This is a genomic window from Leclercia sp. UBA5076 (assembly GCF_002416465.1).
GTDB lineage: Bacteria > Pseudomonadota > Gammaproteobacteria > Enterobacterales > Enterobacteriaceae > Enterobacter.
Genome location: NZ_DIAO01000001.1, coordinates 1 through 56,917 on the forward strand (window position 1 = coordinate 1; position 56,917 = coordinate 56,917).

Genomic DNA, 56,917 nt, shown 5'->3' on the forward strand with positions numbered 1-56,917 from the left:
GGAAGAGGAGGACAGTGAGGTTGCATATGCATATGGTGATGCCGATGATGGTTGCGATGCCGATGCGGATTGCGATGCTGACGCGGATCCGGATGCCGACGCCGATGCTGATGCTGATGCTGATGCTGATGCCGGTTCGGATTCCGATGCCGAGGCCGATGCCGACGCAGATGCGGACTCTGATGCCGACGCCGACGCCGACGCGGATGCCGACGCGGACTCTGATTCCGACGCCGACGTCAAACTAACCGTTACCGTCACTCCAGGCAGTAAGACGACCGAGACGACAGATGACCAGATCATCCACGTTAATGGCGGCAGCGGCGATCCTAACGGTTACGACATCCAGAACGGCGTGATTGTGGCGATCGGCAGCAACGTACATGTCTGGCTGACTCCGGATAGCCCGGACGGTAAGATCCAGGGCGACTTCGTGCCGAAGGCCGACAGCCTGGATCAGATCCACTACTACAACAGCCAGGGTAACGCCAACGCCAATAACGGCGACAAGACCTACACCGATATATTTGTGGTCGGTGACCATACGGGTGGCTATTACCAGCAGGGTGACTGGCCGCAGGATCGCTATGAATTCCGGCCGCTCAACGGCATCACTGGCAACCAGGGCTTACCGCAAAGCAGCGTGGGTAAGGACTATATCTTTGTTCAGGGGAATGAGGCTGACTACACCGTTACCGGTGTCGACCATCCACAGAATGGTAAAAACAACGATATAGATAACCTGCATGTGGTTGATAACGAGACCGGGAAGTCACCGTTCCAGAATGCCAACGGCATCGAAGGCGTTGTTTTTGGTGACGGACCCTCCTCCACGCACGGCGGCAATACCACCGTCAGCTATACGGTGACGCTGAATCTGGATGTCAATCTCGAAAGCTCAGACAGCAGCGATCACCTTAACAGCATCACCCTGAGCGGTATCCCGGAAAACGCGACCTTTACCGGCAACTATGCGAGCGTCAGCTACAACGCCGAAGAGAAGAGCTACACCCTGACCTTTGACAACGACACCTCGCACTTCAACGGCCAGGTGAGCGTTGAGCTGCCGGACGGTCAGAGCGATTTCGGGGAGATCGGGCTGAAAGTGGACTCTACCGCCTTCGATCAACACGAAACCGACTTCACCGTTGACGGGAAAGAGGGCGGAACGTTTGTCAGCGAAAGCCACGGCGGAGAAGAGCACGCCGATGATAACGTTGACGATCGCTCTCTGATGGCTGACCACAGCGTTGAGGAGAATCATGTTGAAAGCGACAGTGAAGAGAATCACAAGCAGACGAGCAGCCTGACGGCTGATGAGCATGACGCCGACCACGCTCTGGCGAACGGGGATCACGCCGCATCGTTAATCGATGACGACAACCTGATGCTCAATACCAGCAGTGTGGATAACAACGGCACACCAACGGTCGATAATGCGCAGAGCGAAAACCTCACGCTCCAGAGTACGGATCAGGAGGAGCAGCTGAACTTTAGCGATCTCATTCATGATGAAGAGCATAACGATCTCAGCACGCTGATCCAGGCGGGGCCGCAGAGCGACACGGCGGAGGGCCCGGCGGAAGTCGAGCATGTTCCTGCTGAAGGCGGTGAGATCGCCGGAACGGAGGGGTATGACGCGGGTAACGACACGGTGCTCGACAGTCTGATCGCCAAACCGGAAGAGCACGCCTGACTGGCGCCGCGCAGGGCTGGTCTGGCACTGCGCGGCAAACATTATTCAGGACAGACGAGGGATCCCGTCTGTCCGCAAAATCGCAGGGTACATTTTTCCCCCTCTCTCTGATGGGGTTTCTCTGGTGAATATTGACCAATAATCAAGGGATATGAAGGAAAAAATAAGATGAAACAGTATAGTCAGTTCGTTATAGGGGCTACCCTGGCGCTGAGCGCCACATATAGCCAGGCCACGACCCTGGAACAGGCCGTGAAAGAGAGCCTGTTATGGCATCCGGAAGTTAACGCCTCGGTAAACAGCCGCTATTCCGCCGATCAGGATCTCCGCGCCGCCAAAGGCGGCTATCTCCCGACCCTGGATCTCACCGCCGGTACCGGCTGGGAACAAACCGATAACGCCAGCACCCGCGGGGCAGGCGATCATCTGCGTGATTTGCACCGCAGCGAGTCCGCCATCAATCTGCGCCAGAACGTCTTCAACGGTTTTGCCACCACCAGCGAAGTGGGCCGCCAGAAAGCGACGGTCAACTCCCGCGCCTGGACGGTAATGAATACCAGCGAATCCACCGCCCTGCAGGCGATCCAGAGCTATCTCGATGTGCTGATGCGCCAGAAGATGGTGGCGCTGGCAGAAGATAACCTGAAGAATCACGAGCGCGTATTCGATCAGATCCGCCTGCGTACCGAGCAGGGGGTGGGGCGTCAGGCTGACTTTGAGCAGGCCCAGGCTCGTCTGGCCCAGGCGCGCAACAACCTGCTGACCGAGCAAACTAACCTCGAAGACGCTCGCGCCAACTACCAGAGTATCACCGGCAAAGAGCCTGACACTCTCGTCATGCCCGCCAAAATCGCGGTACCCGCCTCGCTGGAGGCCGCGCGGACCGTCATGCTGGCAAACAATCCGCTGCTGAAACAGGCCGATGCCGATGTGGAAGCGACCCGCCAGCAGTACGAGGCGGCAAAATCGCGCTTTTATCCGGATGTGAATGTCGAAGTCGGGCGCACCATGGATAACAACATCGATGGGACCCGCGGCCACAGCCAGGAGTGGCAGGCGATGCTGCGCATGCGTTACAACCTCTATAACGGCGGCAGCGACCAGGCGACGCTCACCTCTTACGCCTACAAAATGAAAGAGGCTCAGGATGTGAAAAATAACGCCCAGCGTCAGCTGAACGAAGAGCTGCGTCTGGCCTGGAACGCCCTGAAAAACGCCGGGCAGCAGGTGCCGATCGCCAAAGAGTATGCCGATCGCAGCGTGCAGGTGCGTAGCGCCTACCAGGAGCAGTTCAGCCTTGGCGACCGGACCTTGCTCGATATGCTGGACAGTGAAAACGAGGTGTTCAGCGCCCAGCGCCGCTACGTCGAGCTGCAGTTTGTCGACATGTTTACCACCTACCGCATCAGCGCCCGTACCGGCGAACTGCTTAAGAGCCTGAATATTCAGCCGCCGACGGCAGCGGAGCCGCTCACGCAAGCGAAATCTTCCCAGGCAGAACTGCCTGAATTAAAGTAAGACGCCCTGAGAGGCTGACGGGGTTGTTGCTGGCAGAGATAACGGCAACAACCCTCTCTTTTTTTATCTGCGGTTCCCGTCCGCAGAACACTGAGGCAGAGAATGACGCCTGATATTGACTCCTCTGATCGCATCGAGATGGCCCCGCAGGCGCAGGGCAGGCTGGATCCGCGGCAAAGCCATGACGATCCCCTGCTGGATGCGCTGATGATCGTCTGTAAATTGCATAACATAGGCACCAGCCGCAACGTCCTGACCGCGGGGTTGCCGCTGGCAGCCCACACCCTGACGACAGAGACCTTCCCCCGCGCCGCCGGACGGGCCGGGCTCAAGGCGCGGGTGGTGCAGCGTGGGCTTGAAAACATCACCGCGCTCTCTCTGCCCGCCATTCTCCTGCTGAAGAACAATCAGGCCGCGGTGCTGATTGGCTGGGATGCGCAGCAGCGCGCCCGGCTGCTACCCAGCGAAACGGAGGGCGGTGAAATCACCGTGTCGCCAGAGACGCTGGCGGAGAATTACAGCGGCCGGGTGATTTTTATCTCTCCGGAGCATGAGTTTGATGCCCAGCCGACGGCTACATTGCCGCGTACCAAAGCCTGGTTCCAGGACACGCTCAAACTGTCGAAATCCCTCTACCTGGATGCGGTGGTCGCCAGTTTCCTCGTCAACCTGGTGGCCCTCAGCGCCCCGCTGTTTGTGATGAATGTCTATGACCGGGTGGTGCCCAATCAGGCCACCGCCACGCTGTGGGTGCTGGCGATTGGCATCAGCATTGCCTTTGTGTTCGACTTTGTACTGAAGATCCTGCGGGGAATTTGCCTCGATCTGGCGGGCAAAAAAACCGACCTCGTGGTCTCCTCGGCGCTGTTCGAGCGGCTGCTGGGGATGAAGATGAAGCTCCGCCCGCAGCGGGTGGGCAGCTTTGCGCAGAATTTCCAGGAGTTCCAGTCGATTCGTGATTTTCTGTCGTCGCTGACGCTGACCGCCTTTATCGATCTCCCCTTTACCCTGCTGATCCTGCTGGTGATTGGCATCATTGGCGGCCCGCTGGTGTTTATCCCGCTGCTCGCTTATCCGCTGGCGCTGCTGGTGAACTGGTTGATCCAGCGTCCGCTGATGTCGCGGGTCAGGAAGACCTATCAGCTCTCCAACGAACGCCAGGCGATGCTGGTGGAGACACTCACCGGCCTGGATGCCATCAAAATCAACAACGCCCAGAGCGAGCGTCAGTATCAGTGGGAGCACCTCACCGGTCAGCTGAGCAAGCTGGAACTGCGGGTGAAGTCGCTCTCCTATGTGGCGGTGAACTTTACTGCCTGGCTGCAGCAGTTCAGCGGCGTGGCCCTGATCGTGGCCGGGGTCTACATCATTATCGGCGGCAACCTGAGCATGGGCGGGCTGATTGCCTGCTATCTGTTGCACCGTCGCGCCATGATGCCCATCGGCCAGCTGTGTAGCCTCATCACCCGCTACCAGCGCGCGCGAATGACCAAGGCCACCATCGACCGGATGATGGATCTTGAGCAGGAGGTGCAGGACGACGAAGTGCCGCTGAAGCGGGAAACCCTCTCCGGCGCCATTGAGCTGCGCGATGTGACCTTTATCTATCCCGGCAATCAGTATGCCTCGCTCAGCAACGTCTCGCTGACGATCCAGCCCGGGGAGAAGGTGGGGATTATTGGCCGCAGTGGGTCCGGGAAAAGCTCGCTGGCGAAACTGCTGGTCGGGTTTTACCAGCCGGACAGCGGGAATGTGCTGATCGACGGCATCGATGCCCGTCAGATCGATGTTCACGATTTGCGGCACAATATCGGCTACGCGCCACAGGATATTCATCTGTTCAGCGGCACCCTGCGGGAGAACCTGGTGTATGGCGCCAGCTACGTTGATGACGAAACCATGCTGCGGGTGGCCACCCTGACCGGGGTGCACGAGTTTGCCCGTCGTCACCCCTCCGGTTACAACATGCAGGTGGGTGAGCGGGGAATGAGCCTTTCCGGCGGCCAGCGGCAGGCTGTCGCCCTGGCGCGGGCGCTACTGCTCGACCCGCCGGTGCTGTTGATGGACGAACCCACCAGTTCGATGGATAACACCAGCGAAGATTTGATCAAAAAGGCGCTCGTACCGGTGATTGCCAACAAAACGCTGCTGATGGTCACCCATCGTGCGTCGCTGCTGACGCTGGTGGATCGTCTGATTATCGTCGACAACGGCAAAATCATTGCCGATGGCCCGAAAGAGAGCGTCATGAGTGCGCTGAAGAAGGGACAAATTCATGCGAATCGTTGAGACGCTTAGCCGCCTGATGAGCTGGCTGTCAGGAGATAAACAGCCCGCACCGTTTACCACCAACGAGGTCAACAAAGCGTTGCTGGATGATGCCCCCCGGGTGGTGCGCGTCACGCTGTGGGCTATCTTCGCCTTCTTTATCGCCATGATCCTCTGGGCATCGCTGGCCAGCATTGACGAAGTGACGCGCGGGGAAGGGCGGGCGATCCCCTCATCACGTCTGCAGAAAGTGCAGAACCTTGAGGGTGGGATCGTGGCCGAAGTCTTTGTGCATGAAGGCGAGGTGGTGAAAGCCGGCGCGCCGCTGCTGCGTCTGGATGATACCCAGTTTCGTTCCAACGCCGGGGAGAGCGAAGCCGACCGGCTGGCGCTCCAGGCGCGCATCCAGCGTCTGACCGCGCTGCTGAACGATGCCACAACCCTGACCCTGGCGCCGGAGATAGTGAAGAAGGCGCCGGAGATCGCCAGCGGTGAGATGGAACTCTTCGCCAGCGTCAACAAACGTATTCAGAGCGAACTGGCGGGGCTCAACGAACAGCTGGTGCAGAAGAAGCAGGAGCTGCTCGACTTCCAGGGCAAAGCCAGCCAGTACCGTCGTAGCCTGGGGCTGCAGCAGCAGGAGGTCGCCATGTCTGAACCGCTGGTGGCGAAAGGGGCGATCTCCAAAGTCGAAGTGCTCCGCCTGCGTCGTGGCGTGGTAGAGACCCAGGGACAGCTCGACTCCGTGACCCTTGCCATTCCCCGGGCGGAAGCGGCCATCAAGGAGATTGAGAGCAAAGTCAGTGAAACGCGCGGGCGTTATCGCAGCGAGGCGCTGGGGCAGCTCAACGAGGCGCGAACCGATCTCAGCAAGATAGAGGCGTCGGGCAAGGCGATTTCCGACCGGGTGAACCGTACCCTGGTCACCTCGCCGGTGCGCGGCGTGGTGCAGCAGCTAATGGTCAACACCATCGGCGGCGTGATCCAGCCGGGCAACGACCTGGTGGAGATTGTGCCGCTGGACGACAAGCTGCTGGTGGAGGCCAAAATTCGCCCGCAGGACATTGCGTTTTTACGTCCGGGCCAGGAAGCAACGGTGAAGTTCACCGCCTACGACTACACCATCTATGGCGGCCTGAAGGGAACGCTGGAGCAGATCAGCCCTGATACGGTAACCGACAAAGACGGGAAAAGTTTTTACGTGATTCGCCTGCGCACCGATAAAAACCATCTCGGCACGGATGAAAAGCCGCTGTTAATTATTCCGGGAATGGTGGCGTCGGTGGATATTATTACCGGTAAGAAAACGGTGATGGCCTATCTGCTGAAACCGATTCTGCGCGCCAGAGCGGAGGCGTTCCACGAGCGTTAATAAGTATGGAGAAAGGCCACCTCGCCGGGAGGTGGCTTTTAAGTGTTACCACATCAAATCGTCAGGCACGACAAAATCGGCGTATGGATCGTCTTCATCCTTCGCTTCCTGCGTCAGCTCACCGCTGAAGACGATATAGCTCGCATCACGCTGCATAATTTTATTCGCCACAACGGCAGGGATGATGGCGTATTCGCTCTCGCGACCCGCTTCAGCAACCAGACGCGCAATCGCCAGACGGCCATTGACCAGCTGTTTTTGCGTGGTCTTATCCACAGTGATTTTTTTAATCAGATTGCCGTCGGTGAAGTTAAAACTGATATCGCCTTTGGCAATCACAATGCGGTTCATCTCAATCAACTGCTTGATCTGCGCCTTATACTCTTTTGCCAGCGTCGCCTGCTTTTGCTGTTCGCTAAGCTCTTTATCGCGCTCAATTTGCGCCTGCTTATTCACTTCTACCGCTTCCCGGGCTTCGCGCGCCTGGACGCGGGACTTTTTAGCGGTGCGCTGCACTTTTTCCAGCTTTTTACTGCTGACTAAGCCAGCTTTCAGCATCTGCTCTTGTAGTGTGAGTTTGGTCATCGTCGTTTCTGAAATCTGTCAAATGATGGGCAGATTATACCTGTAATTCCACTGCAGGGATAACCTGGGCAAAATCGGCCGCAAGCAGCGCAAGGGTGACGTCATGAATGACTTTTGCGCTGAGCTGAGCTTGCCTCAGTTCAAAGCTGATTACCGCATCTTTTAGCACCGTCATCTTTAACCCAAGGTCGGCACCCATCCTGACGGTGGAGTTAACGCAAAATCCGGCCACCGCGCCAGTGACAACAACCTCTGAAATTTGCGCATCCTGAAGATAATCCAGTAATCCCGTTGAGCTGAATGCGGAGGAGGTGTGTTTGATAAAAACCGGTTCGTTCGCTGATTCTTTAAAGGCGTCCAGGGGTAAGCTGGAGGAGGAGCTGGGATGGAAAAGCGAGCCCTGTTCAGGCGTCTGGTGGCGAACGTGGATGACGGGAAGGCCTGATTTTCTGAATTTTTCAATTACAGAGGTCATGTTTTCAATGCTGTTATGCGGGAAGTAATCCACGCCCTGCTGAATTCTCTCTGTGACAAAATTCTGCATATCGATGATGAGTAGTGCTTTTGGCATGTAATCCTCCTTAAACCTTGCCACTGGCAGGGTTATTATCGGTTTTTGGGCATCTTCGTAACGCTGGAACGCATTAACATATTCGCAATTATGCGCCACGCCCCCTACCAAATTTGGTTAAGGCTCAAATAAATCATCAACTAATCTACTGTACGACCGATAACAGCTTCAGAGAAACCTGTATCGGTATATCGAAATGCTGAGCCTAAAAACTAACCTGATGGCGTTAACGCTGCGGGGTCAATCTGCAAAAAACACCTCTGCCCTGGAGCAGTCTATCCGCAATTTGTCTTCCGGCATGCGTATCAATAGCGCGAAGGACAATGCGGCCAACCAGGCGATTGCTAACCGCATGACCAGCCAGCAAAATGGGCTGCAGCAGGCGCAGCGGAATGCTGGTGATGGCTTGTCGATGATTCAGACGGCCGAAGGCGCAATGGATGAAATTAACAATCGTTTGCAGCGTATTCGCGAGCTTACAGTCAAAGGGCTCAGTGAATCCAATACCCTGGTGGATGCCGATACCATTCAGGCCGAAATCAACTTAAACCTTAAAGAGATCGACCGCCTGAACGGCTCTGTCGACTTTAACGGCATCAATCTGTTGAATGGCAGTGCGGGTACCGTCGGTTTTCAGGTCGGCACCCGGGATAATGAAAAAATCTCCCTCGATTTATCGAAAAATTTCAGCGTAGAGAGTATCGGCCTGAAGGATTTCGTTATTCGTGGCATCAGCGGTAAGGTTTCAGATATCAATCAGGTTTCTGGAAATGCCAGTAATATCGACCTGAACAGCGGTAATGTCAGCGTAACCTGGTATCCGACGGGCTCATACAACTCGCCGCAACTGGTGCGAAACGCCACTGATGGCCGGTATTACATTCAGGACACGGGAGCCGACGGCAAGCCAGCTTATTATCAGGCCACCACGGCCGCAAGCTGGGATACCGCCAGCGGAACCGGAACTGTAAATATCAGTGCCACCAATGGAACGCCTCTCTACAGCAGCGTCACCCAGCTAAATAGCCGGACCATTACTTCGGTGAGCTATATCGATACCAATGGGGGAATGTTAAGCAATAGTCCCGCGCCGTCATTAAGAGAATCAAACGGTCAGTATTATATTGAGCAGGATGATTTCTATTATCCTGCAACCCTGAGCTACGGTTCATCGGGTGCCGTCACCGCACAAATGACCAGCACCACGGCAAAACTGGATACGGATTTCGCTACGCTTCCGGCTGTCGTAACGACTACGCCCAATATTGATGCCACGACCGCAGCATTGAGCTTCAGGGATGCGAGTAATAATCCGCTTTCCAGCTCCAGTTCCCGACTCCTGAAGTCGGGCAGCCAGTACATTATGGAAGTGGATGATGGCAATGGTAATTTTAACTATTACACTGCCTCAGTAACGACCACGACTGACGGTACGAACAGTTCGCTTGTGGTGACGGCGAATAACGCTACCAGTCTGAATAATTTCTCTGATGTGAATCAGGTCAGCGGGTCGTCAAGGGTCACGATGGATCCTGCGAAGGTCAACGTGCGTTATACCGATGCCAAAGGTAATATCTCCAACGATGTGCTGCGCCTGGACGCGGACGGTAATTACTACATGGATGTGGTGAACGGCACTGAGACAAAAAAAGCCACTCTGGTTTTGACTGATGAGAATCCTGCCCGTTTCCTGCTAAAAACGCTGAATGGTCTGGGGGATCTCCAGATCTACTACCAGGCGTCTTTTAGTGCCTCTACGGATGCGGCGACCAACTACACGACCCTGAATATCGCTGAAGTCGGCGATGAGATCCGCCTGAAAAATCCTGAGAACCCTCTGGCCGCGCTCGATAATGCCATTAAACAGGTTGATGAAAGACGCAGCACGCTGGGCGCTGTGGCGAACCGGTTGGAGTCCACGCAAAATCTCCAGGCGACAATGTCTGTTGCGGTCAGTGCGTCCCGCTCGCGGATTGAAGATGCGGACTATGCCGCGGAAGTGTCCAGTATGGCCCGGGCGCAGATGCTCCAGGAAACGTTCGCCTCGTTAATGACCAAAGCCAACCAGACGTCACAGGTAGTGTTGTCACTGCTGAATGATTCGATGAAATAACATCTGGTGAGAGCCCCAACCTTTCGGGGCTCCGTAACGCTTAGCGAATGACGTTGCCGCGCTGTACGCAATGCCCATCGTTGCAGTTAACGGCATCTACCCTGGCGGCACGGTGATTTCTTGCCTGCGCGGTAACCGTTGCAGCCGCTACCGGGTGGGCGGAATTCGCAACCACGGCTGCGCGTTCTACCGGGTGAAAGATAACACCAGCAAAGGCAGAGCATGGGGCGATTAAAGCCAGCGCGATCAGGATCTTCTTCATTAACTTTCTCCGTTCAATTTTGTATTACCTGGTGAGCCAGGGATACGTTCTGATGGCGGGAGAGTACATTACAGCAACCGGTTAAGTTGTGTTTATGGGTGCTATTGAACAGAAAGTAACTTACGAAGTTGCGGGAAAAAATGGTAAATCTGACGGCAGGAAAGTGTCCCCTGCAGGAATCGAACCTGCAACTAGCCCTTAGGAGGGGCTCGTTATATCCATTTAACTAAGGGGACAAAGCGGCACGAGTATAACGTCATTTATACAATGCGTTAAGCGCGTGACCGCCTGACTGCTTAAAGTGTCGCCACTCACACCGCTTTTTTATCTTCTTCCGCTTCCTCCTGCTGGGCCTTAAGCTCGGCTTTGCGCTTATTCGACATATCGTTACGGATTTGCGCATGGCTCAGCAAGGCAAAAATAAAGGTGCCGCCGCAGATATTGCCTGCCAGAGTAGGGATCGCGAAGGGCCAGAAAAACTCGCTCCAGTGAATGGTGCCGTTAAAGACCAGATATAAAATCTCTACCGTACCCACCACGATATGAGTGGTATCGGCCAGAGCGATAAGCCAGGTCATCAAAATAATGACCACGATTTTCGCTGAACCGGCCGCCGGGAACATCCAGACCATGGTGGCGACAATCCAGCCGGAGATGATCGCGTTGGCGAACATCTCTGCCGGGCTGTTTTCCATGACTCCCATCCCGATTTTCACAAAGGCGTCGCGGGTGGGCTCATCAAATATCGGCATAAACTCGAACGCCCAGGCGGCGACACCGGTACCGATAATATTGCCGAGCAGTACCACGCTCCACAGGCGCATCAGCAGGCCGAAATTGCCCCAGGTTGGGCTTTGCATCACCGGCAGTACGGCGGTGACGGTATTCTCGGTGAAGAGCTGCTGGCGCGCCATAATCACGATGATAAAGCCAAAGGTGTATCCGAGGTTTTCGATGATTATCCCGCCGGGTACCCCTTCAAGCTCGACATGAAAAATCCCTTTTGCCAGCAGGGAAGCGCCCATCGATAATCCGGCGGCAATGGCCGACCAGAACAGCGCCATGGCGTCGCGCTCCAGCTCCTTTTCACCATCCTGGCGAATATGTTCGTGGATTGCCATTGCACGTGAGGGCAGGCGATCCTCGTCAACCTCAATCTTCTTTCCCCGGCGATTCTCCTCGCTTTCAACTTCCAGCTCTTCGGTATGGTTATCAATTTTTTCTTCTTTTAGCTCGTCCATCGCAATGCTCCATAGGTTGCAGATACCTTTAAGCGTAGCGCTTTTTCTCCCGCCGCCCGTGGGGAAGCTCTTAAATTCCTGTAATGGCAATAAAGGCGATACATCGCTGGCAAAGGCCGTATAAAATTGCCAGCCAAACGAAAACCTAAAGCCAGGCTATTCTGAGATCATACCAGAGAGTGTTTATTGCCCCGATTTGTGGTCGTAGACATCAGTAAACGCGCTGATACAATCACTTACACGTTTACAGACAGAGCGCGAAAGCGCCATGACGGATGGCTTTTGCTGATAGCCATACTTAACAGGGAGAAAGATATGAAACTTCGGCTGTCGGTGGTTGCGTTGAGCACCACGTTGCTGATGGGCTGCGCCAGCTCTGGCGAGCAGCAGGGGCGCTCCGATCCTCTGGAAGGATTTAACCGCACCATGTACAACTTCAACTATAACGTGCTGGATCCGTATGTGGTGCGTCCGGTTGCGGTGGCATGGCGGGATTATGTTCCACAGCCTGCCCGTAACGGGCTGAGCAACTTCACCAGCAACCTCGAAGAGCCAGCGGTGATGGCGAACTACTTCCTGCAGGGCGATCCCTATCAGGGGATGGTCCACTTTACCCGCTTCTTCCTGAACACCCTGTTAGGTATGGGTGGCTTTATTGACGTTGCCGGGATGGCGAATCCGAAGCTGCAGCGCGAACAGCCGCACCGCTTCGGTAGTACGCTGGGTCACTACAATGTGGGTTACGGCCCGTACGTGCATCTGCCGTTCTACGGTAGCTTCACGTTGCGTGATGACGGCGGTGATATGGTCGATACGCTCTATCCGGTGCTGTCGTGGCTGACCTGGCCGCTGTCGGTGGGTAAATGGACGCTGGAAGGGGTGGAGACGCGCGCGCAACTGCTGGATTCAGACGGTCTGCTGCGTCAGTCTTCCGATCCGTATCTCATGGTGCGTGAAGCGTACTTCCAGAATCACGACTTCATTGCTAACGGCGGTAAGCTGAAACCGGAAGATAACCCGAACGCCAAAGCGATCGAGAATGAACTCTCCGAGATTGATGCGGAATAAAAAAGAAAAGGTGAGCGCGAGGCTCACCTTTTTTATCCCTGCGTGATTAGAACGCGTAGTTGAAGTTCATGCCATAGAGCCAGGCTTTACCTTCAGAAGAGAACTCATACGGACCTTCCTGGAACGTCACTTTCTGACCATGCATATAAGAGACACCCGCATCGATGGAGGCATCTTTGTTGAATGCATAGGTCGCACCGGCGCTCAGCCAGAAGCGATCCTGATCCGGAATGGAGATAGAGCGTTTGTCTGCCGGAACCGGGCTGTCATCGAAGGCAATACCGGTACGGAATGTCCAGTTATCGTCCATGTAGTAGGTGGTACCCAGAGCGATGCGGTAAGCATCACGGAAGCTTTCGTCTTTATAGAAGAGCGTATCACCGCCGCTGTTAGTCGCTTTCAGCTCCTGGAACTGGCTCCAGCTCGTGTAGGTCAGGCTATAGTGGATGGCCCATTGCGGCGCGACTCTGTTATAACCGGACAGTTCCCACATCTCAGGTAAATTCAGGGTCAGAGAACCGCCAGTGGTGCGGCCATCCGTCCCCATTGGCAGACCAAAGTTTCCGAGGATCTGGTTATAGGCTGAAGGCAGGCTGCTCTTATAGTCGCCATCGAAATCGATTTTCACTTCAGAGCGGTAGGTCAAGCCATACCGGTTGTTCTTATCGATTTCATACAGAATACCGGCGTTCCAGCCAAAGCCCCACTCATCACCTTTCAGGTAGGCAATCTGGGTATCTCCCGGGATCCCCGCGACCTGTCGTGCCAGAGCCGGAGGTAATGCCCCGGAGCCTGCAACGATGCGACCCAGGTCACCCGCGTAGCGCTCAATTTTCGCTTTCGCATAGACCGCATCAAAGCCAACACCGAAACTCCAGTGATTATCCAGGCGATAAGCACCGCTCAGGTTCAGGTTGAGGGTCTCCAGGTCGGTGGTACCGCCGTATGCCCCTGCTGCGTAGTTGTTATTGAACTCGGTCGCCAGTCCGTAGTTAGAGGTGACGGATGCGCCCCAGCCGAATTGATCGTTGATTGGTGCGACAAAGTGCAGGTTTGGCACCCATGCTGTTGGCGCGATGTTATCCGCATTCAGGCTTGCGCCCGTTCGCGAGCGTCCGGAGATATCCACGTCAGGGTCAACAAAGATGGCACCTGCGGAGAAGGTGGGACGATCAAACATCATGATCAGGGCAGGGTTACGGCTCGCGTTCCCTGCGTCATCAGCGATAGCACCTTCCCCGGAATAGGCGCGGCCCAGGCCTGAGGAAGAGAACTCATTCAACTGAAAGCCCGCTGACCAGGCGGAGGTGGAGACGATTGCCACTGCGACTGCCAGCGCAGTTTTTTTGAACAGGGTTTTCTGGCTCATGACCATAACCTCATTGAGTTATTTTTATTCAATTTTTGTTACATACCGTAACAGGAGCGCGAAGTGTAGGGTCTGTGGTAACACTTAGAAATCAGACCAGTGGCGAGAGTATAGGTCTGACCAGATAGAATGTTGCAAGGGTGTTTATGAATATTTACCGATATGTTTTTCGAAACGGGATCTGGTTGGCAAAATTGTGACCAGTTCGCGTCCTCCTAATGGGTGATTTTTGTTTTAGATCATTTTTACTTGTGATATTGCTCACTTACCCGGTTTAAAGCCATTAACAACTGGAGCCGCTCCCGCCCGGCGCGTAAAATATCAGCATCGTGTTTATCTCGCGCCATGCGCGAATGAAGAGGAAATCTACTATGAGTAAATGCAGTGCTGATGAAACCCCGGTTTGCTGCTGTATGGATGTGGGCACCATTGTGGACAACACGGATTGCACCGCCTCTTACAGCCGTGAGTTTACCCGCCGTGCCGACGCCGAAGAGACGCTGGCCGCGCTGACCGAGAAAGCCCGCGGCGTGGAGTCCGAACCGTGTGCAATCAACGCCAACTTCACCGAAGTGGAAGGCGGCGTTCGTCTGGACATCGACTTCGTGTTCAGCTGCGAAGCAGAATCCCTGATTTTTCAACTCGGTCTGCGTTAATTCCTTCCCGCGCCTCCCTTCCGGGAGGCGTTTCGTCTCCTCTCTGTGTGTTCGCTCGCAATTTTTCCTCTCCCCGATTGGCTAATGTAAAAATTTAGTTAAGACTGTTATCAGGTCAGACCACTTTGCGCATTTGTTATTCACAGGGGAGCGTTATGAGTCAGGCATTACCGCTAATCACCCGTCAGGGGGATCGCATTGCCATTGTCAGTGGATTACGCACGCCATTTGCCCGTCAGGCGACGGCGTATCATGGCGTACCTGCCGTCGATCTGGGAAAAATGGTTGTAGGGGAGCTGCTGGCTCGCAGCGAAATCCCGCCCGAGGTGATTGAACAGCTGGTCTTTGGCCAGGTCGTGCAAATGCCGGAAGCGCCGAATATCGCCCGTGAAATCGTGCTGGGCACCGGAATGAATGTCCACACCGATGCTTACAGCGTCAGCCGTGCCTGCGCCACCAGCTTTCAGGCAGTGGCGAACGTGGCAGAAAGCCTGATAACCGGTACCATTCGCGCCGGGATAGCCGGGGGTGCCGACTCCTCCTCAGTTCTGCCGATTGGCGTCAGCAAAAAGCTCGCGCGTGTGCTGGTGGACGTCAACAAGGCCCGCACCACCGGGCAGCGGCTGTCACTGTTCTCGCGCCTGCGTCTGCGCGATCTCCTTCCTGTTCCCCCCGCCGTGGCGGAATACTCCACCGGGCTGCGAATGGGGGATACCGCCGAGCAGATGGCGAAGACCTATGGCATCACCCGTGAGCAGCAGGATGCCCTGGCGCACCGCTCGCATCAGCGCGCCGCAGAAGCCTGGGCAGAAGGCAAGCTGGCGGAGGAGGTGATGACCGCCTACACCCCACCATTCCGCGAACCGCTAAGCCAGGATAACAATATTCGCGGCACCTCTACGCTGGCGGATTATGCGAAACTGCGTCCGGCATTCGACCGCAAACATGGCACCGTCACGGCGGCGAACAGCACGCCGTTAACCGACGGCGCGGCAGCGGTGATCCTGATGACCGAATCCCGCGCCAGAGAGCTGGGCCTGAAGCCGCTCGGCTATCTGCGCAGCTATGCCTTTACCGCCATTGATGTCTGGCAGGATATGCTGCTGGGGCCGGCCTGGTCCACGCCGCTGGCGCTGGAGCGCGCCGGACTGACGATGGGCGATCTGACGCTCATCGACATGCATGAAGCCTTTGCCGCGCAAACCCTGGCCAACCTGCAACTGCTGGCAAGCGATCGTTTTGCCCGGGATGTGCTGGGCCGCGCCCACGCCACCGGCGAAGTGGACGAAAGCAAATTTAACGTGCTGGGGGGCTCCATTGCGTATGGCCACCCCTTTGCCGCGACCGGGGCGAGGATGATCACCCAGACGCTGCATGAGTTGCGCCGTCGCGGCGGTGGGTTTGGACTGGTCACCGCCTGTGCTGCGGGTGGCCTGGGTGCCGCAATGGTTCTGGAGGTAGAGTAATGGAGATGACAACGGCATTCACCCTGGACGTGCGTCCGGACAACGTGGCGGTCGTCACCATTGACGCCCCAGGCGAAAAGATGAATACCCTGAAAGCGGAGTTTGGCGGTCAGGTTCGCGCTATCCTCAAACAGGTGCGAGAAAACAAAGCCTTGCGCGGGCTGGTATTTATCTCGGCCAAGCCGGATAACTTTATCGCCGGGGCCGATATCAACATGATTGCCCGCGCTGAAAGCGCCCAGGAAGCGGAAGACCTGGCCCGTCAGGGGCAGCAGATCATGGCCGAAATTCACGCCCTGACCATTCCGGTGATTGCGGCGATCAACGGCGCCTGTCTCGGCGGCGGCCTGGAGCTGGCGCTAGCCTGCCACGGACGAATTTGTACCGACGACGCCAAAACGGTGCTGGGCCTGCCGGAGGTGCAGCTTGGCTTACTGCCGGGCTCAGGCGGCACCCAGCGCCTGCCGCGACTGGTGGGCGTCAGCACGGCGCTGGAGATGATCCTCGCCGGCAAACAGCTGCGTCCGCGTCAGGCCCTGAAAGTCGGGCTGGTAGATGAGGTGGTTCCGCATTCCATTCTGCTGGAGGCCGCCGTGGCGCGCGCGCTGAAAGGCAAACCCGATAGCCGTCGCTTACCGGTGCGCGAGCGCGTACTGGCAGGGCCGCTGGGCCGTGCGCTGCTGTTTAAAATGGTGGCGAACAAAACCGAGCAAAAAACCCAGGGCAACTACCCGGCGACAAAACGCATTCTTGAGGTTATCCATACCGGTCTGACTCAGGGCAGCAGCAGCGGCTATGCTGCAGAAGCGAAAGCCTTTGGCGAGCTGGCGATGACGCCGCAGTCTCAGGCGCTGCGCAGCATCTTTTTTGCCAGCACCGACGTGAAGAAAGATCCCGGCAGCGAAGCCGAGCCTGCGCCGCTGGCGTCAATTGGCGTGCTGGGCGGTGGCCTGATGGGGGGCGGGATCGCCTTCGTCAGCGCCAGCAAAGGCAAATTACCGGTGCGGATCAAAGACATCAATCCGAAAGGGATCAACCACGCCCTGCAGTACAGCTGGCAGCTGCTTGATAAAAAGGTCAAACGCCGCCATATCAAAGCCAGCGAGCGCGATCGCGAGCTGGCGCTGATCTCCGGCACCACTGACTACAGCGGATTCCGTCATCGCGATGTGGTGATTGAGGCAGTATTTGAAGACCTGGCGCTGAAACAGCAGATGGTGGCCGAGGTCGAAGCGAACTGTGCGCCGCACACCATTTTTGCCTCTAATACCTCCTCATTGCCTATCGGCGATATTGCGGCCCAGGCCGCGCGCCCTGAGCAGGTGATTGGGCTGCATTTCTTTAGTCCGGTAGAAAAAATGCCTCTGGTGGAGGTTATCCCCCATGCCGGAACCAGCCCGCAGACCATTGCCACCGTCGTTAAGCTGGCAAAAATGCAGGGCAAAACGCCGGTGGTGGTGGCTGATAAAGCCGGGTTCTACGTCAACCGCATTCTGGCCCCCTATATCAACGAGGCTATGCGCCTGCTGACCGAAGGCGAAAAGGTCGAGCATATCGATAATGCGCTGGTGAAGTTTGGTTTCCCCGTCGGCCCAATCCAACTTTTGGATGAGGTGGGAATCGATACCGGCACTAAAATTATACCTGTGCTGGAAAGCGCTTATGGAGAACGGTTTAGCGCGCCCGCAAACATTGTTTCTGCAATTTTGAATGACGATCGCAAAGGCAGAAAAAATGGCCGCGGTTTCTATCTTTACGAGCCAAAAGGGCGTAAAAGCAAGAAGCGGGTAGACCCGGCGATTTATGGGCTTATTAAGCCTGGCGGCGAGGGCAAACTCTCTGCGACCCAGTGCGCGGAACGCTGCGTGATGATGATGCTCAACGAAGCGGCGCGCTGCTTTGGTGAGAAGGTCATTAAAAATGGTCGAGATGGCGACATTGGCGCCGTTTTTGGCATTGGTTTCCCACCTTTCCTGGGTGGCCCGTTCCGCTATATGGATAGCGTAGGTGCGGGTGAAGTTGTTGCGATTTTACAACGACTGGCTGTGCAATATGGGCCGCGGTTTACACCGTGTGACACATTATTGCAGATGGCGGATCAGGGGCTGCGATTTTGGCCAGCAAAGGAAACTGACCTTGTAAATTAAGGTCAAATAAGAGTAAATCCGCCGTTGAAGGGGCTGGTCCTGTCTAATTTGTAAACAGACATTGACTATACTTACGCCGTTGAGGTAAAAAACAGCGTTTCATTCAACGGATGGATCAGGCACAATGCCCGGCCATCGGGTTTTTACCTCGTTAAGTGTTCACGCGGGGCAATAACACCGGTGATCCTGGTCAACAAAAGCGGTGCAATATGCAAGTTTTTATCATGCGTCACGGTGACGCGGCACTTGATGCTGCCAGTGACTCTGTACGTCCTCTGACGCCTTGCGGCTGTGACGAGTCCCGTCAAATGGCTACCTGGTTGAAAGGGCAAAAAGTGGATATTGAACGTGTCCTCGTCAGCCCGTTCTTACGCGCTGAACAGACGCTGGATGTGGTAGGGGAGTGTATGAACCTGCCAGCCAATGTCGATGTTCTGCCAGAGCTTACCCCGTGCGGCGACGTGGGTCTTGTCAGTGCCTATCTTCAGGCGCTGTGCAATGAAGGTGTCGCCTCTGCGCTGGTAATTTCCCATCTGCCGTTAGTCGGCTATCTGGTGGCTGAACTCTGCCCGGGCGAAACGCCGCCAATGTTCAGCACCTCTGCCATTGCCAACGTTACCCTCTCTGAAACGGGTGCTGGCGTCTTCAACTGGCAGATGAACCCCTGCAATCTGAAGATGGCGAAAGCTATCTGATGTAAAACGGACCCAGGCGGGTAGCATCCAGCCACCCGCCTGCCTCTCAGGGGAGCTCAGGCGGTTGCCACTCTTCCACTTCAATTAACACCAGCAAGGCGGCATCACCGCCATACTCTTTCGGTGCCTGATGAAATGCCATCACGTGTGGATGCTGAGCCAGCCACAGTGGGGTTTGCTGCTTGAGAATATGTTTGCCGTGGCCGTGCATCACGCAGGCGCAAAAAACATGTTCGCGACGGCAGGCGGCAATCAGCGCGCCCAGCTCCTGTTTCGCCTGCATCTGGGTTAGCCCGTGCAGATCGAGGAACAGCTCCGGCGAATAATCTCCCCGACGCAGTTTTTTCAGCTCGAAATGGCTGACGTCCGCGCGCACATATTTCACCGCACCTTCCGTATTTAGCAGCGGCTGAAACTCGTCGGAAAAGTAGTGGCTGGCGTCGGCCTGCTCCTGAATCAGCCGTTTTACCGGAACTTCACTCACTTTTTTGCGCTGCGGGCGGTGGACAATGGTGTCCTGCTTGATTTGACGCGTGCCGGTCATTAACTGACGAAACAGCGTTTGATCCTCCTCGCTGAGCGATATTTTCTTTTTCATGGGGTCGTCTCATCTCTTATTTCCGACAGTGTACCTGACTCACTGCGCGGCAAAACGCATTTTTTCAATGCCGGCGGCGGCTGACAATGCTGATTTATCGCCGTCTTCATGGCACACTAGCCGCCGAAAATTTAGCGAGCATGCCCTGGAGAACATAGTGGATAAAATTTTTGTCGATGAAGCGGTGAATGAGCTGCAAACCATTCAGGACATGTTGCGTTGGGCGGTCAGCCGTTTCAGCGCGGCCAATATCTGGTACGGCCATGGTACCGACAACCCATGGGACGAGGCGGTACAGCTGGTTTTGCCATCCCTCTATCTGCCGCTGGATATTCCGGAAGATATGCGCGCAGCCCGCCTGACCTCCAGCGAAAAACACCGCATCGTTGAGCGCGTGATCCGTCGCGTTAACGAGCGCATTCCGGTTGCCTACCTCACCAACAAAGCCTGGTTCTGCGGCCATGAGTTTTTTGTCGATGAACGCGTGCTGGTGCCGCGCTCGCCGATTGGTGAGCTGATCAACAACCAGTTCGCCGGCCTGATTGACCATCAGCCTGAGCATATCCTGGATATGTGTACCGGCAGCGGCTGCATCGCCATTGCCTGCGCGTACGCCTTCCCGGAAGCAGAAGTGGATGCTGTCGATATCTCTCCTGATGCGCTGGCGGTAGCGGAACACAATATTGAAGAGCACGGTCTGATCCATCATGTCACGCCGATCCGTTCCGATCTGTTCCGTGACCTGCCAAAAGTGCAGTACGACCTGATTGTGACCAATCCGCCGTACGTTGACGCAGAAGATATGTCAGACCTGCCAAACGAATACCGTCACGAGCCAGAGCTGGGCCTGGCTTCCGGCTCCGACGGCCTGAAGCTGACCCGCCGCATTCTGGCCTGTGCGCCGGATTATCTCACCGACAACGGCATTCTGATTTGTGAAGTCGGTAACAGCATGGTACATCTGATGGAGCAATATCCGGATGTGCCGTTCACCTGGCTCGAGTTCGACAACGGTGGGGACGGCGTCTTCATGCTGACCAAAGCGCAGCTTCTCGCCGCGCGCGAACACTTCAGCATCTACAAAGATTAATCCAACGGGCTTCGGCCCGTTTCACATTGCGCAAACACAGAAAGCTCAAACACAGAACAACGAAAACGGAGCCGTGATGGCAGGAAACAGTATTGGACAATTATTCCGTGTGACGACGTTTGGTGAGTCCCACGGGCTGGCGCTGGGCTGTATCGTCGATGGCGTACCGCCAGGCATCGAACTGACTGAAGCCGATTTACAGCACGATCTCGACCGACGCCGTCCAGGCACGTCACGCTACACCACCCAGCGCCGCGAGCCGGATCAGGTCAAAATTCTGTCAGGCGTCTTTGAAGGACGCACCACCGGCACCAGCATCGGCCTGTTGATTGAGAATACCGATCAGCGTTCCCAGGACTACGGCGCCATTAAGGATGTGTTCCGTCCGGGCCACGCCGACTATACCTACGAGCAGAAATATGGTTTTCGCGACTATCGCGGCGGCGGACGCTCCTCCGCCCGTGAAACCGCCATGCGCGTCGCGGCAGGGGCCATTGCCAAAAAATACCTCGCACAGAAGTTTGGTATCACCATTCGCGGCTGCCTGACCCAGATGGGCGACATCCCGCTGGCGATCGCCGACTGGGAGCAGGTTGAGCAGAACCCGTTCTTCTGCGCCGACGCCTCGAAGCTGGAAGCGCTTGATGAACTGATGCGCGCCCTGAAGAAAGAGGGCGACTCCATTGGCGCCAAAGTCACCGTGGTGGCTGACGGCGTACCGCCGGGCTGGGGCGAGCCGGTCTTTGACCGCCTTGATGCTGATATCGCCCATGCGATGATGAGCATCAATGCGGTAAAAGGGGTGGAGATTGGCGACGGTTTTGACGTGGTTCAGCTTCGTGGCAGTCAGAACCGGGACGAGATCACAGCCCAGGGCTTCCAGAGCAATCACGCGGGCGGCATTTTAGGCGGCATCAGCAGCGGGCAGCAGATTATCGCCAACATTGCGCTGAAACCAACCTCCAGCATTACCGTGCCGGGCCACACCATTAACCGCTCTGGTGAAGAAGTTGAGATGATCACCAAAGGACGTCACGATCCCTGCGTCGGGATCCGCGCAGTGCCGATCGCCGAAGCGATGCTGGCGATCGTGCTGATGGATCACTTCCTGCGCCAGCGCGCGCAGAATGCGGATGTGACGACCACCATTCCACGCTGGTAACCATGAAAAAAACCGCAATTGCTCTGCTGGCGCTGCTTGCCAGTGGAGCCGCTCTGGCGGCAACGCCATGGCAAAAAATCACCCATCCGGTGGCAGGCAGCGCGCAGTCCATTGGTGCGTTCTCTAATGGCTGTATCGTTGGTGCGCAGGAACTTCCTCTGCAGTCGGATACGTATCAGGTGATGCGTACCGACCAGCGCCGCTACTTCGGCCACCCGGACCTGGTGCTGTTTATTCAGCGTCTGGGTAACCAGGTGCATAACCTGGGGCTCGGTACGATGCTGATTGGCGATATGGGGATGCCGGCAGGCGGACGCTTTAACGGCGGCCACGCCAGCCACCAGACAGGGCTGGATGTCGATATCTTCCTCCAGCTGCCGAAAACGCGCTGGTCATCCTCGCAACTGCTGAAGCCGCAGGCCCTCGATCTGGTCTCCAGCGATGGCAAGCGGGTGGTGCCGTCGCGCTGGTCGCCAGAGGTCTCCAGCATGATCAAGCTGGCGGCGGAAGATAACGACGTCACGCGTATCTTCGTTAACCCGGCCATCAAGCAGCAGCTATGCGAAGATGCCGGAACCGACCGCGACTGGCTGCGCAAAGTGCGGCCGTGGTTCCAGCACCGCGCGCACATGCACGTGCGCCTGCGATGCCCGGCGAACAGCCTCGAGTGTGAAGATCAACCGTTACCGCCGCCAGGCGATGGCTGCGGCGCGGAATTACAAAGCTGGTTTGAGCCAGCGAAACCTGGACCCACCAAGCCTGAGAAGAAGACACCGCCTCCGTTGCCGCCTTCCTGCCAGGCGCTACTGGATGAGCATGCCCTGTGATGGACCAATTTGCTGAGTTGTTTATGGTGTCGCCGCTGATGCTGGTGGCGCTGTTTTTTATCGCCATGCTGGCCGGGTTTATTGATGCCCTGGCCGGTGGCGGCGGGTTACTGACGGTTCCGGCCCTGCTGGCGGCGGGCATGAGCCCGGCCCAGGCGCTGGCGACCAACAAATTGCAGGCGTGTGGCGGATCGTTATCCGCCTCGCTCTATTTTATCCGCCGCAAGGTGGTGAGCCTCGCCGATCAGAAGCTCAACATTCTGATGACCTTTATCGGCTCTACCAGCGGGGCGCTGCTGGTTCAGCACGTGCAGTCCGATATTTTGCGCCAGATTTTGCCGATTCTCGTCATCTGCATTGGTCTCTATTTTTTACTGATGCCGAAACTGGGTGAAGAGGACAGGCAGCGCCGCCTGCACGGTCTGCCGTTTGCGCTGATCGCGGGCGGTTGCGTCGGCTTTTATGACGGCTTCTTCGGGCCCGGGGCCGGGTCGTTTTACGCCCTGGCGTTTGTCACGCTGGCCGGTTTTAACCTCGCCAAATCCACCGCCCATGCGAAAGTGCTGAATGCCACCTCTAATGTCGGTGGCCTGCTGCTCTTTATCATCGGCGGGAAGGTGATTTGGGCGACAGGCTTTGTGATGATGGCCGGACAATTTCTGGGCGCGCGGGCAGGTTCGCGCCTGGTGTTAAGCAAAGGGCAACAGCTCATCCGTCCGATGATTGTCATTGTCTCGGCCGTCATGAGTGCCAAACTTCTTTATGACAGCCACGGACAGGAGATCCTCCACTGGTTGGGGATGAACTAATGAACAGTACGCATAAATATGAACAGCTGATTGAGATCTTCGACGGCTGTTTTGCTGATGATTTTAATACCCGTCTGATTAAAGGCGACGACGAACCGATCTATCTTCCTGCTGATGCAGAGCTACCGTACAACCGGATCGTCTTTGCCCACGGCTTTTACGCCAGCGGTCTGCATGAAATATCCCACTGGTGCATTGCCGGTAAAGCGCGCCGCGAGCTGGTGGACTTTGGCTACTGGTACTGCCCGGACGGGCGTGACGCCGCGACCCAGGGGCAATTTGAAGATGTGGAAGTGAAACCCCAGGCGCTGGAATGGCTCTTCTGCGTGGCGGCAGGATTTCCGTTCAACGTCAGCTGCGACAATCTCGAAGGCGACTTCGAGCCAGACCGTATTGTCTTCCAGCGCCGCGTGCACGCGCAGGTGATGGAGTATCTTGAGAAAGGCATCCCGGAACGTCCGGCGCGCTTGATCAAGGCTTTACAGAATTATTACCACACGCCGGACATCACGGCGGAACACTTCCCGTGGCCGGAAGATCTTAACTGAGGAAAGAAGATGATCGCAGAATTTGAATCACGCATTCTGGCGTTAATTGATGACATGGTGGAGCACGCCAGTGACGATGAACTGTTTGCCAGCGGTTATCTGCGTGGTCACCTGACGCTGGCCGTCGCCGAACTGGAAGCCGGTGACGACCACTCTGCGGACGCGGTGCATGCTGAAGTTTCCCGCAGCCTGGAAAAAGCGATTCTGGCCGGCGAACTCTCTCCGCGCGACCAGTCATTAGTGCTGGGGATGTGGGAAACCTTGTTTCAGAAAGCCAGCCTGAACTAATCGGTAATCGCCCGGTGGCGCTACGCTTACCGGGCCTACGCTTTCACCCTTTTCCCCTTCAACAACTTTCTCACCCATAACCGGTTCGGATTGAGCGCGGCCAGCGTGTGGCTGTCCAGCGGGATCGGCTCGTTACTCATCTGAGCGGCAAGAACCTCCGCCGTCAGCGGCGCCGTACAGAGCCCGCGGGAGCCCAGCCCGCCCAGCATAAACAAATTCCGGAACGCCGGGGCGCTGACCGCCTGGGATGTGTTGCTGGCGAGATCCTGATAAGCCGTCAGCGTGGCTTCATAGTCCGGTACCGCACCCGTCATCGGCAGATGATCGCGGGTGGCGCAGCGAATGCCGTTGCGCGCCTCGCCTGCGCTGACATCCACCTCACGCGCCCATGCCGCCTGCGGCAAACAGTCGAGCAGACGCTGGCGATTATGCTGCTGGTCCTCATCGCTGTACCGCGGCTCGGTCTGGCCGCGATGATAGCTTGCGCCGATGCAATGCTGGCCGTTGGCTGGATTTTGCGGGGTCAGATACCCGTCGTAGCAGAGCACCTGACGTAGCTGGCTCAGCCGCGGTGCCGCCGGGATATGGCTCACCTGACCGCCCACCGGGTAGACCGGCAGTGGTGCGGTCTGGCTGAACTGGCTGATGCCGTGTCCGTTCGCCAGCACCACGCTGCCATGCTGCGCCTGCTCACCGTCGGCAAACTGCAACATCCACCTGGCGTCGGTCTGGGCCAGCGACGTTACCTTGCGGCCATAGCGCACCTGCAGGCCCAGAGTTTGCGCCAGCGCGATCGCCGCTGCGGTAAGCTGCGCCGGGCACAGCCAGCCGCCGAGCGGATACTGGATCCCGCCGCAGCCGGTGGGCACCCCGGTGCTCTCCGCCACCTGTTGGGCGTTCACCGCCACCGCAATCTGCTCGGGCAGGCCCAGAGCCAGCATCTGGTCGATTTTTTTCTGGTTCTTTTCATCCCAGCCCAGCTGGGTGACGCCGCACCAGGCATGATCAAAGGCCACCGGCAGGGTGTCGTACAGGCGGCGGGCAAAGGTGAACGCCGCCGGGAAAAACTGGCTCAGTGCAGCATCCTGGGCGCTGAGCAGGGGATAGAGCGCCCCCTGACGATTGCCGGAGGCGCCTGCTGCCGGGGCATCGTCGGCGCAGTAGAGCGTCACCTGCCAGCCACGGCGCAGCAGCGCCAGCGACAGTAGCGCGCTGGCAATCCCGCCGCCCACCACGGCGGTTTCGCGCCCGTCGCTGGCCGGACGGGCAAACCACGGGGTGCGGGCAGGGGAGGGGCAATCCTGCTCCATCACCCCGACAAGCATTTCGCGCTTGCGGCCAAAGCCTTTGGTTTTTTTCATGGTGAAGCCCGCTTCCTGCAGGCCGCGACGGACAAACCCGGCGCAGGTAAAGGTGGCGAGCGTTCCCCCGGGCCGCGCCAGACGCGCCATGGCGGCAAACAGCCCAGGGCTCCACATATCCGGGTTTTTGGCCGGGGCAAAACCGTCGAGGAACCAGGCGTCAACCTGCTGGTTCAGGGAGTCATCCAGCTTATCGGTGAGTTCGTTAATATCCCCCAGCCAGATATCGAGCGTGACGCGCCCGCCGTCCAGCAGCAAACGATGGCAGCCTGCGATAGGCAGCGGCCACTGGGCCTGGAGCTGTTCCGCCCACGGCGCCAGCTCGGGCCAGTGCTGGTGGGCCAGACGGAGATCGTCGGCGGCCAGCGGGTACTTCTCAAAACTGATGAAATGTAACCTTTGCAGAGTAGCGTCAGGGTGTGCCGCACGAAAGCGATCGAACGCTTGCCAGAGGGTAAGAAAATTCAGCCCGGTGCCAAAGCCGCTTTCGGCCACCACAAAGAGATCGCGGGGATGCAGCGGAAAACGGGAATTTAGCTGATTTCCCTCGAGGAAAACATAACGCGTCTCCTCCAGTCCGTTATCATTAGAGAAGTAGACATCGTCAAAATCTCGGGAAACAGGTGTACCCTCAGCGTTGAATTCGAGGTTGGCGGGTTGTATAGCGTTTTGTTTCACGTAAGTTACTCGTCTGACAGGCTGTGCCGCGATCTTAACGATGTGCGTCTGATGGTGCAAATTTCCACAGAAATTGGCTGATCGGACTTGTTCGGCGTACAAGTGTACGCTATTGTGCGACTCGAAACTTAAATAGTGCGACTTACAGAGGTATTGAATGAAACGTGCAGTGATTACTGGCTTGGGCATCGTTTCCAGCATCGGTAATAACCAGCAGGAAGTCCTGGCATCTCTGCGTGAAGGACGCTCCGGGATCACCTTCTCTGAAGAGTTTAAAGATTCCGGTATGCGTAGCCACGTATGGGGTAATGTAAAACTGGACACCACGGGCATGATCGATCGCAAAGTGGTCCGTTTCATGAACGATGCCTCCATCTACGCCTATCTCTCTATGCAGGAAGCGATTGCTGACGCTGGCCTGAGCGAAGAGGTTTATCAGAACAACCCGCGCGTGGGTCTGATTGCTGGCTCCGGCGGCTCCTCTAAAGCGCAGGTGTTTGGTGCCGACGCGATGCGCAGCCCGCGCGGCCTGAAAGCGGTCGGTCCATACGTTGTGACCAAAGCGATGGGTTCAGCGGTTTCCGCTTGCCTCGCAACCCCGTTCAAAATCCACGGCGTAAACTACTCCATCAGCTCCGCTTGCGCGACCTCTGCACACTGTATCGGTAACGCGGTTGAGCAGATCCAGTTGGGTAAACAGGACATCGTATTTGCTGGCGGCGGCGAAGAGCTGGGCTGGGAAATGGCCTGTGAGTTCGATGCGATGGGCGCCCTGTCCACCAAATACAACGAATGCCCGGAAAAAGCCTCCCGTACCTATGACGCAAACCGCGATGGTTTCGTTATCGCTGGCGGCGGCGGTATGGTCGTGGTGGAAGAGCTGGAACACGCTCTGGCCCGCGGTGCGCACATCTATGCTGAGATTGTTGGCTACGGCGCCACCTCCGATGGCGCAGACATGGTGGCTCCATCAGGCGAAGGCGCAGTGCGCTGCATGAAGATGGCGATGCACGGCATTGATACCCCAATCGACTACCTGAACTCCCACGGTACCTCTACTCCGGTAGGCGACGTGAAAGAGCTGGGTGCTATCCGTGAAGTGTTCGGCGACAACAGCCCGGCTATCTCCGCCACCAAAGCCATGACCGGTCACTCCTTGGGTGCGGCTGGCGTGCAGGAAGCGATCTACTCCCTGCTGATGCTGGAAAACGGCTTTATCGCGCCGAGCATCAACATTGAAGAGATGGACGAGCAGGCCGCAGGTCTGAACATCGTAACTGAAACCACCGAGCGTGAACTGACTACCGTCATGTCCAACAGCTTCGGTTTCGGCGGCACCAACGCCACGCTGGTGATGCGTAAGCTGAAAGCATAAGCGTTTGAATGTATAGTAGAAGGGAGCCTGATGGCTCCCTTTTTTTATGCCTGAACATGGAGTTATGCATGACGGCCGTTACCACAGATAAACACGCCGCTTCCGGCAACGTCTCGCTGTTCCGTATCGCCTTTGCGGTATTCCTCACCTATATGACCGTCGGCCTGCCGTTGCCGGTGATCCCGCTGTTTGTGCACCAGGAGCTGGGCTATGGCAACACCATGGTCGGCATCGCCGTAGGTATTCAGTTTCTAGCCACGGTGCTAACCCGCGGCTATGCCGGACGGCTGGCGGATCAGCACGGCGCAAAACGCTCGGCATTGCAGGGCATGTTCGCCTGCGGGCTGGCGGGGGGTGCATGGCTATTGGCCGCGCTGCTGCCGGTAGAGGCTGCCTGGAAATTCGCGCTGCTGGTGGTGGGGCGATTAATTCTCGGTTTTGGTGAAAGCCAGCTCCTGACCGGCACCCTGACATGGGGGATGGGGCTGGTCGGGCCTGCGCGTTCCGGCAAAGTGATGTCGTGGAACGGAATGGCGATCTATGGTGCGCTGGCCGCAGGCGCGCCGCTGGGTCTTTTGATCAACAGTCAGTTGGGCTTTGCGGCGCTGGCCGCCACCACGATGGCACTGCCGCTGCTGGCCTGGGCGTTTAACGGCTCGGTGCGTAAAGTTCCGGCCCATAAAGGCGAACGACCTTCCCTGTGGAGCGTGGTGGGGCAGATCTGGCAGCCAGGCCTGGGCCTTGCGTTGCAGGGCGTTGGCTTCGCGGTGATTGGCACCTTCGTTTCGCTCTACTTTATGAGCCGCGGCTGGGCGATGGCCGGGTTTACGCTCACCGCTTTTGGCGGCGCGTTTGTACTGATGCGGGTGCTGTTCGGCTGGATGCCGGATCGCTTCGGTGGCGTAAAAGTAGCGGTGGCGTCGCTGGTAATTGAAACCGTGGGTCTGGTGTTGCTCTGGCAGGCGCCGAGCGCGCCGGTAGCCCTGCTGGGGGCAGCCCTGACCGGCTGCGGCTGTTCGCTGATCTTCCCGGCGCTGGGTGTTGAAGTGGTTAAACGCGTTGCCCCGCAGGTGCGGGGCACGGCGCTGGGGGGCTACGCCGCCTTTCAGGATATCTCATACGGGATAACCGGGCCGCTGGCGGGGCTGTTAGCCACCTCGTTTGGCTACCCTTCGGTCTTCCTGGCCGGGGCCGTTTCAGCGGTGGTGGGGATTGTGGTGACGCTGGTGGCGTTTCGCCGGGGTTAGCTGTTTGTTGCCGGGTGGCGGCTGCGCCTTACCCGGCCTACAGTTCGTGCTTTTGTAGGCCCGGTAAGCGGAGCGCCACCGGGCAAAACATCAGGCGACCAGCCAGAAAATCGCCAGCGCAATGATTAAGGCGATCAACATCAGTCCGGGACGGGCAGACAGCGTTCTGAAGGTTTCCACTACCGGGGCAAAGAGCGGGCTGTAGATCGGCTGGATATTGCGCACTTCCGTCACGCCAGCTTCACGCTCGGTGCGGCGGACGAAGATCTCGTTGAGCAGATCCTGTACCTGGGCGGTGGTCAGCACCGTCTGCGGCGTCGCCTGCCAGTTCTGTCGGGCATAGTCCTGAATGCTGTCCCACTCCTGGGCCTCCAGCGGCTGTTTCAGCGCGGCCTGCAGGGTGTGCAGGGTTGGCGCGCTTTGCGTGCTCAGCGTCTGGCGTGCCTGTAGCCAGGTGGCAAGGTGGGTAAACTGCCTGGCCGGGATTAACTCTCCCGCTTTCACCCCCGACAGTTCCAGCATCGACTGCCAGATGAGCTTGGTCGGCTCGCCTGTGGCGGCGGCAAGTTTGGTCACCATCTGCTTCAGCGTATTGTGTTCGGCAGGCAGCAGCGGGCGCTCCGTGGCCGGGCGCTGCTGTGGCTGCGGAATATTAAGCTGATTATTTTGCAGCAGCGTCAGCACCGTTTTGAGCTGATCGGGCGTCAGCTGGTTCAGGGCGGTCTGGCCATACTGCTGGCGAATAAAATCGCTGGCCGCCTGGCGGTTATTGCCCTGAGTCAGCAGCTCCGTCAACTGGGAGACCATCTGCCGGGTGGTATGGTTTTGCTGGGCGGTGTTCAGGCGCTGGTTGAGGTTTTGCTCCGCAGCAGGGAAGTGGCGCGACAGCATGGGCGCATCACTCTTTAATCCCAGATCGTGTTTCACTCCGGCCCACACCTCCGCATTCTGCTGCGACGTCAGAGCGATTAACCGGGTGATCAGACGTTCCAGTACAGTGCGTTGCTGTGTGGAGAGGGGCTGTTCGCCCGCGACGTGGGATGGACGCGGGCCATCACCCGGAGGTTGTGGCGGCGTACCTGAAATGGGCTGCATAGGCAAAAAATCCTTAAAGTCGTTACTCATCGTTAACCAGGTTTACGTATATGCCTGGCGGCCAGATTATGGCACACTTGACAGGTTTTCTTCCTCTCAAACAGGTACTCAGACGTGAAAATCCTCGTTGATGAAAATATGCCTTACGCCCGCGAGCTGTTCAGCCGCCTGGGTGAGGTTAAGGCCGTTCCTGGACGTCCCATTCCGCTCGCCGAGCTGACTGATGCCGATGCCCTGATGGTGCGCTCGGTAACCAAAGTGAATGAGGCGCTGCTGTCTGGCAAAGGGATCAAATTTGTCGGCACGGCAACCGCAGGAACCGATCATGTGGATGACGCGTGGCTGAAGCAGGCCGGGATTGGCTTTTCCGCCGCACCGGGCTGTAACGCTATTGCCGTCGTGGAGTATGTTTTCTCCTCTCTGCTGATGCTGGCCGAGCGTGACGGGTTTACGCTCACCAGCCGGACCGTAGGCATTGTCGGTGTCGGTAACGTCGGCAGCCGCCTGCAAAAGCGCCTCGAGGCGTTAGGTATCCGCACGCTGCTGTGCGACCCGCCTCGCGCTGACCGTGGCGATGAAGGCGATTTCCGCAGCCTGGATGAGCTGGTGGCCGAGTGTGACGTGCTCACCTTCCATACGCCGCTGTTTAAAGACGGGCCGTATAAGACGCGCCATCTGGCAGACGACGCCCTGATTGGCCGCCTGAAACCGGGCACTATCCTGATTAATGCCTGCCGTGGCCCGGTGGTGGACAACGCGGCCCTGCTGCAGCGCCTGGAAACTGGTCAGGATCTGAGCGTGGTGCTGGACGTGTGGGAGCCGGAGCCGGATCTCAACGTGGCCCTGCTGGACAAAGTGGATATCGGTACCGCGCATATCGCCGGTTACACCCTCGAAGGTAAAGCCCGCGGCACCACCCAGGTGTTTGAGGCGTACAGCGCGTTTATCGGCAAATCCCAGCAGGTGGCGCTGGATACCCTTCTGCCAACCCCGGATTTTGGCCGCATCACCCTGCACGGCCCGCTGGATCAGGGAACGCTGAAAAGGCTGGTGCATTTAGTGTATGATGTGCGCCGCGATGACGCGCTGCTGCGAAAAGTAGCGGGTATACCGGGTGAGTTTGACAAGCTGCGTAAGCATTACGTTGAGCGCCGCGAATGGTCCTCTCTGTATGTGATGTGTGATGATCCTGCTGCGGCGTCGCTGCTGCATAAGCTGGGTTTCAACGCCGTTCATCACCCGGTTCGTTAATGTCTTCTTAATGCTCCCTGGCGGATACCCCGCCAGGGACGCTTTTTTATTTCTGGAGTAAACCACCATGTCTGAAGGCTGGAACATTGCCATACTGGGCGCAACGGGCGCCGTGGGCGAAGCCCTGCTCGAAACCCTTGCTGAGCGTCAGTTCCCGGTGGGCGACATCTATGCCCTGGCGCGTAATGAGAGCGCGGGCGAGCACCTGCGCTTTGCGGGTAAATCCGTCATGGTTCAGGATGCGGCTGAGTTCGACTGGACCCAGGCGCAGCTGGCCTTTTTCGCGGCCGGGGTCGACGCCTCCGCAGCATATATTGAAGAGGCCACCAACGCGGGCTGTCTGGTCATTGATTTAAGCGGCCTGTTTGCCCTTGAACCGGACGTGCCGCTGGTGGTGCCGGAGGTGAACCCCTTCGTGCTGGCCGACTACCGCAACCGTAACATCATCGCCGTCCCGGACAGCCTGACCAGCCAGCTGCTTAGCGCCCTGAAACCGCTCATCGACGAAGGTGGCTTGTCCCGTATCGCCGTAACCAGCCTGATGTCAGTCTCTGCCCGCGGTAAAAAAGCGGTGGATGCCCTGGCAGGGCAGAGCGCGAAGCTGCTGAATGGTATCCCGGTGGACGAAGAGGATTTCTTTGGCCGCCAGCTGGCGTTCAACATGCTGCCGCTGCTGCCGGATCGTGAAGGCAGCGTGCGCGAAGAGCGCCGTATCATCGATGAAGTGCGTAAGATCCTGCAGGACGACGGACTGATGATCTCCGCCAGCTGTGTGCAGTCACCGGTGTTCTACGGCCATGCCCAGATGGTGAGCTTTGAAGCCATGCGTCCGCTGGCTGCGGAAGAGGCGCGCGATGCCTTTGGCCGCGGCGAAGATATTGAACTGTCTGAAGAGCGCGAGTTCCCGACCCAGGTGGGCGACGCAACGGGCAACGCGCGTCTCTCCATTGGCTGTGTACGTAACGATTACGGTATGCCGGAGCAGATCCAGTTCTGGTCGGTCGCCGATAACGTGCGTTTCGGCGGCGCGCTGATGGCGGTGAAAATCGCTGAAAAACTGGTGCAGGAGTATCTCTACTGATGTCTGAAGTGGAGCAAAAGCCCGTTCATAAGATTGCCCTCGGCATTGAGTACGATGGCAGTAAATATTATGGCTGGCAGCGTCAGAATGAGGTGCGCAGCGTCCAGGAAAAGCTGGAAAAAGCGCTCTCTCAGGTGGCGAATGAGCCCATCAATGTCCTGTGCGCGGGGCGTACCGACGCCGGTGTCCATGGTACGGGGCAGGTGGTGCATTTTGAAACCACCGCCGTGCGTAAAGACGCGGCCTGGACGCTGGGGGTAAATGCGAATTTGCCTGGTGACATCGCGGTACGTTGGGTCAAAAATGTGCCGGATGATTTTCATGCGCGGTTCAGCGCCACCGCGCGCCGCTACCGCTATATCATCTATAACCAGCGTCTTCGTCCGGCGGTGTTAGGCCAGGGCGTCACCCATTTTTACGAGCCGCTGGATGCCGATCGCATGCACCGCGCGGCGCAGGCATTGATTGGCGAAAACGACTTCACCTCGTTCCGTGCCGTGCAGTGCCAGTCTCGCACGCCGTGGCGCAACGTGATGCACATTAACGTCAGTCGGCATGGCGCGTATGTGGTGGTGGATATCAAAGCGAATGCCTTTGTTCATCATATGGTCAGGAATATTACAGGCAGCCTGATGGAAGTAGGCGCCGGACACCAGCCGGAGAGCTGGATTGCAGAGTTGCTGGCGGCGAAGGACAGAACGCTGGCGGCAGCAACGGCGAAAGCGGAAGGGCTCTATCTGGTCTCGGTCGATTACCCGGATCGGTTTGACCTTCCAAAACCGCCAATGGGCCCGCTGTTCTTAGCGGACTGATAGCCGTGGCAATAAAGGTTTAGACAATATGGATTTAATTCGCTTTCTGATCGATTTCATTCTGCATATCGATGTGCACCTGGCAGAGCTGGTCGCTGATTATGGCGTCTGGGTGTATGCCATTCTGTTCCTGATCCTGTTTTGCGAAACCGGGCTGGTGGTGACGCCCTTCTTACCGGGCGATTCACTGCTGTTCGTGGCGGGCGCGCTGGCGTCGCTGGAGACCAACGACCTTAACGTTCACCTGATGGTGGTGTTAATGCTGATTGCCGCCATCCTTGGCGATGCGGTGAACTACACTATAGGGCGGCTGTTCGGCGAGCGGTTATTTAGTAACCCGGACTCGAAGATTTTCCGTCGCAGCTATCTCGATAAAACCCATGCGTTTTATGAGAAACACGGCGGTAAGACCATCATTCTCGCGCGCTTTGTGCCCATCGTCAGAACCTTTGCCCCGTTTGTTGCGGGTATGGGTCATATGTCGTACCGTCAGTTCGCGCTCTATAACGTCACCGGTGCGCTGCTGTGGGTGCTGAGCTTTACCTACGCGGGCTATTTCTTCGGGACCATTCCTATGATCCAGGAAAACCTTAAGTTGCTGATCGTAGGGATTATTGTGGTTTCCATTCTGCCGGGCGTTATCGAAGTGATTCGTCACCGTCGCGCGGCGGCAAAACAAGTAAAATAAAGGCACGACTGCGGTTCGACCACTTTTTTATCCAAAGTTTCGGGCTGTTATGTTTTAATGTGCAACATTCATGGTCTGCCGGGGGCAAAAATGGCATTATGCGCCCCTTGCAGCAAACCTGGTTCAGGCAGAAAGGTTATCAATGAGCTGGATTGAACGAATTAAAAGCAATATCACCCCAACCCGCAAAGCGAGTATTCCTGAAGGGGTGTGGACTAAATGTGACAGCTGTGGCCAGGTCCTGTACCGCGCCGAACTGGAGCGTAATCTCGAAGTTTGTCCGAAGTGCGATCACCACATGCGTATGTCGGCGCGTAACCGCCTGCATAGCCTGCTGGATGAAGGTTCTCTGGTTGAACTGGGTAGCGAGCTTGAGCCGAAAGATGTGCTGAAGTTCCGTGACTCCAAGAAATACAAAGATCGTCTGGCCTCTGCGCAAAAAGAGACCGGCGAGAAAGATGCCCTGGTGGTGATGAAAGGCACTCTGCACGAGATGCCGGTTGTCGCGGCGGCGTTTGAGTTCTCCTTTATGGGCGGCTCAATGGGCTCCGTAGTGGGCGCGCGCTTCGTGCGTGCCGTTGAGCAGGCGCTGGAAGACAACTGTCCGCTGATCTGCTTCTCCGCCTCCGGTGGTGCCCGTATGCAGGAAGCGCTGATGTCGCTGATGCAGATGGCAAAAACCTCCGCAGCGCTGGCGAAAATGCAGGAGCGCGGTCTGCCGTACATCTCTGTGCTGACCGACCCAACCATGGGCGGCGTATCGGCAAGTTTTGCGATGCTGGGCGATCTGAACATCGCTGAACCGAAAGCGCTGATCGGCTTTGCCGGCCCGCGCGTTATTGAACAAACGGTACGTGAAAAGCTGCCGCCGGGCTTCCAGCGCAGTGAGTTCCTTATCGAGAAAGGCGCTATCGACATGATCGTTCGCCGTCCGGAAATGCGCCTGAAACTGGCCAGCATTCTGGCGAAGCTGATGAATCTGCCGTCGCCGAGCCCGGATGAGCCGCGCGAAGGCGTGGTGGTACCGGATCAGGAACCCGAGGCCTGATAACTGAAAAGGGCAGGGCCAGTGGCGCTGCCCTTTTGCTTTCTAACCGTAACTGAAAAGCGCGCAACATGGAAAATATTACTCTTCCCCAAGCCACGTCGCCTCTGGCCGCGTGGCTTTCTTATCTGGAAAACCTGCACAGTAAAGCCATCGACATGGGACTTGAGCGCGTCAGCCTGGTCGCGGCGCGCCTTGATGTTCTGAAACCGGCTCCCTTTGTCTTCACCGTGGCGGGTACCAACGGCAAAGGCACCACCTGCCGCACCCTGGAAGCGATGCTGATGGCGGCAGGCTACAAAGTAGGGGTCTACAGCTCACCTCATCTGGTGCGCTATACCGAGCGCGTGCGGGTACAGAATGCGGAGCTGGCTGAATCCGCGCACACCGCCTCGTTTGCGGAGATCGAAGCCGCGCGCGGCGATATTTCGCTGACCTATTTTGAATATGGCACCCTGTCGGCGCTGTGGCTCTTTAAGCAGGCGCAGCTGGACGTGGTGATCCTCGAGGTCGGGTTAGGCGGACGTCTGGATGCCACTAATATTGTCGACCCGGATGTGGCGGTAATCACCAGCATCGCGCTGGATCATACCGACTGGCTGGGGCCCGATCGCGAGAGCATTGGCCGTGAAAAAGCCGGTATTTTCCGCCCGGGCAAACCGGCTATCGTCGGCGAACCCGATATGCCGCACACTATTGCTGACGTGGCGCAGGAGAAAGGGGCGCTGTTGCAGCGCCGTGACGTCGACTGGCGCTACAGCGTGACGGAAAGCGGCTGGCGCTTTGAAGACGCGGCGGGCGCGCTGGATAACCTGCCGCTGCCCCAGGTACCGCAGCCGAATGCTGCGACGGCGCTGGCCGCACTGCGCGCCAGTGGTCTGGCGGTAGAGGAGCAGGCGATGCGCGACGGCATTCAGCATGCGATTCTGCCGGGGCGTTTCCAGATAGTCAGCGAATCACCGCGTCTGATTCTGGATGTGGCGCATAACCCCCATGCCGCGGCGTATCTCGCAGGGCGTCTCAAATCATTGCCAAAAACCGGGCGCGTGCTGGCGGTTATCGGTATGCTTCATGATAAAGATATTGGCGGCACGCTGGCCTGCATGGAGAGTGTGGTCGATAGCTGGTATTGTGCCCCTCTGGAAGGCCCACGCGGGGCGACTGCCGAACAGTTAATGGCGCATCTCGGCGCAGGGCAGCGCTTTGATAGCGTGGCGCAGGCCTGGCGGGCGGCGATGGCCGATGCCAGACCAGAAGATACCGTGCTGGTGTGTGGTTCGTTCCACACGGTGGCACATGTCATGGACGTAATGGATGCGGGGAGAACCGGTGGCAAGTAAGTTTCAGAACCGTTTAGCAGGCACCATTGTGCTGGTGGCGCTGGGGGTGATTATTCTCCCCGGGCTGCTTGATGGACAGAAAAAACATTATCAGGATGAGTTTGCGGCGATCCCGCTGGTGCCGAAACCGGGCGATCGGGATGAGCCGGACATGCTCCCGGCAACACAGGCTCTGCCTGCACAGCCACCAGAAGGGGCGGCTGAAGAGGTGCGCGCGGGCGATGCCGCGGCGCCATCGTTAGATCCGGCGCGTCTGGCAGCCGGAAACAACAACGAGCTGGATCCCGTTCCGGCGCCGGTTGAGCAGTACGCGCCAAAACCGGTGCAAAAACCGAAACCGGTTGAGAAGCCGCAGCCGAAACCGCAGCGCGATAACACCAGCCAGCAGCTGGCGGCGGCGACAGAAACCCCACCGGCCAAACCGGCGGCAGAAGAGAAACCGGCCCCGACCGGTAAAGCCTACGTTGTGCAGCTCGGTGCCCTGAAAAACGCCGATAAGGTCAACGAGGTGGTGGCCAAACTCCGTGGTGCGGGGTATCGCGTTTACACTTCACCTACCACACCGGTACAGGGTAAAATCACCCGTATTCTCGTAGGGCCGGATGCGTCGAGAGACAAGCTGAAGGGATCGCTTGGAGAGCTGAATAAACTCTCTGGTTTGAGCGGCGTGGTGATGAATTACAGCGTGAACTGAGGGTTTCTCTCGTTTACGGGATAAGGCAAAAACAGGCGCAGCAGATTGCCTGAGAAGGTAACCCGCCTGGGGCGCTGAATATTTTTTCAGCGCTTTTTTTATTTACGCGCGGGAAGGAAATCCCTACGCAAACGTTTTCTTTTTCTGTTAGAATTCGCCCCGAACTGGATGACAGGGCGTTTGATCGTGGGACACATATGGTCTGGATTGATTACGCCATCATTGCGGTGATAGGTTTTTCCTGTCTGGTTAGCCTGATCCGTGGCTTTGTTCGTGAAGCGTTATCGCTGGTAACCTGGGGCTGTGCCTTCTTTGTTGCCAGTCATTACTACACTTACCTGTCTGTCTGGTTCACGGGCTTTGAAGATGAACTGGTTCGAAATGGGATTGCCATCGCGGTGCTGTTTATCGCGACGCTGATTGTCGGCGCCATTGTTAACTACGTGATTGGCCAGCTGGTCGAGAAAACCGGGTTGTCAGGAACGGACAGGGTGCTGGGGATCTGTTTCGGGGCGTTGCGAGGCGCGCTGATTGTTGCCGCGATACTATTCTTCCTTGATACCTTTACCGGGTTCTCAAAAAGTGAAGACTGGCAGAAATCGCAGCTTATCCCGCAGTTCAGCTTCATCATCAGATGGTTCTTTGACTATCTGCAAAGCTCGTCGAGTTTTTTGCCCAGGGCATAAACCCTGAGATGTGGCTTAACGAGGAAATGACGAATGTGCGGTATTGTCGGTATCGCCGGTTTCATGCCGGTAAACCAGTCTATTTATGACGCATTATCGGTGCTTCAGCACCGTGGGCAGGATGCTGCGGGTATCATCACCATTGATGCACACAACTGCTTCCGTTTACGTAAGGCCAACGGCCTGGTAAACGATGTGTTCGAAGCCCGCCATATGCAGCGTCTTCAAGGCAACATGGGTATTGGTCACGTTCGTTACCCGACTGCTGGCAGTTCCAGCGCCTCTGAAGCTCAGCCGTTCTACGTTAACTCGCCGTATGGCATCACGCTTGCCCACAACGGCAACCTGACCAATGCTCACGAGCTGCGTAAGAAGCTGTTTGAAGAGAAGCGTCGTCACATTAACACCACTTCTGACTCTGAAATCCTGCTCAACGTCTTTGCCAGCGAGCTGGATAACTTCCGCCACTATCCGCTGGAAGCTGACAACATTTTTGCCGCGGTAGCCGCCACTAACCGCCTGATCCGTGGCGCTTATGCCTGCGTCGCGATGATTATCGGCCACGGTATGGTCGCCTTCCGCGATCCTAACGGCATCCGCCCGCTGGTGCTGGGCAAGCGCGATATTGGCGATGGCCGCACCGAGTATATGGTCGCCTCCGAAAGCGTGGCGCTGGATACCCTGGGCTTTGAGTTCCTGCGTGACGTCGCACCTGGCGAAGCGGTCTACATCACCGAGAAAGGCCAGCTGTTTACCCGTCAGTGCGCAGAGAATCCGGTCAGCAATCCGTGCCTGTTCGAGTACGTCTACTTCGCTCGCCCGGACTCTTTCATCGACAAAATCTCCGTCTACAGCGCCCGCGTCAATATGGGAACCAAGCTCGGCGAGAAGATTGCACGCGAGTGGGAAGACCTGGATATCGACGTGGTGATCCCTATCCCGGAAACCTCCTGCGATATCGCCCTGGAGATGGCGCGTATTCTGGGTAAACCTTACCGCCAGGGATTCGTGAAGAACCGCTACGTTGGCCGCACCTTTATCATGCCGGGCCAGCAGCTGCGCCGTAAATCGGTGCGCCGCAAGCTGAATGCCAACCGCGCCGAGTTCCGCGATAAGAACGTGCTGCTGGTGGATGACTCCATCGTGCGCGGCACCACCTCTGAGCAGATTATCGAGATGGCCCGTGAAGCGGGTGCGAAGAAGGTCTATCTGGCCTCTGCGGCACCGGAAATTCGCTTCCCGAACGTGTATGGCATCGATATGCCTACCGCCAACGAGCTGATTGCCCACGGTCGTGAAGTGGATGAGATCCGCCAGATCATCGGTGCCGACGGCCTGATTTTCCAGGATCTGAACGATCTGATCGACGCGGTGCGCGCCGAGAACCCGGATATTCAGCAGTTCGAGTGCTCGGTGTTTAACGGTATCTACGTCACCAAAGATGTGGATCAGGGCTACCTGGACTACCTCGATTCACTGCGCAACGACGACGCGAAAGCCGTCCAGCTGGCGAACGATCTCGAAAGTTTAGAGATGCATAACGAAGGTTAAGCACTATCGCAGGCGAGGGCATCTGCCCTCGCTTGCAACTCCCGCCAAAATCCTGCACAGTCAGCCCTGTAACAGAAAGGGCGAACATCATGAAACGATTAATTGTAGGGATCTCAGGGGCCAGCGGCGCGATTTACGGTGTCCGTTTGTTGCAGGTATTGCGCGACGTCGCCGAGGTTGAAACGCATCTGGTGATGAGCCAGGCTGCGCGTCAGACCCTCTCTCTCGAAACCGATTACTCCCTGCGTGACGTTCAGGCGCTGGCCGATGTGGTGCATGACGCGCGCGATATCGCCGCCAGCATCTCCTCCGGGTCGTTTAAAACGGCGGGCATGGTGATCCTGCCCTGTTCCATCAAAACTCTCTCTGGCATCGTCAACAGTTATACCGATACGCTGGTGACCCGTGCGGCCGATGTGATATTAAAAGAGCGTCGCCCGCTGGTATTGTGCGTGCGCGAAACCCCGCTGCATCTGGGCCATCTACGCCTGATGACCCAGGCCGCTGAACTGGGGGCGGTGATCATGCCGCCGGTGCCGGCGTTTTATCACCGTCCGCAAAGCCTGGATGATGTGATTAATCAGACCGTAAACCGGGTGCTCGATCAGTTCGACATTGACCTGCCGGACGATCTCTTTACCCGCTGGCAGGGCGCCTGACGGTAAGGCTGTTCTGCCAGAGTGCATTTCACCGCAACGTGCCCTGTTTCAGGGCAATTCTGCAACAGCGATCATATCCTCAACATTTAATTCCTTTTTTCCTTTCCAGGCACTGCGGTTCGTTTGGCAGACCTGCTATCTTTCACCATTAAGGTAATCCTGCAACCTTTCATTAACATATTTAACGCCGTAATTTTGCGTTATCTGCAATATGGCATAAGACCTGCAAGAGATTGCCTGCAACAACACACAACACAATCTATTACATAAGAAAATCACGACACTTGAGGGTAATGTATGAAGAAGACGGTTCTGGCTCTGTCTTTGCTGGTGGGATTAAGCGCTGCGGCAAGCAGCTTTGCGGCGCTCCCACAGAACGTACGTATCGGTACAGACGCAACCTATGCCCCGTTCTCATCGAAAGATGCGAAGGGGGATTTCGTTGGGTTTGATATCGACCTGGGAAATGAGATGTGCAAACGCATGTCCGTGAAATGTACCTGGGTGGGCAGCGACTTCGACGCGCTGATCCCGTCTCTGAAAGCCAAGAAGATTGACGCGATCATCTCCTCGCTCTCGATTACCGAAAAGCGTCAGCAGGAGATCGCCTTCTCTGAGAAACTTTACGCGGCGGATTCACGTCTGATTGCGGCGAAAGGCTCCCCAATCCAGCCAACCATTGACTCGCTGAAAGGCAAGCATGTAGGCGTTCTGCAGGGCTCAACGCAGGAAGGCTATGCGAACGCCAACTGGCGTGAGAAGGGCGTGGATGTAGTGGCGTACCAGAACCAGGATCTGATCTATTCCGATCTGGCGGCAGGGCGTCTGGATGCGGCTTTCCAGGATGAAGTCGCCGCGAGCGAAGGCTTCCTGAAACAACCGGCGGGCAAAGAGTTTGCCTTTGCTGGCCCGTCAGTCAAAGACAAAAAATATTTCGGCGACGGCACCGGGATCGGCCTGCGTAAAGACGATGCCGAGCTGAAGGCGGCCTTTGACAAAGCTTTCACTGAACTGCGTAAAGACGGTACCTACGACAAACTGGCGAAGAAATACTTCGACTTCAATGTTTACGGCGACTAACCGGAACTGACGGGTGCGCACCATAATGGCTCCCCGTTATGGTGCGACAATGGCCTTTGCGAACCAGGATGGTGCAAATCGTGCGCTGTGTTGGTTATAAAGTGAATAGTTAAGCACTCGCAATGCACTTTTTCGCGCTTGCCGGGCATAATCTTTTGCCTTGCCGCGGCGATTAGTGGCACATTAAAGGCGCCCCGTCGGCGTTAAAATCCCGTAAGAAGACAGTCTGTTGAGGATAGATATGAAAAAACTGGTTTTGTCACTTTCTCTGGCTCTGGCCTTTTCCAGCGCTACCGCGGCATTTGCAGCAATTCCGCAAAAAGTTCGTATTGGTACTGACCCGACTTATGCCCCCTTCGAATCGAAGAATGCGCAGGGTGAACTGGTAGGTTTTGATATCGATTTGGCTAAAGAGCTGTGCAAACGTATCAAAACAGAGTGTACCTTCGTTGAAAACCCACTGGATGCGCTGATCCCTTCGCTGAAAGCGAAAAAAATTGATGCCATTATGTCTTCCCTCTCTATCACCGAAAAACGCCAGCAGGAGATTGCCTTTACCGACAAGCTTTATGCAGCGGACTCGCGTCTGGTGGTAGCGAAATCTTCCGATATTCAGCCAACCCTTGAATCCCTGAAAGGTAAACGTGTGGGCGTGCTGCAGGGCACCACTCAGGAGACCTTCGGCAACGAGCACTGGGCACCGAAAGGAATTGAAATCGTCTCTTACCAGGGCCAGGAGAATATCTACGCTGACCTGACTGCGGGCCGTATTGACGCCGCCTTCCAGGATGAAGTGGCAGCCAGCGAAGGCTTCCTGAAACAGCCGGTTGGTAAAGATTACAAGTTTGGCGGTCCGTCCATCAAGGATGAGAAACTCTTCGGCGTGGGCACCGGTATGGGTCTGCGTAAAGAGGATAACGAACTGCGTGAAGCGCTGAACAAAGCCTTTGCTGAAATGCGCGCCGACGGCACTTACGAAAAACTGGCGAAGAAATACTTCGACTTTGATGTCTACGGTGGTTAATCCCTCCACTTAATAACGTGCGGCCCCTTCCGTCCAGGGAGGGGAAAAGACACGGCTACACCACTCACGACAGGGCAGGCGGTATGCTGTACGGATTTTCTGGCGTAATTTTACAAGGCGCATTGGTCACCCTTGAACTGGCTCTCAGTTCAGTGGTGCTGGCCGTGTTGATAGGCCTTGCAGGCGCGGGCGCGAAGCTCTCTGCGAATCGGGCGATGGCGCTGCTGTTTGAGGGCTATACCACCCTGATCCGCGGGGTGCCTGACCTGGTGCTGATGCTGCTGATCTTCTACGGTCTGCAAATCGCCCTTAACGGCATTACGGATGCCATCGGTATGGCGCAGATTGATATCGATCCGATGGTGGCCGGTATCATCACCCTGGGCTTTATCTATGGCGCCTATTTTACCGAAACCTTCCGCGGGGCCTATCTCGCGGTGCCGAAAGGGCATATCGAAGCGGCTACGGCCTTCGGGTTTACCTCATCACAGACGTTTCGCCGCATTATGTTTCCGGCCATGATGCGCTTTGCGCTGCCGGGAATTGGTAACAACTGGCAGGTTATCCTCAAAGCAACGGCGCTGGTCTCCTTACTGGGGCTGGAAGATGTGGTAAAAGCCACGCAGCTGGCAGGCAAAAGCACCTGGGAGCCGTTCTACTTCGCGATTGTCTGCGGGGTGATTTATCTGGTGTTTACCACCGTCTCCAATGGCGTGCTGCTCCTGCTCGAACGGCGCTATTCCGTGGGTGTGAAGAGGGCTGACCTGTGATCGAAATTATTCAGGAATACTGGAAATCCCTGCTGTGGACCGACGGATACCGTTTTACAGGTGTGGCGATCACCCTCTGGCTGCTGATTTCTTCTGTGGTAATGGGCGGGATCCTGGCGATTTTCCTCGCCATTGGCCGCGTCTCCAGCAACAAATATATTCGCTTCCCCATCTGGCTGTTTACCTACGTGTTCCGCGGTACGCCGCTCTATGTGCAGCTGCTGGTCTTCTACTCCGGGATGTACACGCTGGAAATCGTCAAAGGCACCGAGATGCTGAACGCGTTCTTCCGTAGCGGGCTGAACTGTACCGTGCTGGCGTTAACGCTCAACACCTGCGCCTACACCACCGAGATCTTTGCCGGCGCGATCCGCTCCGTGCCGCACGGTGAAATTGAGGCGGCGCGGGCGTATGGCTTCTCTTCGGTGAAGCTCTATCGCTGCATTATTCTGCCGTCGGCGCTGCGTATTGCGCTGCCTGCCTACAGCAACGAAGTGATTTTAATGCTGCACTCCACCGCGCTGGCCTTTACCGCTACCGTGCCGGACCTGCTGAAGATTGCCCGTGATATTAACTCGGCGACCTATCAGCCCTTTACCGCCTTCGGGATCGCGGCAGTGCTCTATTTAATCATCTCTTATGCCCTGATTAGCCTGTTCCGCAAAGCGGAAAAACGCTGGTTGCAGCATGTCAAACCTTCGACGCACTGAGAATGAAGATGGCTGAGAACAAATTAAACGTTATCGATTTGCACAAACGCTACGGCGAACATGAAGTGCTGAAAGGGGTGTCGCTGCAGGCTAATGCGGGCGATGTGATCAGTATTATCGGCTCCTCAGGGTCGGGTAAAAGTACCTTCCTGCGCTGCATTAACTTTCTTGAAAAGCCGAGTGCCGGCTCGATTGTGGTCAGCGGTGAGAACATCAATCTGGTGCAGGACAAAGACGGTCAGCTGAAGGTGGCGGATAAACACCAGCTTCGTCTGCTGCGTACTCGTCTGACGATGGTGTTCCAGCACTTTAACCTTTGGAGTCACATGACGGTGCTGGAGAACGTCATGGAAGCGCCGGTGCAGGTGCTGGGCTTAAGCAAGCAGGAAGCCCGTACCCGGGCGGAGAAATACCTGGCGAAAGTGGGTATCGACGAACGCCAGCAGATGAAATACCCGGTGCATCTCTCCGGCGGTCAGCAGCAGCGTGTCTCTATCGCCCGTGCGCTGGCGATGGAGCCGGAAGTGTTGCTCTTTGACGAACCTACCTCCGCGCTCGATCCCGAGCTGGTGGGGGAAGTGCTGCGCATCATGCAGCAGCTCGCTGAAGAGGGGAAAACCATGGTGGTGGTAACTCACGAGATGGGCTTTGCCCGTAACGTCTCCAACCACGTGATTTTCCTCCATCAGGGCGTAATCGAAGAGCAGGGGCATCCGGATGAGGTGCTGGCCAACCCGAAGAGCCCGCGTCTGCAGCAGTTTCTTAAGGGATCGTTGAAGTAGTTTGTTGCCCGGTGGCGCTACGCTTACCGGGCCTACAAAACCGTAGGCCGGGTAAATGCAGTGCCGCCCGGCATTCAGGCCGCACTTACCTCCAGTCGGTACACCCAGTCGTCATACCGCACGCCGTTAATCTCATATGCCTGCTCCAGTACCTGGGTGCGCATGAAACCCGCTTTCTCTAACACCCGCACCGATCCGCCGTTGTCCGCCAGCACATATGCGTTAATCGCTTTTACGCCCACCCGGATAAACGCATATTCACACACGGCACGCAGCGCCTCGCTGGCTATTCCCTGGCCCTGGGCGGCGGCAATCACGGTGTAACCAATATCGGCCTCTTCAGGGTAGTGGGAGCTGATTTGCAGGCCAATATCCCCGAGCGGGGTGGCATCATCATGGACGCGGATCACAAAGGTGTGCGGGGCGGTAAGACGGGCGGCAAACAGGCGTCGGATCTCTTTTTCCGGGGCGATCGCGGCCATATAGCGCATGATCTCCGGCGCTTCACGCAGCCTGTGGAAAAAAGGCCAGTCGGCGGGCTCAAAAGGGGAGAGCGTCAGCCGGGGAGTGGTAATGGTTGCCATCAAAGCGCCTTGAACAGGGAGCGAAGATAACAAATTAACATCTGACAGGGTAAATTTAACCTACCACATCTCCCAGGGCCTCTTCTAAGTCATACCACCTGAAAGCAAAGCCGGAGGCTTCCAGGCGCTTCGGCAGTGCGCGTTGGCCGCCCAGCACCAGCACGGAGGATTCCCCCATCAGCAGGCGGATAGCGGTGGCGGGCGCGCGAACTACGGCAGGGCGATGCACCGCATGGCCCAGGGCATGGGCAAACTGCTCGTTACGCACCGGGTAGGGGGAGACCATATTGAACGGGCCGCGCAGATCGTTATCCAGCAGCCAGAGAATGCCGTTGACCATATCGTCGATATGGATCCACGCCAGGTACTGACGCCCGTTACCGACCGGGCCGCCAAGACCCAGCTTAAATACCGGCAGCATTTTGCCGAGAATCCCGCCTTTGGGGGCCAGCACCACGCCGGTGCGCAACAGGCATACGCGGGTCTTTTCGCTCTGGGCACCGCAGGCAATCTGCTCCCAGCGGGCGCACAGCTTATGGGTAAATTCATTGTGCGGCGGCTCCTCTTCGGTCACCACCACCTCGCCTAAATCGCCGTAATAACCTGAAGCCGAACCGGAGATAAAGACCGAGGGCGGCGTGTCGCTGGCCTTAACCATATCGACCAGCCGCTGGGTGATGTTCCAGCGACTGTTGCACAGACGCTGTTTATGCTCTTTTGTCCAGCGCTTGTCGGCGATGGGCTCGCCTGCAAGATTGATGACGGCATCAAAGCCGTTGAGATCCTGGTGCTCCGTCAGCCCTTTCCAGATATCGATGCCGGAGCCGAGAAGCTGGCGCGCCTTCTCAGGGCTGCGCGTGACCACAGTCAGCTCATGGCCTAATACCTGCAAACGTGGGATTAAATGCCGGCCAATCAGGCCGGTGCCGCCGGTTACCAGGATCTTCATACCACCTCCAGGGTTGCGCTTAGCGTTGCCAGCTTAACGTCATCGAGACGGAGTCGGCGTAGCGCAGCGCGTGAAGTTTATCGATCTCGACTTCAGCATAGGTGACCCAGTGATGTTCGCGTGCGATATCCAGCACATCCTGAGTTAATTTTTCCAGCAAAGAGAAACGGTTATTCTCCACCAGATGAATAATGCTTTTGGTAATGGTGCGATAGTTCAGCGCATCATTAATGTCTTCACTGGCGCGGGCTTTGTCTGCCGGATAGTGGATCGTCACGTTAATAACGATATCCTGGCGATTAGCACGCTCCTCCTCTTTGATTCCAATAAAGGTGCGCAGGCGTAAATTTTTAATACGAATAATTGCGTCTTGCTGGGACATTGCAGGCTTCCTCCGTGTCATTATCGACACCATAATACATGAGGAAAGCGTTTATATCTGCTGCGCTTTTTGCATTGCACGCTCGGTTGCCGGGCGGGTGCGGATACGTTCAAACCAGTTGTTTACCGCAGGCCATGATGCCAGGTCGACACGATGGTTTTCATGGGTGTTGACCCACGGCCAGCAGGCGATATCTGCGATACTGTAGTGTTCGCCTCCCAGCCACGGCGATTTTTCCAGCCGCTTGTTCAGGACGTTATAGAGCCGCTGCGTTTCGACCTGGAAACGTTCGATGGCATAGGCGATAGGCTGTGGCGCAGCATGGTTAAAGTGGTAGTTCTGACCAATCATCGGCCCCAGGCCGCCAACCTGCCAGAAGAGCCACTGCAGCGTGACGTGGCGTTCGCGTAATTCCCCGCTCAGTAGCTTGCCGGTTTTCTCTGCCAGATAGAGCAATATTTCGCCAGACTCAAACAGGCTCAGCGGGGTACCGCCATCCTCCGGATCGCGATCGACAATCGCCGGAATTTTATTGTTGGGGGAAATGGCGAGAAACTCGGGGCGGAACTGTTCGCCTTTGCTGATATTGACCGGCAGGATGCGGTAGTCCAGCTGGGCCTCTTCCAGAAAAAGAGTGATCTTATGCCCGTTGGGCGTCGGGGCGTAGTAAAGGTCAATCATCGCAACTCCTGTCATAGCGCTTTTTTCTACATAGATCGAGTATAGGTGGTGATGATAAATCGTGAGTTTTCATCAAGTGACAGCCGGGGCAGGAGGTTATATTTTGGATATCTACCCATCACGCGAAGCCTTATGAGGACGTTATGAGCCAACCTGCGATTACCCTGTGGTCAGATGCCGACTATTTTTCACCCTATGTGATGAGCGTGTACGTCGCGCTGGCCGAAAAGGGATTGCCCTTTGCCCTGAAAACCATCGACCTCAGCCGGGGGGAGAACCGTCAGCCGCAGTGGCGGGGCTATGGGCTGACCCGTCGCGTGCCGCTCCTGGAAGTGGACGGGTTTGAACTCAGCGAATCCTCCGCGATTACCGAATATCTGGAAGAGCGTTTTGCGCCGCCGGAATGGGAGCGGATCTATCCGCTCGATCTGCAAAAACGCGCCCGCGCGCGTCAGATACAGGCGTGGCTGCGCAGCGATCTGATGCCCATCCGTGAAGAACGTTCTACCGACGTGGTATTTGCCGGGGTGAAAAAACCGGCCCTGAGCGAAACTGCCCAGCGCACGGCAAGCCAGCTGATTGATACCGCCACCTCGCTTCTGGCCCACGGCAATCAGAATTTATTCGGGGAATGGTGCATTGCGGATAGCGATCTGGCGCTGATGCTCAACCGCCTGGTGCTCAATGGTGATGACGTACCACAACAGCTGGTGGATTACGCCAGCTTCCAGTGGCAGCGCGCCTCGGTGCAGCGTTATGTGGCGCTTTCAGCTAAGCGGGCTGGCTGATAAGGCCTGCTGATTCAGGTATGATGGGGCGGCTTTTCACTACAAGGAGTCACTGATGAAGCTGATGTTTGCATCGGACATTCACGGCTCGCTACCGGCGACCGAAAAAGTGCTTTCGCTGTTTAACCAGAGCGGGGCGCAATGGCTGGTGGTCCTCGGCGATGTGCTGAATCACGGCCCGCGCAATCCGCTACCCGAAGGCTATGCCCCCGCTGAGGTTGCAGAGCGGCTTAACGCTTTTGCCTCGCGCATTATTGCCGTGCGGGGCAACTGTGACAGCGAAGTCGACCAGATGTTACTGCACTTTCCCATCACCGCCCCGTGGCAGCAGATCCTGATGGCACACTGCCGCCTGTTTGTTACCCACGGCCATCTGTTTGGTCCGGATAATCTGCCCGCGCTGAATGCTGGCGATGTCCTGGTTTATGGTCATACTCATATTCCGGTGGCTGGGAAGAAGGGCGACATTATTCATTTCAATCCTGGCTCCGTCAGCCTGCCTAAAGGCGGGTTTCCACCCAGCTATGGGATGCTGGAAGAGGGCCATTTGTGCGTTATGACGCTGAATGACAGCCAGGTTATTGCAGAGTCCAGGATTAATCCGTAACTTACTCCTCAACAGTAAACGCGCCGTGAGAGCGCTATAAAGAGAAGGTTTCCCGATGGTGGAGCAGAGTCATTTGGCAAGTACTGAGTGGGTAGATATAGTCAGCGAAGACAATGAAGTCATCGCCCAGGCGAGCCGCGAGCAGATGCGCGCGCAGCGCCTTCGCCATCGCGCGACCTATATCGTGGTGCATGATGGTATGGGCAATATCCTGGTGCAGCGCCGTACCGAAACGAAAGACTTCATGCCCGGCATGCTCGATGCAACGGCCGGCGGTGTGGTGCAGGCCGATGAGCTGTTACTTGACTCCGCCCGCCGTGAAGCGGAAGAGGAGCTGGGGATTGCCGGTGTGCCGTTTGCCGAACACGGTCAGTTCTACTTTGAAGACAGCCACTGCCGCGTCTGGGGAGGCCTCTTCAGCTGTGTCTCCCACGGCCCGTTTGCGCTGCAGGAAGAAGAGGTCAGCGAAGTCTTCTGGATGACCCCGACGGAGATCACCGCCCGTTGCGATGACTTCACGCCTGATTCGTTAAAAGCGCTGGCGCTGTGGATGAGCCGCAATGCCAACAACGAACCGGCTAAGCAAGAAGAAGCGTAACGGTGATAATAAAAAAGGCGACCCTGGGGTCGCCTTTTTACGTTTGGCAGCAGCTTACTGCTGTGAAGCCTGGATCGCAGTGAGGGCGATGGTGTAGACGATATCGTCTACCAGCGCGCCACGAGACAGGTCGTTCACTGGCTTGCGCATACCCTGCAGCATCGGCCCGATGGAGATCAGGTCGGCAGAACGCTGTACCGCTTTGTAAGTGGTGTTACCGGTGTTCAGATCCGGGAAGATGAACACGGTAGCGCGACCAGCAACCGGCGAGTTAGGCGCTTTAGATTTGGCAACGTCAGCCATAACTGCGGCGTCATACTGCAGCGGGCCATCGATAACCAGATCCGGGCGTTTTTCCTGCGCCAGACGGGTGGCTTCACGTACTTTCTCTACATCGCTACCTGCACCAGAGTTACCGGTGGAGTAGGAGAGCATCGCAACGCGCGGCTCGATACCGAACGCAATCGCGGAGTCAGCGGACTGAATCGCGATCTCTGCCAGCTGTTCAGCGGTTGGATCCGGGTTGATCGCACAGTCACCGTAAACGTAAACCTGTTCCGGCAGCAGCATGAAGAACACGGATGAAACCAGAGAGCTACCTGGCGCAGTTTTGATCAGCTGCAGCGGCGGACGAATGGTGTTCGCGGTGGTGTGAACAGCCCCGGAAACCAGGCCATCAACTTCGTCCTGCTCCAGCATCAGGGTACCGAGAACCACGTTGTCTTCCAGCTGTTCGCGGGCAACGGCTTCGGTCATACCCTTGCTCTTACGCAGCTCAACCAGACGGGCAACATAGCTTTCGCGCACCACTTCCGGATCCACGATTTCGATACCCGCACCCAGCTCAACGCCCTGGGACGCCGCGACGCGGGTGATCTCATCCGGATTACCCAGCAGCACACAGGTGGCGATACCGCGCTCGGCACAGATTGCCGCGGCTTTAACGGTACGTGGTTCGTCGCCTTCAGGCAGAACAACGCGTTTGCCCGCTTTACGCGCCAGCTCGGTGAGCTGATAACGGAAGGCTGGTGGAGAGAGACGACGGCTGCGCTCGGAGGTCGCGGTCAGAGATTCAATCCAGTCAGGATTGATGCAACCGGCAACGTATTCCTGCACTTTCTCGATACGCTGATGGTCGTCAGCCGGCACTTCCAGGTTAAAGCTCTGCAGGCTCAGGGAGGTCTGCCAGGTGTTGGTGTTCACCATGAAGACCGGCAGGCCGGTGGCAAATGCGCGTTCGCACAGTTTGCTGACGCGTGGGTCCATTTCATAGGCACCGGTCAGCAGGATCGCACCGATCTCCACGCCGTTCATTGCGGCCAGACAGGCTGCAACCAGCACGTCAGGACGGTCAGCGGAGGTAACCAGCAGGGAACCTGCACGGAAGTGCTCCAGCATGTGCGGAATGCTACGCGCACAGAAAGTCACGGACTTCACGCGACGGGTATTGATATCGCCTTCGTTCACGATAGTGGCGTTCAGGTGACGCGCCATGTCGATAGCACGAGTGGCGATCAGATCGAAGCTCCACTGCACCGCGCCCAGCACTGGAAGCGGGCTGAATTCCTGCAGCTTAGCCGGATCGATTTTCACGATTTTTGCTTTGGACGAGTCGTCGAAAATTTCGGACAGGTCAGGGCGGGTACGGCCTTGCTCATCAACCGGTGCGTTCAGTTTGTTAACAATCACGCCGGTGATGTTGCTGTTTTTCGCGCCGCCGAAGCTGCTGCGGGTCAGCTCAATACGCTCTTTCAGCTGTTCCGGGGTATCGGTACCCTGGGACATCACAAACACGATTTCCGCGTTCAGCGTCTTGGCGATTTCAAAGTTCAGAGACTGGGCAAACTGATGCTTGCGCGTCGGAACCAGGCCTTCTACCAGTACCACTTCCGCATCCTGGGCGTTAGCGTGGTAGTTAGCGATGATCTCTTCCATCAGCACATCTTTCTGGTTGCTGGAGAGCAGAGACTCAACGTGGCTCATCTTCAGCGGTTCAGCGGCTGGCAGGTTAGAGTTTGCACGAACAATAGTGGTGGTCTGGTCTGGTGCGTCGCCACCAGCACGTGGTTGAGCGATTGGCTTAAACACGCTCAGACGAACGCCTTTGCGTTCCATCGCACGGATAACACCGAGGCTGACGCTGGTCAGGCCTACGCTGGTTCCGGTCGGGATCAGCATAATAGTACGGGACACGATTTATCCTCTTTCGTTACCGCCGAAAACGGGCGGGCTTCAAAACAGCACCGCCAGCATTGCTGGCGGTGGGGAATCAGGCAGTCAGACGGCTCGCGTCTTGCGCGATGACCAGCTCTTCATTGGTTGGGATAACCATTGCGAGCGTGGTGCCTTCTTTGTTGATGAAGCCAGACTTACCGAAGCGCGCGGCCAGGTTACGTTCATGGTCAACATCAAAGCCCAGCACGCCCAGTTTGCCCAGGGAGAGTTCGCGCACCATTGCCGCGTTCTCACCGATACCGCCGGTGAAGACCACGCCATCCAGACGACCGTCCATCAGCGCAGTGTAAGAGCCGATGTACTTGGCCAGACGGTGGCAGTAAACATCCATTGCACGTTTCGCGTCTTCTTTCTCGGCGTAGTTGTCTTCAACGTAACGGCAGTCGCTGGTCACTTCGGTCAGACCCAGCAGGCCAGACTCTTTGGTCAGCATCTTGTTGATATCTTCTACGCTCATACCCAGGGTATCGTGCAGGTGGAAGATGATCGCTGGATCGATATCACCGGAGCGGGTACCCATGACCAGGCCTTCCAGCGGGGTCAGACCCATGGAGGTATCAACACATTTGCCGTTACGGATAGCAGAAACAGAACCGCCGTTGCCCAGGTGGCAAGTGATGATGTTCACTTCTTCTACCGGCTTGTTCAGCATTTTTGCTGCTTCTTGCGTGACGTAGAAGTGGCTGGTGCCGTGTGCGCCATAGCGACGAACGCCGTGCTCTTTGTACAGTTTATACGGCAGGGCATAGAGGTAAGACTCTTCCGGCATGGTCTGATGGAACGCGGTATCAAATACGGCCACGTTCTTGTCTTTCAGCTGCGGGAAGGCTTTCAGTGCTTCAGCGATACCGATCAGGTGAGCCGGGTTATGCAGCGGTGCAAAAGAGGCTGAGTCTTTAATACCCTGAATAACGCTGTCATCGATGACCACAGATTTGGTGTACTTCTCGCCACCATGAACGATACGGTGACCAATTGCGGTCAGCTGGGCGGACAGTTCCGGTTTTTGTGCCAGAATAGTGTTAACGATAAAGTTCAGCGCTTCGCTGTGAGCGGCGCCTGCACCTAAAGCCGCTTCCTGTTTGCTGCCGTCCATTTTCCACTTCAGACGTGCTTCAGGGAGATGGAAACATTCGGCCAAACCAGAAAGGTACTCTTCACCGTTGAGCGCATCGATGATGGCGAATTTCAGGGAAGAGCTACCGCAGTTCAGAACCAGTACTAACTTACTCGACATGGAAGTACCTATTATTGATACGTGGCTAAAAAAACGTCAGTGAGTCAAGGATCGTAGCGCAAGATATCGCTGACATTTATGATTAACATCATGCCCGAAGGACATTCTGGCATGACGAAAAGAATACATATGATTTTATGCCATTTTGCGCATTTTTCCGGCAATGGCATAATGTGCGATAATTTGACGAGTGAACGTTCCTCGTCTAAGGCCTTTGCAGGCCGGCACAGGATACCCGATACTGGGTAGCGCTGACAAAAGTTTTTGAACGTTGTCATGAGCAGTTGTGGTTTTGCACGAATTTTTTAAATTTTATATGTGAAGTTGAGGTAAGCCATGTCGACACCCGAGAATCCATCCGTGAGCTTTTTTAGCCTGTTTCGCCGGGGACAGCACTATGCAAAGACGTGGCCACTGGAAAAGCGCCTGGCACCCGTCTTTATCGAAAACCGGGTGATCCGCGCCACCCGTCACGCTATTCGCCTGATGCCGCCTCTCGCGGTCTTTACTCTGTGCTGGCAGATTGCGCTGGGCGGACAGCTTGGTCCTGCTGTTGCTACCGCGCTGTTTGCCCTGAGTCTGCCGATGCAGGGGCTGTGGTGGCTCGGCAAACGCTCGGTCACACCGCTGCCGCCATCCGTGTTGTCCTGGTTCTATGAGGTGCGCGGCAAATTGCAGGATGCTGGTCAGGCGCTCGCGCCGGTAGAGGGGAAACCCGATTATCAGGCGCTGGCTGATACGCTGAAGCGGGCATTCAAGCAACTTGATAAAACATTCCTCGATGACTTGTGATTGATCATCGAAACGATGACCAAAAGAAGGCACAGTAACCCACCGTTACCGTGTCTTTTTTAAAGCTGCCATGCGCAACAGGAGTCGAAAGATGGAAATGACCCACGCTCAACGTCTGATTTTGTCCAATCAGTACAAAATGATGACTATGCTTGATCCCGACAACGCAGAGCGCTATCGCCGCTTGCAGACTATCATCGAACGTGGCTTTGGTTTACAGATGCGCGAGCTGGATCGCGACTTTGGCGAACTGAAAGAAGAGACCTGCCGCATCGTCATCGACATCATGGAGATGTATCACGCCCTGCATGTCTCCTGGACCAACCTGAAAGATGCCCAGAGCATCGACGAACGTCGTGTCACCTTCCTGGGTTTTGATGCGGCCACTGAATCCCGTTACCTGAGCTATGTCCGCTTTATGGTCAATGTCGAAGGACGCTATACCCATTTCGATGCCGGTACGCATGGCTTTAATGCCCAGACCCCGATGTGGGAAAAATATCAGCGCATGCTCAGCGTATGGCACGCTTGTCCTCGCCAGTACCACCTGAGCAGTAACGAGATCCAACAAATTATTAATGCCTGACGGAGGTAGATGTGCAGTGTGAAGGTTTTCTGTTTGATCTGGACGGTACGCTGGTCGATTCGCTACCGGTTGTTGAACGCTCCTGGTGCCGTTGGGCCGACAGACATGGCATCGACCATCAGGACGTACTGAATTTTATCCATGGCAAACAGGCCATAACCTCTTTACGGCACTTTCTCCAGGGAAAAAGTGAAGCGGAAATTCAGGCGGAGTTCAGCTGGCTTGAGCAGGTCGAGGCCACCGATACCGACGGTATTACCGCGCTGCCGGGGGCCCAGGCGCTGCTCACCCATCTGAATGAATCGGCGATCCCCTGGGCTATCGTCACCTCCGGTTCGGTTCCTGTGGCTCATGCGCGTCATAAAGCGGCAGGCCTGCCGCTGCCGGAAGTCTTTATCACCGCGGAGCGGGTCAAGCGCGGCAAGCCAGAGCCCGATGCCTTTTTACTGGGCGCGGAGCTGCTGGGGCTGGCGCCTGAAGCGTGTGTGGTGGTAGAAGATGCCGCAGCCGGCGTGCTGGCGGGACTCAATGCCGGAAGCCACGTCATTGCCGTCAATGTCCCCGCTAACTCGCCGCGTCTGGATGAGGCGGATTTTGTGCTTACCACGCTGGAGGCACTCGCCGTCAGCCGCGAGCCCGACGGGAATGTAACAGTCACCCGGAAAATGTAATCACATGATTTAGCCCCACATTGCTGGGGCTTTTTTATGGCACTATCTGACGCACTCTTTTCTGACAAGGATCTGTTGTGAACGGTGAACTCATCTGGGTGTTAAGCCTGCTTCTTATCGCCATTCTTCTTTTTGCAACCGGCAAAATCCGCATGGATGCTGTGGCGCTGCTGGTGATCGTCGCTTTTGTGCTGAGCGGCACCTTAACCCTCCCGGAAGCCTTTTCAGGCTTTAGCGATCCCAACGTGATTCTCATTGCCGCCCTGTTTATCATCGGCGACGGCCTGGTGCGGACCGGCGTGGCAACCAGTATGGGTACCTGGCTGGTGAGCATGGCGGGCAACAGCGAGACCAAAATGCTGGTCTTTTTGATGCTCACCGTGGCCGGACTCGGGGCCTTTATGAGCTCCACCGGTGTGGTGGCTATTTTCATTCCTGTGGTGTTGAGCGTCTCCATGCGCATGCAGATTTCGCCGTCGCGCCTGATGATGCCGCTGAGCTTTGCCGGCCTTATCAGCGGCATGATGACGCTGGTGGCGACCCCGCCAAACCTGGTGGTAAACAGTGAACTGCTGCGTGAAGGCCTGGACGGTTTCAGCTTCTTCAGCGTGACGCCGCTGGGGCTGGTTGTCCTGGTGATGGGCATTGTCTATATGCTGTTGACCCGCTTTGCCCTGAAAAGCGAAAAGCAGGATAAAACCCGCGACGGCTGGAAGCGCCGCACGTTTCGCGATCTGATCAAAGAGTATCGCCTTACCGGGCGGGCCCGCCGTCTGGCGATCCGCCCCGGTTCACCGCTGATTGGGCAGCGTCTGGATGATTTAAAACTCCGCGAACGCTACGGGGCCAACGTCATCGGCGTGGAGCGCTGGCGCCGTTTTCGTCGGGTTATCGTCAACGTAAACGGTGTATCGGAGTTTCGCGCCCGTGACGTGTTGCTCATTGATATGTCGTCGGCAGAGGTCGATCTGCGTGAATTTTGCAGCGAACAGCTGCTGGAGCCGATGGTCCTGCGCGGGGAGTACTTCTCCGATCAGGCGCTGGATGTGGGGATGGCCGAGGTCTCGCTGATCCCTGAGTCGGAGCTGCTCGGCAAAACCATTCGCGAAATCGGCTTTCGTACCCGGTACGGTCTGAACGTCGTGGGGTTAAAGCGCGACGGCGAGGCGATGAACGGCTCGGTGGTGGATGAGCCCCTTCAACTGGGGGATATCTTCCTGGTGGTGGGTAACTGGAAGCTGATTACCCAGTTGGGGCAGAGAGGGCGAGACTTTGTGGTGCTCAACCTGCCTGTCGAGGTCAGCGATGCATCCCCAGCCCATAGCCAGGCACCGCACGCCATTTTTTGTCTGGTGCTGATGGTCGCTCTGATGCTGACCGACGAAATCCCCAATCCGGTGGCGGCGATCATTGCCTGTCTGCTGATGGGGAAATTCCGCTGTATTGACGCTGAAAGCGCTTACAAAGCGATTCACTGGCCGAGCATCATTTTGATCGTCGGCATGATGCCCTTTGCGCTGGCGCTGCAAAAAACTGGCGGTGTCGATTTAGTGGTGAAAGGTCTGATGGAGCTCGGCGGCGGCTATGGCCCATACATGATGCTGATGTGCCTGTTTGTTATGTGCGCCACGATCGGACTGTTTATCTCCAATACCGCGACCGCTGTGTTGATGGCGCCCATTGCGCTGGCGATGGCGAAATCGATGGGAGTCTCACCTTATCCGTTCGCCATGATGGTGGCGATGGCCGCTTCCGCAGCATTTATGACGCCGGTGTCGTCACCGGTTAACACCCTGGTGCTGGGGCCGGGAAGATATAGCTTTAGCGATTTCGTTAAGCTTGGCGTGCCCTTCACGATCCTGGTGATGGTGGTGTGCGTAGTGATGATCCCGATGTTGTTCCCGTTCTGACAGTTTTGCCCGGCGGCGCTAAGCTTGCTGCCTGGAAACCGTAGGCCCGGCAAGCGAAGCGCCGCCGGGCATAACTCACAACGGCGAATCTTGGCTAATCTCATCCAGCGAGAGCTGGAAGCTCGGGACAAACACCTCCATGAAGTAGTCCATCTCCTCGCTACGTCGCGCCTCAAGCGTCTTTTCCAGACGCGTTTTCGCCAGTAAAAACTCGTGATTGCCGGCAGAGAGCTCTTCCAGACACTTCAGGTAAGCGCAGAGCGCATCGGCCTGCTTCACAATGAAGTGCTCCTCTTCGCTATAGCTCTGCTCGTCTATTAACGGGGCAAAAATATCGCGAAGCTCGTCCGGCACCATATCGACCAGCTTCTGCTGGGCGATTTTTTCAATCGCCTTGTACTCCTGGGCGATTTGCGAGTTGAAGTATTTTACCGGCGTGGGCAGATCGCCCGTCAGCACTTCTGAAGCATCGTGGTACATCGCCAGCAGCGCGATACGTTCGGCGTTTAGCTGACCATTGAACTTACGGTTTTTGATGGCGGCCAGCGCGTGGGCGACCATCGCTACCTGCAGGCTGTGTTCGGAAACGTTCTCGGTGCGCACATTGCGCATCAGCGGC

Annotated in this window: 55 protein-coding genes and 1 tRNA gene (1 of these 56 cut by a window edge); 41 read left to right on the forward strand and 15 right to left on the reverse strand. The window is 56.7% G+C overall.

Annotated features, from left to right (window positions below):
* The 4 genes from B3X29_RS00005 to B3X29_RS00020 all read left to right on the forward strand — a co-directional run.
* A partial coding sequence (locus B3X29_RS00005; protein WP_290503087.1) for a hypothetical protein occupies positions 1 to 1,696 on the forward strand: 1,696 nt, incomplete at its 5' end.
* Positions 1,697 to 1,864: 168 nt separating this feature from the next.
* Positions 1,865 to 3,214, forward strand: coding sequence for a TolC family outer membrane protein (locus B3X29_RS00010; protein WP_103180590.1), 1,350 nt, complete (start codon positions 1,865 to 1,867; stop codon positions 3,212 to 3,214).
* Positions 3,215 to 3,352: 138 nt separating this feature from the next.
* Positions 3,353 to 5,503 (forward strand): type I secretion system permease/ATPase, encoded by a 2,151-nt coding sequence (locus B3X29_RS00015; RefSeq protein WP_159339667.1) that lies wholly within the window; start codon positions 3,353 to 3,355, stop codon positions 5,501 to 5,503.
* Positions 5,490 to 6,854, forward strand: a complete 1,365-nt coding sequence (locus B3X29_RS00020) for an HlyD family type I secretion periplasmic adaptor subunit (protein WP_159339640.1) — start codon at positions 5,490 to 5,492, stop codon at positions 6,852 to 6,854. The genes B3X29_RS00015 and B3X29_RS00020 overlap by 14 nt, the downstream gene beginning before the upstream one ends.
* A 45-nt stretch (positions 6,855 to 6,899) precedes the next feature.
* On the opposite strand, the gene B3X29_RS00025 is transcribed toward B3X29_RS00020, so the two are convergent.
* Positions 6,900 to 7,439 carry a DUF2058 domain-containing protein gene (locus tag B3X29_RS00025; protein WP_159339639.1) on the reverse strand — a complete coding sequence of 180 codons (540 nt, stop codon included), beginning with the start codon at positions 7,437 to 7,439 and terminating at the stop codon, positions 6,900 to 6,902.
* 34 nt (positions 7,440 to 7,473) lie between these two features.
* On the reverse strand, positions 7,474 to 8,109 hold the full coding sequence (locus tag B3X29_RS00030; protein ID WP_236560461.1) for a cysteine hydrolase family protein: 636 nt from the start codon (positions 8,107 to 8,109) through the stop codon (positions 7,474 to 7,476).
* Between the two features lie 121 nt (positions 8,110 to 8,230).
* Here B3X29_RS00030 and B3X29_RS00035 point away from each other — a divergent pair, with 121 nt between their 5' ends.
* Both B3X29_RS00035 and B3X29_RS00040 read left to right on the forward strand, forming a co-directional pair.
* On the forward strand, positions 8,231 to 10,123 hold the full coding sequence (locus B3X29_RS00035) for a flagellin (protein WP_159339638.1): 1,893 nt from the start codon (positions 8,231 to 8,233) through the stop codon (positions 10,121 to 10,123).
* A gap of 70 nt (positions 10,124 to 10,193) precedes the next feature.
* A complete protein-coding gene (locus tag B3X29_RS00040) occupies positions 10,194 to 10,358 on the forward strand; it encodes a hypothetical protein (RefSeq protein ID WP_159339637.1) in 165 nt (54 codons plus the stop codon).
* A 191-nt stretch (positions 10,359 to 10,549) separates the two neighbouring features.
* On the opposite strand, the gene B3X29_RS00045 is transcribed toward B3X29_RS00040, so the two are convergent.
* Together B3X29_RS00045 and B3X29_RS00050 are read right to left on the reverse strand one after the other, a co-directional pair.
* Positions 10,550 to 10,621: transfer RNA gene (locus tag B3X29_RS00045), tRNA-Arg, on the reverse strand.
* A 75-nt stretch (positions 10,622 to 10,696) separates the two neighbouring features.
* Positions 10,697 to 11,626 carry a formate/nitrite transporter family protein gene (locus B3X29_RS00050; protein WP_156654969.1) on the reverse strand — a complete coding sequence of 310 codons (930 nt, stop codon included), beginning with the start codon at positions 11,624 to 11,626 and terminating at the stop codon, positions 10,697 to 10,699.
* Between the two features lie 315 nt (positions 11,627 to 11,941).
* On the opposite strand from B3X29_RS00050, the gene mlaA reads away from it, so the two are divergent.
* Positions 11,942 to 12,694: a phospholipid-binding lipoprotein MlaA gene (mlaA, locus tag B3X29_RS00055; protein WP_103180550.1), complete on the forward strand. Its 753-nt coding sequence runs from the start codon at positions 11,942 to 11,944 to the stop codon at positions 12,692 to 12,694.
* 46 nt (positions 12,695 to 12,740) lie between these two features.
* Here the strand turns inward: mlaA and fadL are convergent, their stop codons facing one another.
* Positions 12,741 to 14,063, reverse strand: a complete 1,323-nt coding sequence (gene fadL / locus B3X29_RS00060) for a long-chain fatty acid transporter FadL (RefSeq protein WP_168192031.1) — start codon at positions 14,061 to 14,063, stop codon at positions 12,741 to 12,743.
* A gap of 371 nt (positions 14,064 to 14,434) precedes the next feature.
* On the opposite strand from fadL, the gene B3X29_RS00065 reads away from it, so the two are divergent.
* The 4 genes from B3X29_RS00065 (at position 14,435) to sixA (ending at position 19,027) form a co-directional block, all read left to right on the forward strand.
* Positions 14,435 to 14,719, forward strand: coding sequence for a YfcZ/YiiS family protein (locus B3X29_RS00065; RefSeq protein WP_103180546.1), 285 nt, complete (start codon positions 14,435 to 14,437; stop codon positions 14,717 to 14,719).
* 155 nt (positions 14,720 to 14,874) lie between these two features.
* Positions 14,875 to 16,185, forward strand: a complete 1,311-nt coding sequence (fadI, locus tag B3X29_RS00070) for an acetyl-CoA C-acyltransferase FadI (protein WP_159339636.1) — start codon at positions 14,875 to 14,877, stop codon at positions 16,183 to 16,185.
* Positions 16,185 to 18,332 carry a fatty acid oxidation complex subunit alpha FadJ gene (gene fadJ / locus B3X29_RS00075; RefSeq protein WP_103180543.1) on the forward strand — a complete coding sequence of 716 codons (2,148 nt, stop codon included), beginning with the start codon at positions 16,185 to 16,187 and terminating at the stop codon, positions 18,330 to 18,332. The genes fadI and fadJ overlap by 1 nt, the downstream gene beginning before the upstream one ends.
* Before the next feature lie 209 nt (positions 18,333 to 18,541).
* Positions 18,542 to 19,027, forward strand: coding sequence for a phosphohistidine phosphatase SixA (sixA, locus tag B3X29_RS00080; RefSeq protein WP_290503088.1), 486 nt, complete (start codon positions 18,542 to 18,544; stop codon positions 19,025 to 19,027).
* Positions 19,028 to 19,073: 46 nt separating this feature from the next.
* Here sixA and smrB read toward each other — a convergent pair whose 3' ends face one another.
* Positions 19,074 to 19,625, reverse strand: a complete 552-nt coding sequence (gene smrB / locus B3X29_RS00085; protein WP_103825178.1) for an endonuclease SmrB — start codon at positions 19,623 to 19,625, stop codon at positions 19,074 to 19,076.
* A gap of 157 nt (positions 19,626 to 19,782) precedes the next feature.
* Between smrB and prmB the strand changes: the two genes are divergently transcribed.
* The 6 genes from prmB to B3X29_RS00115 all read left to right on the forward strand — a co-directional run bounded on the left by prmB (position 19,783) and on the right by B3X29_RS00115 (position 24,349).
* A complete protein-coding gene (gene prmB / locus B3X29_RS00090) occupies positions 19,783 to 20,715 on the forward strand; it encodes a 50S ribosomal protein L3 N(5)-glutamine methyltransferase (RefSeq protein WP_103180537.1) in 933 nt (310 codons plus the stop codon).
* Between the two features lie 76 nt (positions 20,716 to 20,791).
* On the forward strand, positions 20,792 to 21,877 hold the full coding sequence (gene aroC, locus B3X29_RS00095; protein WP_103180536.1) for a chorismate synthase: 1,086 nt from the start codon (positions 20,792 to 20,794) through the stop codon (positions 21,875 to 21,877).
* A gap of 2 nt (positions 21,878 to 21,879) precedes the next feature.
* Positions 21,880 to 22,704, forward strand: a complete 825-nt coding sequence (gene mepA, locus B3X29_RS00100) for a penicillin-insensitive murein endopeptidase (protein WP_103180534.1) — start codon at positions 21,880 to 21,882, stop codon at positions 22,702 to 22,704.
* On the forward strand, positions 22,704 to 23,513 hold the full coding sequence (locus B3X29_RS00105) for a sulfite exporter TauE/SafE family protein (RefSeq protein ID WP_103180532.1): 810 nt from the start codon (positions 22,704 to 22,706) through the stop codon (positions 23,511 to 23,513). Before mepA ends, B3X29_RS00105 begins: the two co-directional genes overlap by 1 nt.
* The gene (locus tag B3X29_RS00110) at positions 23,513 to 24,061 is read left to right on the forward strand and encodes an elongation factor P hydroxylase (RefSeq protein ID WP_103180530.1); all 549 of its coding nucleotides are present in this window, start codon (positions 23,513 to 23,515) and stop codon (positions 24,059 to 24,061) included. Before B3X29_RS00105 ends, B3X29_RS00110 begins: the two co-directional genes overlap by 1 nt.
* Before the next feature lie 9 nt (positions 24,062 to 24,070).
* Entirely contained in the window at positions 24,071 to 24,349 is a 279-nt protein-coding gene (locus B3X29_RS00115) for a YfcL family protein (RefSeq protein ID WP_103180529.1), read from the forward strand.
* 35 nt (positions 24,350 to 24,384) lie between these two features.
* On the opposite strand, the gene mnmC is transcribed toward B3X29_RS00115, so the two are convergent.
* Entirely contained in the window at positions 24,385 to 26,388 is a 2,004-nt protein-coding gene (gene mnmC / locus B3X29_RS00120; RefSeq protein WP_201304733.1) for a bifunctional tRNA (5-methylaminomethyl-2-thiouridine)(34)-methyltransferase MnmD/FAD-dependent 5-carboxymethylaminomethyl-2-thiouridine(34) oxidoreductase MnmC, read from the reverse strand.
* A gap of 157 nt (positions 26,389 to 26,545) precedes the next feature.
* Here mnmC and fabB point away from each other — a divergent pair, with 157 nt between their 5' ends.
* Both fabB and B3X29_RS00130 read left to right on the forward strand, forming a co-directional pair.
* Positions 26,546 to 27,763, forward strand: a complete 1,218-nt coding sequence (gene fabB, locus B3X29_RS00125; RefSeq protein WP_159339634.1) for a beta-ketoacyl-ACP synthase I — start codon at positions 26,546 to 26,548, stop codon at positions 27,761 to 27,763.
* Positions 27,764 to 27,831: 68 nt separating this feature from the next.
* Positions 27,832 to 29,010: an MFS transporter gene (locus B3X29_RS00130; protein ID WP_159339633.1), complete on the forward strand. Its 1,179-nt coding sequence runs from the start codon at positions 27,832 to 27,834 to the stop codon at positions 29,008 to 29,010.
* Positions 29,011 to 29,100: 90 nt separating this feature from the next.
* Here B3X29_RS00130 and flk read toward each other — a convergent pair whose 3' ends face one another.
* The gene (flk, locus tag B3X29_RS00135; protein ID WP_103180522.1) at positions 29,101 to 30,105 is read right to left on the reverse strand and encodes a flagella biosynthesis regulator Flk; all 1,005 of its coding nucleotides are present in this window, start codon (positions 30,103 to 30,105) and stop codon (positions 29,101 to 29,103) included.
* A 114-nt stretch (positions 30,106 to 30,219) separates the two neighbouring features.
* On the opposite strand from flk, the gene pdxB reads away from it, so the two are divergent.
* From pdxB to hisP, 15 genes are all read left to right on the forward strand, one after another.
* Complete coding sequence (gene pdxB / locus B3X29_RS00140; protein WP_159339632.1) at positions 30,220 to 31,356, forward strand: 4-phosphoerythronate dehydrogenase PdxB; 1,137 nt, start codon at positions 30,220 to 30,222, stop codon at positions 31,354 to 31,356.
* Between the two features lie 67 nt (positions 31,357 to 31,423).
* Positions 31,424 to 32,437 (forward strand): aspartate-semialdehyde dehydrogenase, encoded by a 1,014-nt coding sequence (locus B3X29_RS00145; RefSeq protein ID WP_159339631.1) that lies wholly within the window; start codon positions 31,424 to 31,426, stop codon positions 32,435 to 32,437.
* The gene (truA, locus tag B3X29_RS00150; protein ID WP_103180516.1) at positions 32,437 to 33,249 is read left to right on the forward strand and encodes a tRNA pseudouridine(38-40) synthase TruA; all 813 of its coding nucleotides are present in this window, start codon (positions 32,437 to 32,439) and stop codon (positions 33,247 to 33,249) included. Before B3X29_RS00145 ends, truA begins: the two co-directional genes overlap by 1 nt.
* Before the next feature lie 28 nt (positions 33,250 to 33,277).
* A complete protein-coding gene (locus B3X29_RS00155) occupies positions 33,278 to 33,937 on the forward strand; it encodes a DedA family protein (protein ID WP_103180515.1) in 660 nt (219 codons plus the stop codon).
* 142 nt (positions 33,938 to 34,079) lie between these two features.
* The gene (gene accD, locus B3X29_RS00160) at positions 34,080 to 34,985 is read left to right on the forward strand and encodes an acetyl-CoA carboxylase, carboxyltransferase subunit beta (protein ID WP_103825166.1); all 906 of its coding nucleotides are present in this window, start codon (positions 34,080 to 34,082) and stop codon (positions 34,983 to 34,985) included.
* Between the two features lie 68 nt (positions 34,986 to 35,053).
* Complete coding sequence (gene folC, locus B3X29_RS00165; protein ID WP_159339630.1) at positions 35,054 to 36,322, forward strand: bifunctional tetrahydrofolate synthase/dihydrofolate synthase; 1,269 nt, start codon at positions 35,054 to 35,056, stop codon at positions 36,320 to 36,322.
* Positions 36,312 to 37,016 (forward strand): cell division protein DedD, encoded by a 705-nt coding sequence (dedD, locus tag B3X29_RS00170; RefSeq protein ID WP_103181115.1) that lies wholly within the window; start codon positions 36,312 to 36,314, stop codon positions 37,014 to 37,016. The genes folC and dedD overlap by 11 nt, the downstream gene beginning before the upstream one ends.
* Before the next feature lie 197 nt (positions 37,017 to 37,213).
* Positions 37,214 to 37,702 (forward strand): colicin V production protein, encoded by a 489-nt coding sequence (gene cvpA / locus B3X29_RS00175; protein WP_039030950.1) that lies wholly within the window; start codon positions 37,214 to 37,216, stop codon positions 37,700 to 37,702.
* A 33-nt stretch (positions 37,703 to 37,735) separates the two neighbouring features.
* Positions 37,736 to 39,253 carry an amidophosphoribosyltransferase gene (purF, locus tag B3X29_RS00180; protein WP_103180507.1) on the forward strand — a complete coding sequence of 506 codons (1,518 nt, stop codon included), beginning with the start codon at positions 37,736 to 37,738 and terminating at the stop codon, positions 39,251 to 39,253.
* A gap of 89 nt (positions 39,254 to 39,342) precedes the next feature.
* A complete protein-coding gene (locus B3X29_RS00185) occupies positions 39,343 to 39,912 on the forward strand; it encodes a UbiX family flavin prenyltransferase (RefSeq protein ID WP_103825163.1) in 570 nt (189 codons plus the stop codon).
* Between the two features lie 297 nt (positions 39,913 to 40,209).
* Positions 40,210 to 40,992 carry a lysine/arginine/ornithine ABC transporter substrate-binding protein ArgT gene (argT, locus tag B3X29_RS00190; protein ID WP_103180503.1) on the forward strand — a complete coding sequence of 261 codons (783 nt, stop codon included), beginning with the start codon at positions 40,210 to 40,212 and terminating at the stop codon, positions 40,990 to 40,992.
* 241 nt (positions 40,993 to 41,233) lie between these two features.
* Positions 41,234 to 42,016 (forward strand): histidine ABC transporter substrate-binding protein HisJ, encoded by a 783-nt coding sequence (hisJ, locus tag B3X29_RS00195; protein WP_032612831.1) that lies wholly within the window; start codon positions 41,234 to 41,236, stop codon positions 42,014 to 42,016.
* Between the two features lie 83 nt (positions 42,017 to 42,099).
* Entirely contained in the window at positions 42,100 to 42,786 is a 687-nt protein-coding gene (locus B3X29_RS00200; protein WP_103180501.1) for a histidine ABC transporter permease HisQ, read from the forward strand.
* Positions 42,783 to 43,496 carry an ABC transporter permease gene (locus B3X29_RS00205; protein WP_159339629.1) on the forward strand — a complete coding sequence of 238 codons (714 nt, stop codon included), beginning with the start codon at positions 42,783 to 42,785 and terminating at the stop codon, positions 43,494 to 43,496. The genes B3X29_RS00200 and B3X29_RS00205 overlap by 4 nt, the downstream gene beginning before the upstream one ends.
* An 8-nt stretch (positions 43,497 to 43,504) precedes the next feature.
* Positions 43,505 to 44,278 carry a histidine ABC transporter ATP-binding protein HisP gene (gene hisP / locus B3X29_RS00210; protein ID WP_103181114.1) on the forward strand — a complete coding sequence of 258 codons (774 nt, stop codon included), beginning with the start codon at positions 43,505 to 43,507 and terminating at the stop codon, positions 44,276 to 44,278.
* A gap of 74 nt (positions 44,279 to 44,352) precedes the next feature.
* Here the strand turns inward: hisP and B3X29_RS00215 are convergent, their stop codons facing one another.
* Genes B3X29_RS00215 through yfcG form a run of 4 tightly spaced genes read right to left on the reverse strand, consistent with a single transcriptional unit; the run spans position 44,353 to position 46,874 of the window.
* A complete protein-coding gene (locus B3X29_RS00215; protein ID WP_159339628.1) occupies positions 44,353 to 44,862 on the reverse strand; it encodes a GNAT family N-acetyltransferase in 510 nt (169 codons plus the stop codon).
* Positions 44,863 to 44,917: 55 nt separating this feature from the next.
* Positions 44,918 to 45,811, reverse strand: a complete 894-nt coding sequence (locus B3X29_RS00220) for a TIGR01777 family oxidoreductase (protein WP_103180495.1) — start codon at positions 45,809 to 45,811, stop codon at positions 44,918 to 44,920.
* Between the two features lie 19 nt (positions 45,812 to 45,830).
* Positions 45,831 to 46,193: a dihydroneopterin triphosphate 2'-epimerase gene (gene folX, locus B3X29_RS00225; protein WP_103180493.1), complete on the reverse strand. Its 363-nt coding sequence runs from the start codon at positions 46,191 to 46,193 to the stop codon at positions 45,831 to 45,833.
* Positions 46,194 to 46,244: 51 nt separating this feature from the next.
* A complete protein-coding gene (gene yfcG / locus B3X29_RS00230) occupies positions 46,245 to 46,874 on the reverse strand; it encodes a GSH-dependent disulfide bond oxidoreductase (RefSeq protein WP_103180492.1) in 630 nt (209 codons plus the stop codon).
* A gap of 143 nt (positions 46,875 to 47,017) precedes the next feature.
* On the opposite strand from yfcG, the gene yfcF reads away from it, so the two are divergent.
* The 3 genes from yfcF to yfcD are packed head-to-tail and all read left to right on the forward strand — an operon-like array spanning position 47,018 to position 48,867.
* Positions 47,018 to 47,662 (forward strand): glutathione transferase, encoded by a 645-nt coding sequence (gene yfcF, locus B3X29_RS00235; protein WP_103180490.1) that lies wholly within the window; start codon positions 47,018 to 47,020, stop codon positions 47,660 to 47,662.
* Positions 47,663 to 47,717: 55 nt separating this feature from the next.
* Positions 47,718 to 48,269, forward strand: a complete 552-nt coding sequence (gene yfcE, locus B3X29_RS00240) for a phosphodiesterase (RefSeq protein ID WP_159339627.1) — start codon at positions 47,718 to 47,720, stop codon at positions 48,267 to 48,269.
* Positions 48,270 to 48,324: 55 nt separating this feature from the next.
* Complete coding sequence (yfcD, locus tag B3X29_RS00245; RefSeq protein ID WP_103180487.1) at positions 48,325 to 48,867, forward strand: NUDIX hydrolase YfcD; 543 nt, start codon at positions 48,325 to 48,327, stop codon at positions 48,865 to 48,867.
* A gap of 54 nt (positions 48,868 to 48,921) precedes the next feature.
* Here yfcD and pta read toward each other — a convergent pair whose 3' ends face one another.
* Together pta and ackA are read right to left on the reverse strand one after the other, a co-directional pair.
* A complete protein-coding gene (gene pta, locus B3X29_RS00250) occupies positions 48,922 to 51,060 on the reverse strand; it encodes a phosphate acetyltransferase (RefSeq protein WP_103180485.1) in 2,139 nt (712 codons plus the stop codon).
* Positions 51,061 to 51,136: 76 nt separating this feature from the next.
* Positions 51,137 to 52,339, reverse strand: coding sequence for an acetate kinase (gene ackA, locus B3X29_RS00255; RefSeq protein ID WP_114386044.1), 1,203 nt, complete (start codon positions 52,337 to 52,339; stop codon positions 51,137 to 51,139).
* 336 nt (positions 52,340 to 52,675) lie between these two features.
* On the opposite strand from ackA, the gene yfbV reads away from it, so the two are divergent.
* The 4 genes from yfbV to B3X29_RS00275 all read left to right on the forward strand — a co-directional run bounded on the left by yfbV (position 52,676) and on the right by B3X29_RS00275 (position 56,298).
* The gene (gene yfbV, locus B3X29_RS00260) at positions 52,676 to 53,131 is read left to right on the forward strand and encodes a terminus macrodomain insulation protein YfbV (protein ID WP_103180482.1); all 456 of its coding nucleotides are present in this window, start codon (positions 52,676 to 52,678) and stop codon (positions 53,129 to 53,131) included.
* Positions 53,132 to 53,222: 91 nt separating this feature from the next.
* Positions 53,223 to 53,717, forward strand: coding sequence for a YfbU family protein (locus B3X29_RS00265; protein ID WP_103180480.1), 495 nt, complete (start codon positions 53,223 to 53,225; stop codon positions 53,715 to 53,717).
* An 11-nt stretch (positions 53,718 to 53,728) separates the two neighbouring features.
* Positions 53,729 to 54,388, forward strand: coding sequence for a sugar phosphatase (locus B3X29_RS00270; RefSeq protein ID WP_103180478.1), 660 nt, complete (start codon positions 53,729 to 53,731; stop codon positions 54,386 to 54,388).
* 77 nt (positions 54,389 to 54,465) lie between these two features.
* Complete coding sequence (locus tag B3X29_RS00275; RefSeq protein ID WP_159339626.1) at positions 54,466 to 56,298, forward strand: SLC13 family permease; 1,833 nt, start codon at positions 54,466 to 54,468, stop codon at positions 56,296 to 56,298.
* A gap of 75 nt (positions 56,299 to 56,373) precedes the next feature.
* Here B3X29_RS00275 and yfbR read toward each other — a convergent pair whose 3' ends face one another.
* A protein-coding gene (gene yfbR / locus B3X29_RS00280; RefSeq protein WP_103180476.1) for a 5'-deoxynucleotidase crosses the window boundary here: on the reverse strand, positions 56,374 to 56,917 show its 3' portion. 56 nt of this gene lie beyond the right edge of the window; only the last 544 of its 600 coding nucleotides appear in the window; its start codon lies beyond the right edge, outside the window; it ends in the stop codon at positions 56,374 to 56,376.

Bases quoted from the DNA above. Each gene is read 5' to 3' on its own strand.
- fadI (WP_159339636.1), top strand. From the start codon at position 14,875: ATGAGTCAGGCATTACCGCTAATCACCCGTCAGGGGGATCGCATTGCC.
- folC (WP_159339630.1), top strand. From the start codon at position 35,054: ATGGAAAATATTACTCTTCCCCAAGCCACGTCGCCTCTGGCCGCGTGG.
- B3X29_RS00015 (WP_159339667.1), top strand. From the start codon at position 3,353: ATGGCCCCGCAGGCGCAGGGCAGGCTGGATCCGCGGCAAAGCCATGAC.
- B3X29_RS00035 (WP_159339638.1), top strand. From the start codon at position 8,231: ATGGCGTTAACGCTGCGGGGTCAATCTGCAAAAAACACCTCTGCCCTG.
- hisP (WP_103181114.1), top strand. From the start codon at position 43,505: ATGGCTGAGAACAAATTAAACGTTATCGATTTGCACAAACGCTACGGC.
- B3X29_RS00265 (WP_103180480.1), top strand. From the start codon at position 53,223: ATGGAAATGACCCACGCTCAACGTCTGATTTTGTCCAATCAGTACAAA.
- aroC (WP_103180536.1), top strand. From the start codon at position 20,792: ATGGCAGGAAACAGTATTGGACAATTATTCCGTGTGACGACGTTTGGT.
- fabB (WP_159339634.1), top strand. From the start codon at position 26,546: ATGAAACGTGCAGTGATTACTGGCTTGGGCATCGTTTCCAGCATCGGT.
- cvpA (WP_039030950.1), top strand. From the start codon at position 37,214: ATGGTCTGGATTGATTACGCCATCATTGCGGTGATAGGTTTTTCCTGT.
- flk (WP_103180522.1), bottom strand. From the start codon at position 30,105: ATGCAGCCCATTTCAGGTACGCCGCCACAACCTCCGGGTGATGGCCCG.
- mlaA (WP_103180550.1), top strand. From the start codon at position 11,942: ATGAAACTTCGGCTGTCGGTGGTTGCGTTGAGCACCACGTTGCTGATG.
- B3X29_RS00020 (WP_159339640.1), top strand. From the start codon at position 5,490: ATGCGAATCGTTGAGACGCTTAGCCGCCTGATGAGCTGGCTGTCAGGA.
- B3X29_RS00105 (WP_103180532.1), top strand. From the start codon at position 22,704: ATGGACCAATTTGCTGAGTTGTTTATGGTGTCGCCGCTGATGCTGGTG.
- yfcG (WP_103180492.1), bottom strand. From the start codon at position 46,874: ATGATTGACCTTTACTACGCCCCGACGCCCAACGGGCATAAGATCACT.
- yfcD (WP_103180487.1), top strand. From the start codon at position 48,325: ATGGTGGAGCAGAGTCATTTGGCAAGTACTGAGTGGGTAGATATAGTC.
- truA (WP_103180516.1), top strand. From the start codon at position 32,437: ATGTCTGAAGTGGAGCAAAAGCCCGTTCATAAGATTGCCCTCGGCATT.
- accD (WP_103825166.1), top strand. From the start codon at position 34,080: ATGAGCTGGATTGAACGAATTAAAAGCAATATCACCCCAACCCGCAAA.
- B3X29_RS00010 (WP_103180590.1), top strand. From the start codon at position 1,865: ATGAAACAGTATAGTCAGTTCGTTATAGGGGCTACCCTGGCGCTGAGC.
- B3X29_RS00050 (WP_156654969.1), bottom strand. From the start codon at position 11,626: ATGGACGAGCTAAAAGAAGAAAAAATTGATAACCATACCGAAGAGCTG.
- purF (WP_103180507.1), top strand. From the start codon at position 37,736: ATGTGCGGTATTGTCGGTATCGCCGGTTTCATGCCGGTAAACCAGTCT.
- argT (WP_103180503.1), top strand. From the start codon at position 40,210: ATGAAGAAGACGGTTCTGGCTCTGTCTTTGCTGGTGGGATTAAGCGCT.
- smrB (WP_103825178.1), bottom strand. From the start codon at position 19,625: ATGAAAAAGAAAATATCGCTCAGCGAGGAGGATCAAACGCTGTTTCGT.
- B3X29_RS00065 (WP_103180546.1), top strand. From the start codon at position 14,435: ATGAGTAAATGCAGTGCTGATGAAACCCCGGTTTGCTGCTGTATGGAT.
- yfcE (WP_159339627.1), top strand. From the start codon at position 47,718: ATGAAGCTGATGTTTGCATCGGACATTCACGGCTCGCTACCGGCGACC.
- mepA (WP_103180534.1), top strand. From the start codon at position 21,880: ATGAAAAAAACCGCAATTGCTCTGCTGGCGCTGCTTGCCAGTGGAGCC.
- B3X29_RS00115 (WP_103180529.1), top strand. From the start codon at position 24,071: ATGATCGCAGAATTTGAATCACGCATTCTGGCGTTAATTGATGACATG.
- B3X29_RS00220 (WP_103180495.1), bottom strand. From the start codon at position 45,811: ATGAAGATCCTGGTAACCGGCGGCACCGGCCTGATTGGCCGGCATTTA.
- B3X29_RS00025 (WP_159339639.1), bottom strand. From the start codon at position 7,439: ATGACCAAACTCACACTACAAGAGCAGATGCTGAAAGCTGGCTTAGTC.
- B3X29_RS00145 (WP_159339631.1), top strand. From the start codon at position 31,424: ATGTCTGAAGGCTGGAACATTGCCATACTGGGCGCAACGGGCGCCGTG.
- ackA (WP_114386044.1), bottom strand. From the start codon at position 52,339: ATGTCGAGTAAGTTAGTACTGGTTCTGAACTGCGGTAGCTCTTCCCTG.
- B3X29_RS00110 (WP_103180530.1), top strand. From the start codon at position 23,513: ATGAACAGTACGCATAAATATGAACAGCTGATTGAGATCTTCGACGGC.
- sixA (WP_290503088.1), top strand. From the start codon at position 18,542: ATGCAAGTTTTTATCATGCGTCACGGTGACGCGGCACTTGATGCTGCC.
- fadJ (WP_103180543.1), top strand. From the start codon at position 16,185: ATGGAGATGACAACGGCATTCACCCTGGACGTGCGTCCGGACAACGTG.
- fadL (WP_168192031.1), bottom strand. From the start codon at position 14,063: ATGAGCCAGAAAACCCTGTTCAAAAAAACTGCGCTGGCAGTCGCAGTG.
- B3X29_RS00215 (WP_159339628.1), bottom strand. From the start codon at position 44,862: ATGGCAACCATTACCACTCCCCGGCTGACGCTCTCCCCTTTTGAGCCC.
- folX (WP_103180493.1), bottom strand. From the start codon at position 46,193: ATGTCCCAGCAAGACGCAATTATTCGTATTAAAAATTTACGCCTGCGC.
- B3X29_RS00155 (WP_103180515.1), top strand. From the start codon at position 33,278: ATGGATTTAATTCGCTTTCTGATCGATTTCATTCTGCATATCGATGTG.
- yfbV (WP_103180482.1), top strand. From the start codon at position 52,676: ATGTCGACACCCGAGAATCCATCCGTGAGCTTTTTTAGCCTGTTTCGC.
- B3X29_RS00200 (WP_103180501.1), top strand. From the start codon at position 42,100: ATGCTGTACGGATTTTCTGGCGTAATTTTACAAGGCGCATTGGTCACC.
- yfcF (WP_103180490.1), top strand. From the start codon at position 47,018: ATGAGCCAACCTGCGATTACCCTGTGGTCAGATGCCGACTATTTTTCA.
- B3X29_RS00130 (WP_159339633.1), top strand. From the start codon at position 27,832: ATGACGGCCGTTACCACAGATAAACACGCCGCTTCCGGCAACGTCTCG.
- hisJ (WP_032612831.1), top strand. From the start codon at position 41,234: ATGAAAAAACTGGTTTTGTCACTTTCTCTGGCTCTGGCCTTTTCCAGC.
- B3X29_RS00040 (WP_159339637.1), top strand. From the start codon at position 10,194: ATGCCCATCGTTGCAGTTAACGGCATCTACCCTGGCGGCACGGTGATT.
- B3X29_RS00185 (WP_103825163.1), top strand. From the start codon at position 39,343: ATGAAACGATTAATTGTAGGGATCTCAGGGGCCAGCGGCGCGATTTAC.